General features: G+C 60.1%; 47 protein-coding genes and 1 rRNA gene (1 of these 48 running past the window's edge). 21 read left to right on the top strand and 27 right to left on the bottom strand.

Features of this window, described 5'->3' with window-relative positions; genetic code table 11:
• Window positions 1-753 carry the final stretch of a methyl-accepting chemotaxis protein gene (locus ACQ4W4_RS26180; protein WP_436544441.1) on the top strand. The gene continues 978 nt to the left of window position 1, outside the view, so only the last 753 of its 1,731 coding nucleotides appear in the window; its start codon lies off the left edge, out of view; its stop codon occupies window positions 751-753.
• A gap of 10 nt (window positions 754-763) precedes the next feature.
• Here ACQ4W4_RS26180 and ACQ4W4_RS26175 read toward each other — a convergent pair whose 3' ends face one another.
• On the bottom strand, window positions 764-1,906 hold the full coding sequence (locus ACQ4W4_RS26175; protein WP_436544440.1) for an AI-2E family transporter: 1,143 nt from the start codon (window positions 1,904-1,906) through the stop codon (window positions 764-766).
• A 161-nt stretch (window positions 1,907-2,067) separates the two neighbouring features.
• Window positions 2,068-3,078: a hypothetical protein gene (locus tag ACQ4W4_RS26170; protein ID WP_436544439.1), complete on the bottom strand. Its 1,011-nt coding sequence runs from the start codon at window positions 3,076-3,078 to the stop codon at window positions 2,068-2,070.
• Between the two features lie 125 nt (window positions 3,079-3,203).
• Here ACQ4W4_RS26170 and ACQ4W4_RS26165 point away from each other — a divergent pair, with 125 nt between their 5' ends.
• Entirely contained in the window at window positions 3,204-3,572 is a 369-nt protein-coding gene (locus ACQ4W4_RS26165) for a hypothetical protein (protein ID WP_436544438.1), read from the top strand.
• Here ACQ4W4_RS26165 and ACQ4W4_RS26160 read toward each other — a convergent pair.
• Window positions 3,551-4,612 carry a GGDEF domain-containing protein gene (locus ACQ4W4_RS26160; RefSeq protein ID WP_436544437.1) on the bottom strand — a complete coding sequence of 354 codons (1,062 nt, stop codon included), beginning with the start codon at window positions 4,610-4,612 and terminating at the stop codon, window positions 3,551-3,553. The genes ACQ4W4_RS26165 and ACQ4W4_RS26160 overlap by 22 nt on opposite strands.
• Before the next feature lie 551 nt (window positions 4,613-5,163).
• On the opposite strand from ACQ4W4_RS26160, the gene ACQ4W4_RS26155 reads away from it, so the two are divergent.
• The gene (locus ACQ4W4_RS26155; protein WP_436544436.1) at window positions 5,164-5,499 is read left to right on the top strand and encodes a Fic/DOC family N-terminal domain-containing protein; all 336 of its coding nucleotides are present in this window, start codon (window positions 5,164-5,166) and stop codon (window positions 5,497-5,499) included.
• 47 nt (window positions 5,500-5,546) lie between these two features.
• Here ACQ4W4_RS26155 and ACQ4W4_RS26150 read toward each other — a convergent pair whose 3' ends face one another.
• Window positions 5,547-7,166, bottom strand: a complete 1,620-nt coding sequence (locus ACQ4W4_RS26150; RefSeq protein WP_436544435.1) for a DNA cytosine methyltransferase — start codon at window positions 7,164-7,166, stop codon at window positions 5,547-5,549.
• Window positions 7,167-7,214: 48 nt separating this feature from the next.
• Here ACQ4W4_RS26150 and ACQ4W4_RS26145 point away from each other — a divergent pair, with 48 nt between their 5' ends.
• Window positions 7,215-7,676, top strand: a complete 462-nt coding sequence (locus ACQ4W4_RS26145) for a very short patch repair endonuclease (protein ID WP_436544434.1) — start codon at window positions 7,215-7,217, stop codon at window positions 7,674-7,676.
• Here ACQ4W4_RS26145 and ACQ4W4_RS26140 read toward each other — a convergent pair.
• From ACQ4W4_RS26140 to dnaA, 9 genes are all read right to left on the bottom strand, one after another.
• The gene (locus tag ACQ4W4_RS26140) at window positions 7,659-7,763 is read right to left on the bottom strand and encodes a PDDEXK family nuclease (protein WP_282409601.1); all 105 of its coding nucleotides are present in this window, start codon (window positions 7,761-7,763) and stop codon (window positions 7,659-7,661) included. The genes ACQ4W4_RS26145 and ACQ4W4_RS26140 overlap by 18 nt on opposite strands.
• 183 nt (window positions 7,764-7,946) lie before the next feature.
• Entirely contained in the window at window positions 7,947-9,722 is a 1,776-nt protein-coding gene (locus ACQ4W4_RS26135) for an AIPR family protein (protein ID WP_436544433.1), read from the bottom strand.
• On the bottom strand, window positions 9,719-10,735 hold the full coding sequence (locus ACQ4W4_RS26130; protein ID WP_436544432.1) for a PD-(D/E)XK motif protein: 1,017 nt from the start codon (window positions 10,733-10,735) through the stop codon (window positions 9,719-9,721). Before ACQ4W4_RS26130 ends, ACQ4W4_RS26135 begins: the two co-directional genes overlap by 4 nt.
• Window positions 10,719-13,610 (bottom strand): Z1 domain-containing protein, encoded by a 2,892-nt coding sequence (locus ACQ4W4_RS26125; protein WP_436544431.1) that lies wholly within the window; start codon window positions 13,608-13,610, stop codon window positions 10,719-10,721. The genes ACQ4W4_RS26130 and ACQ4W4_RS26125 overlap by 17 nt, the downstream gene beginning before the upstream one ends.
• A gap of 3 nt (window positions 13,611-13,613) precedes the next feature.
• On the bottom strand, window positions 13,614-15,101 hold the full coding sequence (locus ACQ4W4_RS26120) for an ATP-binding protein (RefSeq protein WP_436544430.1): 1,488 nt from the start codon (window positions 15,099-15,101) through the stop codon (window positions 13,614-13,616).
• Window positions 15,098-17,713 carry a sigma-70 family RNA polymerase sigma factor gene (locus tag ACQ4W4_RS26115; RefSeq protein WP_436544429.1) on the bottom strand — a complete coding sequence of 872 codons (2,616 nt, stop codon included), beginning with the start codon at window positions 17,711-17,713 and terminating at the stop codon, window positions 15,098-15,100. The genes ACQ4W4_RS26120 and ACQ4W4_RS26115 overlap by 4 nt, the downstream gene beginning before the upstream one ends.
• Window positions 17,714-18,036: 323 nt before the next feature.
• A complete protein-coding gene (gene gyrB / locus ACQ4W4_RS26110; protein ID WP_436544428.1) occupies window positions 18,037-20,535 on the bottom strand; it encodes a DNA topoisomerase (ATP-hydrolyzing) subunit B in 2,499 nt (832 codons plus the stop codon).
• Between the two features lie 153 nt (window positions 20,536-20,688).
• A complete protein-coding gene (gene dnaN / locus ACQ4W4_RS26105; protein WP_086147318.1) occupies window positions 20,689-21,795 on the bottom strand; it encodes a DNA polymerase III subunit beta in 1,107 nt (368 codons plus the stop codon).
• A gap of 142 nt (window positions 21,796-21,937) precedes the next feature.
• Window positions 21,938-23,332, bottom strand: coding sequence for a chromosomal replication initiator protein DnaA (dnaA, locus tag ACQ4W4_RS26100; RefSeq protein ID WP_034754339.1), 1,395 nt, complete (start codon window positions 23,330-23,332; stop codon window positions 21,938-21,940).
• A gap of 624 nt (window positions 23,333-23,956) precedes the next feature.
• Between dnaA and rpmH the strand changes: the two genes are divergently transcribed.
• The 6 genes from rpmH to ACQ4W4_RS26070 all read left to right on the top strand — a co-directional run bounded on the left by rpmH (window position 23,957) and on the right by ACQ4W4_RS26070 (window position 28,424).
• Window positions 23,957-24,091, top strand: coding sequence for a 50S ribosomal protein L34 (gene rpmH, locus ACQ4W4_RS26095; protein WP_010401996.1), 135 nt, complete (start codon window positions 23,957-23,959; stop codon window positions 24,089-24,091).
• Between the two features lie 8 nt (window positions 24,092-24,099).
• Window positions 24,100-24,552, top strand: a complete 453-nt coding sequence (gene rnpA / locus ACQ4W4_RS26090) for a ribonuclease P protein component (RefSeq protein ID WP_217916800.1) — start codon at window positions 24,100-24,102, stop codon at window positions 24,550-24,552.
• Window positions 24,549-24,809 carry a membrane protein insertion efficiency factor YidD gene (gene yidD / locus ACQ4W4_RS26085; protein WP_034754335.1) on the top strand — a complete coding sequence of 87 codons (261 nt, stop codon included), beginning with the start codon at window positions 24,549-24,551 and terminating at the stop codon, window positions 24,807-24,809. The genes rnpA and yidD overlap by 4 nt, the downstream gene beginning before the upstream one ends.
• 11 nt (window positions 24,810-24,820) lie before the next feature.
• Window positions 24,821-26,548, top strand: coding sequence for a membrane protein insertase YidC (yidC, locus tag ACQ4W4_RS26080; protein ID WP_326456747.1), 1,728 nt, complete (start codon window positions 24,821-24,823; stop codon window positions 26,546-26,548).
• Window positions 26,549-26,735: 187 nt separating this feature from the next.
• A complete protein-coding gene (gene mnmE, locus ACQ4W4_RS26075) occupies window positions 26,736-28,115 on the top strand; it encodes a tRNA uridine-5-carboxymethylaminomethyl(34) synthesis GTPase MnmE (RefSeq protein WP_436544427.1) in 1,380 nt (459 codons plus the stop codon).
• A 9-nt stretch (window positions 28,116-28,124) separates the two neighbouring features.
• Complete coding sequence (locus tag ACQ4W4_RS26070) at window positions 28,125-28,424, top strand: hypothetical protein (protein ID WP_436544426.1); 300 nt, start codon at window positions 28,125-28,127, stop codon at window positions 28,422-28,424.
• Window positions 28,425-28,441: 17 nt separating this feature from the next.
• On the opposite strand, the gene ACQ4W4_RS26065 is transcribed toward ACQ4W4_RS26070, so the two are convergent.
• The gene (locus ACQ4W4_RS26065; RefSeq protein WP_436544425.1) at window positions 28,442-30,139 is read right to left on the bottom strand and encodes a M1 family metallopeptidase; all 1,698 of its coding nucleotides are present in this window, start codon (window positions 30,137-30,139) and stop codon (window positions 28,442-28,444) included.
• Between the two features lie 179 nt (window positions 30,140-30,318).
• On the opposite strand from ACQ4W4_RS26065, the gene ACQ4W4_RS26060 reads away from it, so the two are divergent.
• Window positions 30,319-30,516, top strand: a complete 198-nt coding sequence (locus tag ACQ4W4_RS26060; RefSeq protein WP_070224761.1) for a hypothetical protein — start codon at window positions 30,319-30,321, stop codon at window positions 30,514-30,516.
• Window positions 30,517-30,534: 18 nt separating this feature from the next.
• Here ACQ4W4_RS26060 and ACQ4W4_RS26055 read toward each other — a convergent pair whose 3' ends face one another.
• Together ACQ4W4_RS26055 and ACQ4W4_RS26050 are read right to left on the bottom strand one after the other, a co-directional pair.
• On the bottom strand, window positions 30,535-31,116 hold the full coding sequence (locus ACQ4W4_RS26055; protein ID WP_436544424.1) for an Hpt domain-containing protein: 582 nt from the start codon (window positions 31,114-31,116) through the stop codon (window positions 30,535-30,537).
• A 158-nt stretch (window positions 31,117-31,274) separates the two neighbouring features.
• Window positions 31,275-32,225, bottom strand: a complete 951-nt coding sequence (locus ACQ4W4_RS26050; protein WP_436544423.1) for a CAP domain-containing protein — start codon at window positions 32,223-32,225, stop codon at window positions 31,275-31,277.
• Window positions 32,226-32,492: 267 nt separating this feature from the next.
• Here ACQ4W4_RS26050 and pssA point away from each other — a divergent pair, with 267 nt between their 5' ends.
• The gene (pssA, locus tag ACQ4W4_RS26045; protein ID WP_436544452.1) at window positions 32,493-33,233 is read left to right on the top strand and encodes a CDP-diacylglycerol--serine O-phosphatidyltransferase; all 741 of its coding nucleotides are present in this window, start codon (window positions 32,493-32,495) and stop codon (window positions 33,231-33,233) included.
• Here the strand turns inward: pssA and ACQ4W4_RS26040 are convergent.
• The gene (locus ACQ4W4_RS26040) at window positions 33,230-34,156 is read right to left on the bottom strand and encodes an aldo/keto reductase (RefSeq protein ID WP_436544422.1); all 927 of its coding nucleotides are present in this window, start codon (window positions 34,154-34,156) and stop codon (window positions 33,230-33,232) included. The genes pssA and ACQ4W4_RS26040 overlap by 4 nt on opposite strands.
• Window positions 34,157-34,209: 53 nt before the next feature.
• Window positions 34,210-34,773, bottom strand: coding sequence for a TetR/AcrR family transcriptional regulator (locus ACQ4W4_RS26035; protein ID WP_436544421.1), 564 nt, complete (start codon window positions 34,771-34,773; stop codon window positions 34,210-34,212).
• Window positions 34,774-35,003: 230 nt separating this feature from the next.
• Between ACQ4W4_RS26035 and ACQ4W4_RS26030 the strand changes: the two genes are divergently transcribed.
• From ACQ4W4_RS26030 to ACQ4W4_RS26020, 3 genes are all read left to right on the top strand, one after another.
• Window positions 35,004-35,696 (top strand): gluconate 2-dehydrogenase subunit 3 family protein, encoded by a 693-nt coding sequence (locus tag ACQ4W4_RS26030; RefSeq protein WP_436544420.1) that lies wholly within the window; start codon window positions 35,004-35,006, stop codon window positions 35,694-35,696.
• Window positions 35,697-35,813: 117 nt separating this feature from the next.
• Entirely contained in the window at window positions 35,814-37,601 is a 1,788-nt protein-coding gene (locus ACQ4W4_RS26025; RefSeq protein WP_436544419.1) for a GMC family oxidoreductase, read from the top strand.
• Window positions 37,602-37,615: 14 nt separating this feature from the next.
• Window positions 37,616-39,022, top strand: coding sequence for a cytochrome c (locus ACQ4W4_RS26020; RefSeq protein WP_436544418.1), 1,407 nt, complete (start codon window positions 37,616-37,618; stop codon window positions 39,020-39,022).
• A 64-nt stretch (window positions 39,023-39,086) separates the two neighbouring features.
• On the opposite strand, the gene ACQ4W4_RS26015 is transcribed toward ACQ4W4_RS26020, so the two are convergent.
• From ACQ4W4_RS26015 to ACQ4W4_RS25975, 9 genes are all read right to left on the bottom strand, one after another.
• Window positions 39,087-40,232 (bottom strand): D-alanyl-D-alanine carboxypeptidase family protein, encoded by a 1,146-nt coding sequence (locus ACQ4W4_RS26015; RefSeq protein WP_436544417.1) that lies wholly within the window; start codon window positions 40,230-40,232, stop codon window positions 39,087-39,089.
• A gap of 112 nt (window positions 40,233-40,344) precedes the next feature.
• Window positions 40,345-40,998, bottom strand: coding sequence for an alpha/beta hydrolase (locus ACQ4W4_RS26010; RefSeq protein WP_436544416.1), 654 nt, complete (start codon window positions 40,996-40,998; stop codon window positions 40,345-40,347).
• A 35-nt stretch (window positions 40,999-41,033) separates the two neighbouring features.
• On the bottom strand, window positions 41,034-41,351 hold the full coding sequence (locus ACQ4W4_RS26005; protein ID WP_034781335.1) for a (2Fe-2S) ferredoxin domain-containing protein: 318 nt from the start codon (window positions 41,349-41,351) through the stop codon (window positions 41,034-41,036).
• A gap of 40 nt (window positions 41,352-41,391) precedes the next feature.
• The gene (locus ACQ4W4_RS26000) at window positions 41,392-42,579 is read right to left on the bottom strand and encodes a VanZ family protein (RefSeq protein ID WP_436544415.1); all 1,188 of its coding nucleotides are present in this window, start codon (window positions 42,577-42,579) and stop codon (window positions 41,392-41,394) included.
• The gene (locus tag ACQ4W4_RS25995; protein WP_436544414.1) at window positions 42,576-43,193 is read right to left on the bottom strand and encodes an ABC-type transport auxiliary lipoprotein family protein; all 618 of its coding nucleotides are present in this window, start codon (window positions 43,191-43,193) and stop codon (window positions 42,576-42,578) included. The genes ACQ4W4_RS26000 and ACQ4W4_RS25995 overlap by 4 nt, the downstream gene beginning before the upstream one ends.
• A gap of 12 nt (window positions 43,194-43,205) precedes the next feature.
• Complete coding sequence (locus ACQ4W4_RS25990) at window positions 43,206-44,165, bottom strand: MlaD family protein (RefSeq protein WP_152285077.1); 960 nt, start codon at window positions 44,163-44,165, stop codon at window positions 43,206-43,208.
• Window positions 44,165-45,064, bottom strand: a complete 900-nt coding sequence (locus ACQ4W4_RS25985) for an ABC transporter ATP-binding protein (protein ID WP_436544413.1) — start codon at window positions 45,062-45,064, stop codon at window positions 44,165-44,167. The genes ACQ4W4_RS25990 and ACQ4W4_RS25985 overlap by 1 nt, the downstream gene beginning before the upstream one ends.
• Window positions 45,064-46,197, bottom strand: a complete 1,134-nt coding sequence (locus tag ACQ4W4_RS25980; protein ID WP_436544412.1) for an MlaE family ABC transporter permease — start codon at window positions 46,195-46,197, stop codon at window positions 45,064-45,066. The genes ACQ4W4_RS25985 and ACQ4W4_RS25980 overlap by 1 nt, the downstream gene beginning before the upstream one ends.
• A 57-nt stretch (window positions 46,198-46,254) precedes the next feature.
• Window positions 46,255-47,775, bottom strand: a complete 1,521-nt coding sequence (locus ACQ4W4_RS25975) for a B12-binding domain-containing radical SAM protein (RefSeq protein WP_436544411.1) — start codon at window positions 47,773-47,775, stop codon at window positions 46,255-46,257.
• A gap of 135 nt (window positions 47,776-47,910) precedes the next feature.
• Here ACQ4W4_RS25975 and ACQ4W4_RS25970 point away from each other — a divergent pair, with 135 nt between their 5' ends.
• The 6 genes from ACQ4W4_RS25970 to ACQ4W4_RS25945 form a co-directional block, all read left to right on the top strand.
• The gene (locus ACQ4W4_RS25970) at window positions 47,911-49,527 is read left to right on the top strand and encodes a DUF2138 family protein (RefSeq protein WP_436544410.1); all 1,617 of its coding nucleotides are present in this window, start codon (window positions 47,911-47,913) and stop codon (window positions 49,525-49,527) included.
• Window positions 49,524-50,198 carry a DUF1175 family protein gene (locus ACQ4W4_RS25965; RefSeq protein WP_436544409.1) on the top strand — a complete coding sequence of 225 codons (675 nt, stop codon included), beginning with the start codon at window positions 49,524-49,526 and terminating at the stop codon, window positions 50,196-50,198. The genes ACQ4W4_RS25970 and ACQ4W4_RS25965 overlap by 4 nt, the downstream gene beginning before the upstream one ends.
• Complete coding sequence (locus tag ACQ4W4_RS25960; protein ID WP_436544408.1) at window positions 50,195-54,727, top strand: alpha-2-macroglobulin family protein; 4,533 nt, start codon at window positions 50,195-50,197, stop codon at window positions 54,725-54,727. The genes ACQ4W4_RS25965 and ACQ4W4_RS25960 overlap by 4 nt, the downstream gene beginning before the upstream one ends.
• Window positions 54,727-56,409, top strand: a complete 1,683-nt coding sequence (locus tag ACQ4W4_RS25955) for a DUF2300 domain-containing protein (RefSeq protein ID WP_436544407.1) — start codon at window positions 54,727-54,729, stop codon at window positions 56,407-56,409. The genes ACQ4W4_RS25960 and ACQ4W4_RS25955 overlap by 1 nt, the downstream gene beginning before the upstream one ends.
• A gap of 29 nt (window positions 56,410-56,438) precedes the next feature.
• Window positions 56,439-57,167 carry a YfaP family protein gene (locus ACQ4W4_RS25950; protein ID WP_436544406.1) on the top strand — a complete coding sequence of 243 codons (729 nt, stop codon included), beginning with the start codon at window positions 56,439-56,441 and terminating at the stop codon, window positions 57,165-57,167.
• 405 nt (window positions 57,168-57,572) lie between these two features.
• A 16S ribosomal RNA gene (locus ACQ4W4_RS25945) occupies window positions 57,573-57,671 on the top strand; the annotation flags it as partial.

Genomic DNA, 57,671 nt, shown 5'->3' with positions numbered 1-57,671 from the left:
GTCTCCGCATCGGACGTGGCGGTGAAAGGTGGCGCACTGGTGGCGCAAGTGGTCGATACCATGGGCACCATCAGCGAATCGTCGAAAAAGATCGCCGACATCATCGGCGTGATCGACGGCATCGCCTTCCAGACCAACATCCTGGCCCTGAACGCGGCCGTGGAAGCGGCCCGCGCCGGCGAGCAAGGCCGTGGCTTTGCCGTCGTCGCCACGGAAGTGCGCAACCTGGCGCACCGCTCGGCTTCCGCCGCCAAGGACATCAAGATGCTGATCGAAGCGTCGGTGCAGAACGTGGGCGCCGGCAGCGCGCTGGTCAGCCAGACGGGCACGACGATGGACGAGATCGTGTCCAGCATCCGCCGCGTGACGGACATCATGGGCGAAATCAGCGCCGCTGGCCGCGAACAGGAACTGGGCATCGGCCAGATCAATCAAGCCGTGGCGGAAATGGATACCGTGACGCAACAGAATGCGGCGCTGGTGGAAGAAGCGGCGGCCGCTTCGGAATCGATGCAGGAGCAGGCGGCGGCGCTGGCCGAGATGGTCAGCATTTTTAAACTTGACGCCAACCACAGCGGCCCGGCAGCGGCCAAGCCCGCCTTGCGCAAGCCTGTGGTGGCCGCCGCCAGCACGGCCTTGAAGCGCCCGGCGTTGCGCCTGACGCCAAGCCGCACTGCCTCGGCAGCCGCTCCGGCGCAGCCACGTGCTGCCAAGCCCGCTGCAGACAGCAGCGGCGAATGGGAAGAGTTCTAATCTGGCGAGCTTACAGGGCTACCTTGCTGCCCTGTTCCTGCAATAGCGCCGCCTCGGCCAGGGCCTGGGCGCGCGCTTCCTCTGCCGCCTGTTCGGCTTTCTCCAGTGCATCGTGGCGTGCCTGCAAGGCCGCTCGCGCACGCACGAAGACGATCTTGATGGCCGCCATCACGGGCACGGACAGGAAGATGCCGACCACGCCACCCAATTGGTCTCCGGCCAGCAAGCCGACGATCACCATCAGCGGGCTCACTTCCACGCCTTCGCTCATCAGATACGGGTTGACCACGTAATCCTGGAACAAACGGTAGGCGGCGATAAAGCCGATCAGCCAGAACACGTGCTCGAAGCCGCTGAAACCGGCCACGACCACGGCGATGACGGCCGCCGCCAGCGGACCGGCAAACGGGATGAATTCCAGCAAGGCGGCCGCGCCGGCCAGCAGCAGGCTGTACGGGACGCCCATCAGGGAAAAGGCGATGCTGTAGGACACAAACGTGGCGATCGACAACAGCAGCAGGGCGCGCACATAGCGCGACAGCAGGATGTCGAGGTCATCGATGATGGCGCCCCAGAGTTTCTTGTTGGGCCGGTTCAGCAGGGACAGCAAGCCGTCGCGCATGTCCGGGCCTTCCTTGATCAGCAAAAAGCTCAGCACGGGCACCAGCACCAGATAGATCAGGTTGCTGGCCGCATGCATGACGGTCAAGCCCAGTTCCTTCGCCAGCGGCATGGCCTGTCCCGAACCGCTGCTCAGCTGCATCTGCATGAAGGACAGCAGGCGCGCGCGCAACGGCTCCATGAATTCCGGCAACGGGATGCGTTCGGCAAAATTATTCCCCTTGAGTAGCGTCGGCAATTGATCGCTGAGCTTGATCGCCTCTTCCTCGATGCGCGCCCCGAAGATGGACCCCAGCACCGCCACCAGCAAGATCACCACGAGGAAGACGATGCCGATGGCGGCCGTGCGCGGCAGGCGTTTCGGGCCATGGCGTTCCAGCAGTCCGATCAGCGGATACACGAGGTAGCTGAAGAAAATGGCAAAGACCACCACGATCAGGGTCGACGAGACCTTGTAAGTGAGAAAGAGCAGGAAGGCGATGAGGAACGCCGTCCACACCATCTTGGCAACACGCAAGTTAAAACCGAACATATGAATTCCTTAGGGCAGGATGCGACGCAAGCGTGGCTGGCTTGAAGGCAGGGTGGGCGAGGCAGGGATGAGGCCGCGCCGCACGGCCGGAAATCATACCGCAAAATGCCAAAATGCCATGCTCTTGTGCGTAATGGCAATGCTTTCCCTGTTCGCCTTCCTTATTTTGTCCGCCAGGCGGCCACGGTGATGAACACGCTGTCTTTCTTGCCCGGTTCGCGCAAGGTCACCGTGTAGCGGCCGCTCGTATCGCTGCCTGTGAACACGACCTTGTCGTCATGCCCCTGTACTTGCGCGCCCTTGGCCAGCTTGGCGTAGGTGTTGAGCACCCAGTGGAAATCGGCATAGCTGCGCAGGGTGATGCTGGCATCGGGCATGGGCTCGTCGCCGGCCTCGGCCGCTTCCGTGGGCGTGTGCATGGGCAATCCGGCCAGGCCCGCCGGTGCGATGAGCTTGCCGCCGCTGGAACTGCCGGTCAATTCCGCGTTCGGCAGCAACAGGTGCCGCAAGCTGGGGGGAAAGCCGGGCGGCGCGTCGCGCGGCTCCCAGCCGGGCAAGCCGGGACGCGTGGTGATGTATTCCACCGCAGCAATGCTTTGCCGCCGCTCCGGCGCAGCCTGTGCCAGCATGGGCGGCAGCTGCCGCGCCCACACGAGCAGCGGTGCAGCCATCTCGTCCTCCGCGTCCGGCGGTACAAACACCGTCAGCACGGCGTGCGTGGACGGCAGGCAGGCGGGCACGGCGTCGCCGATGGCGGCCTGGCAATGACCGCTGACGAGTCCCAGGGCCAACAGCTTGCGTTGCGGGTCGAACAGCATGGCGGCGCGCTGCGCACCGTACGTGTCAGGGTTGATGGAGGCCAGCACGGAACGCCCGTCGGGCAGCATGGTGCGCTGGATGTCTGGCAGCGAACGCATGCTGTCGAGTACCTGCAGCGCGATCAAGGTATCGCCCTGCGTATAGTCGCCCCGCGCATAACCGAGCAGCCGGAAGACGTCGGCGCGGATTTGCGGATGCTCGTTCAGGCTGAGCGGCGGCGACGGCACGGAGACGGGCACGGTGGCAGCCACGAAGGCGGCGTCCTCGGCTGCTTGTGTTTGCGCCAGCGCAAGCGGTGACGTGCCCAGGGCCGCGCACAGCGACAGCAGGGGCAGGATGAGGCGTATTGTCAATGGTAATCCTTGTCGAGACGCCAGGCCGGTCCGGTTGCCGGCATGCGCGCGCCGCGATCTTAGCATTTCAGGAATGAAACTCTTTCTGCTAAGCTTGGCTATTGAATCACTGTCCCCCCGTTGTCATGGCCCAAATCACCATTTCCTGCAGTATTCCCGTCGACGATGAAGTAGTGACCGAGTTCTTGCACCAGTACCTGGGCCGCTCGCGCCTCGGCACGGCCAGGATGTTGCGCATGGGGGAGAAGGGCTGCTTCTATACCTGTTCTTTATACCAGGAAGACCATGCCAGGGTCAGCCAGCTGCTTCGCCGCATGCTGGCCTTCTTTGAGAGCAAGAACCTTCCCTTGACCATCCTCAAGATCGGCGCGCAGGACAGCTGGTACGAGGTGGATCCCGAGCAGCGCGATCCGTGGAAGATTACGCCGCAAGCCTTGCTGGCGCTGCTCGACGCGACGCCGGACGCCGGTATTCAGGCGGCGTTGAACACATAGCGGTTCTTGCCGTTTTTCTTGGCCTGGTACAAGGATTCATCGGCGCGCCGGTAGCTGTGCGACAAGTCCGCTTCCTTGATCAGTTCCGCCATGCCGATGCTGACGGACACCTTGCGTTCCGGCACGAAAGCCGCCTCGACCGCATCGACCAGCTGCGCGGCAAAGGCGCAGGCCGCGTTCTTTTCGCCCACGTAGATGATGGCAAATTCCTCGCCGCCCAGGCGGCCGCACAGATGCTCGCCCGACAGGTGGGAAATCACGTCGGCAATCTTTTTCAGCACGTCATCGCCCACGTCATGGCCATGCACGTCGTTGATCTGCTTGAAGTCGTCGATGTCGATCATCAGGAAATACGCGGGCGTGCGCGCCGTGCGCTGCAGGACGCGGGCGCTTTGCGTGAACATGCGCCGGTTATTGAGTCCGGTCAAACCATCCTTGTAGGCCATGGTCGCCAGCTCGCGCTGGGCGCGGTAGTTATGGATGCGCAAGACGAGAAAATAGATGTTCAGCGCCAGGCCGATGATCACGCTGATGGTGACGGCCAGCACGGGCCAATGCTGGTCGGCCTGACCCGCATGCACGGGAAACTGCCCCAGCCCCAGGATGGCCCACACGCACAGCGATACGCCCAGGTAATACGCGATACCGCTGAAGATGGGCGCCGTCGTCAGGGTGATCATCACGCCCAGCGGCAATACCCAGAAAGCGGGGTCTTCCGTGCCCAGCATCAGCACGCGAAAGCCGAAAGCGATGAACAGCACGCTGATGGTGCCGCTGGTGATGATGGCCTGCAAGGACTTCGCATACACGGTCAGCAGCAGCCCGGCCAGCATGCCCGTCACGCCCAGTGCCGCCTGCGCATGATCGAGCGAGGCGCGCGACAAGGTCAGGCTGAACGTGACCAGCCAGCAAGCCAGGCCAAACGTCAGGATGGCTATCGAAATGAAATGCAGTTCCTTGAAAAAGCGCTGCTGCTGCTCCCGTTCTCCTGAAAAGAACAGGTAATAGAAGGCAGGCGACAGGCTGCGCGAAGTGAACATTGCATTTGTCCAGAGACAACACGCCTTGCGGCAGGGGCGCCTCCCGGCAACGGCAGGCGGCATGACGCGCGTACAAAATTAGTTGCGCTCAGGAACTAGTGTACTGGTTTCTGGGGAGCAGTGGGGAGATGGGCCAGGAAATCGGCGGCCAGTGTTCTGCCGCCGCCACAGTATGAAGGAAGGGCGCTTGTTGCTCGATTAACATAGCTATACCGAGGCCGTGCCGCAAACCGCCTGCCGCAGCAAGACCAATCAGGATATCGCCGCCAGCATCGTCGGCGTCTTGGCGCGATGTTGGATGGCAAGTTGGAGCCAGTGTTGCAAACCTTTGGCGAAGTGTTGTGGCCGAAGGCGGCTTGACAGCACCAACATAAAATAAGGATTTCATTATTTCATTTTTCTCCGAAAGTTAAAATAACGCCTCCATTCATGTTAACTTCAGCGAACCTATGTAACGTGGACTCAAGGGGACTTACACATCGACCATTGCCGGCGGTGTGGCGTGCCAGGCCTTTGTACCCTTGCCAGTGCCACCCGTGCCGGCACTGGACTTGAACGGCAAGCTGCAACGCCGCCTGGACGAAGCCTTGATGGCGCTGGGACGACTCGATGCCATCAGCACGCTCTTGCCCGACGCACGGCTGTTTCTGTACAGCTACGTGCGCAAGGAAGCCGTCATATCTTCGCAAATTGAAGGCACGCAATCATCGCTCAGCGACCTGATGCTGTATGAGATAGAAGGGCAGCCTGGCGTGCCCCTCGATGACGTGCAAGAGGTTTCCTGCTACGTCAAGGCAATGTCGCTGGGCGTGGAACGGATACGGCAAGGGAAATCATGCCATCAGATGCTTTCCCAATTCTTGAACCTGCCACAATCAGCTGGATAACTCATCAAGTTCACGGGTGATCAAACGTCGGCTTCCTGCCGAGTAACCTATTCCCATATATCCTGTTGCATAGGGGGAGAGACGCCGGCATCGGCGCCTCTCAACAGAGCATAAACGATATCTCCAATTTTTTTCGCGAGAAGGGGAGGAACAGCATTTCCCACCTGATGGAACTGTTCGGTCCTGTTCCCCTGAAAAAAATAGTTGTCCGGGAAGGTTTGCAGTCTTGCTGCTTCCCGCACCGTCAGACTGCGGCACTGCGTTGGATCGTAATGGATGAAATAGTGACCATCCTTGGAAATGTGACTGGTAACCGTCGTGGCTGGCCGCCCGCGCAACTGGACACGGAAGCGATCAGAAAACTTGCCCGTTTCCCAGTTATCATGATTAGGTCTCAATCCCTGCAGTGAGAATTCGCCATGTCCTTTCGGCGACCAGCCAAATGCGTCGGCAAACGCCGCCGCGTACGCATAGCGCCGCAGATCCGTGCGCATATGTCCCCGGGCGTCATGATTCAACCAGACCGAAAGCATCGGATCGTAATACCAGCCATCAAGCAATTCCGGGCTCTCTACATCCTGCGTCAGGATGCCAAGCTGCTTGTTACCTGTGCCGAGTCCTCGTTTGATCGAAACAGATGCTTCCCTGAGAACCTCCTGCAATCCAGCATCGCCATGGGCGTCTCTCACCTCACGTGCCATCTCGCAGAAATGGTTCGCCACCACGTCGCCCCAGCCTTCATCCGAGTCGGGCTCTTTGCTCAGCCGGCTGCGTAGCTTGGGAAGAGAACCAATGACTTGCTCGACTGTAACCTCATCTGCTTTCTCGATCTGCGCGGGAATACCCAAGCCGATGCCTTCGCGCACACCGATAAGAATCACGCGGTGCCGTGCCTGTGGTATTCCATGCTGTTCTGCCTTGATGACGAAATCGTGTACATCGATATTGCGTGGAGAGTCTTTGGCGGAATATTTGGTTGCACACGTAAGGGAATGGATGCGGTACCCACTTCCGGAGGCCGGCATTTCCATTGCTTTGTCGGGATCCGAAAGATCTTCAAGGATCGTCTCGAAAATCTTTTTCCCACCAACAGTTGCTGTGAGAATGCCTTTTACGTTCTCCATCACGAACACTGCGGGACGGTATTTCTGAATAATTCGCAGGTATTGCTTGTAGAGGAAATGACGATGATCTTCTTCAGGACGGTATTCGACGTTGCTTCGGTTACGAGCCCGCCCCACGATCGAGTACGCCTGACATGGAGGGCCGCCGATCAGCACCCATGGCGTGTCCGGACCAAGCTCGTGGGCGGAAATTCTTCGATCAAGCTCATCGTTATCATGAGGCTTCCCCAGCTCCAGTTGTAGCGCTTCTTCCCCAGCCTCCACCCATGCATCATGGTTGGTTTCGTCGTACGGATATTCCGATTCGCCGTTGCAAAAACGATAATAAGAGTCGATGGAATTCCCACCTTGACGTTTGAGTAGGCGATAAAAAGCCCTCAGACGAAGTGTACTGTGCGCAGAGGAACTCATTTCAGCCGATACAATTATTCTGAAAGGGTCACTTTCTACTGAAGAAAATCCTTCACCAAGACCTCCAGGCCCAGCAAAGAGGTCAACGATAGGAATATTTCCCGTAAAACTGGATTTCTGTTTGATGAGCAACTTTGCCTTAAATAAAAACTCGTGTGGGCACGTAGGATACCAGGAAAAATGGACATAGTCGATTCAGCTACCCGGTCGAGAATGATGTCAGGGATTCAGTCTAAAAATACAAAACCCGAAATGCTCGTACGCCAATACCTTCATGCGCAGGGCTTCCGTTATCGGTTGCACACGCGTGAACTACCTGGGTCGCCCGATCTCGTACTGCCAAAATACCATGTAGTGATTTTCGTACACGGGTGTTTCTGGCATCGACACGCGGGCTGTCGTTTTGCGACCCAGCCTGCATCCAATATCGAGCGATGGAAAACAAAGTTCCAGAGCAACTTGGAACGGGATGCCAAGAATGTGGCTGCGTTGCAGGCAACGGGATGGCGCGTTTTAATGGTTTGGGAGTGCGAACTTAAGCGCGAACCCTTGGACAGACTTCAGCGGCTCGCTAGCGAGATCACGCAACAAACCATCGATCAGCTTGAATTCATCAAATTGCATTCAGACTGGTCTGGTTGATGGGACCTTGAAGTAACGGTATCCGATGTGAGCGTGCAAGAAACAGTCATGGACAAAAATGGTGATCTTCCTGCCAAATAGAACAATGTCGGGAGTGCCAGGTAAATCACGGCCGTAAAGTCGGAAAACCTAAGCCCGCCGTAAAGAGTAAGCGTCTTGCCGAAAACTTCGGTTTGGAGTTTTCTCCCTTAATGTCAGACATCATCCGGCTTCGAACATGTGGTTTAACGATGTCTGCCACTAAGCTCCCCATCCCCGCCGAATTGATTTCTACACCGCCTTGAGTTCGGGTATGTCAGTAGATGGCGCCGAATAACTGGCACTCATGACCTCGTCCTTGCACTCAGGCTTCTTGGCCCATTCCGATACCATACGCCCACCGGCAGAATTATGTAGCACTTCATTGACCTCCTTGGCCCATACAGCCAGTTGAGCGAGAAACTCAGGCGATACGGCTTGCTTGGTCCAGATACGTTCTAAGTCGATGCGGCTTCCAAGTTTCTCTGATATGAGCGCTACGGTGTAAGCCGTGACGTTGGCTTGAAACGCCGGGAACATAGGCCTTAGGTGTTTTTGAGCATCGCGGTAGATCTTCGCCTTGGCGATCATCGCTTTGAAGTCCTGAACATTTGGCAGTGGAATTTCTTGGCCTTCAGCAGGCGTAAGACTTGCCATAAAGCGATCGAAATTCTTTTGTGATCCAAGGCTTACGATATCTGGCTTACGGTCCCACGCGGTCAAATACTTCGCCAAATCGGTTTTTGTAATACGACGAGTAGTAGGGATTGCATCTTTAAGTGCTTTGAGTTTTGCTGGAGTGGAGCCCTCGCGGGTGAGCAGGGTGTTATAGCTACCCGACGCTCGCTCATAGAACCACTGGCCGACGCCATCTGGGCAATAGATTGAGCGAGACAGTTTTTCAATCTCAACATGGAACGGCTTGTTCGCGGACAAGTCCGATTGTCTTACCGCATTCTGGCTGTTCGCAAATCGAGAGATGTCCGAGACGAGAGCCTCTTCCTTCGAGGCATCTGTCGTCTTCATGACAATAATCTTGGCTGGAACCCGCACATGGCTCAAGTCCGTTGAAGGATATTTCTTTTTAGTGAAGTAGAGGGACGCTGTGGTCTGGCCGCCGTTGACGATTTGCAGGCCTTTGAGCCATGCAATGCCAGAGGCTCCGTCGTTCGTTTTGCCAAGAATCATCTCGTCTGCCACAACGACGATACCGTTGTTATAGGCCATAAATCGCTCAGGTGCAGATCGCAGCGTGCTTTGTATCCCAGCGTTCACCCCTTTACCTTTGACGCTCAGGAAGGAACGCACATTCGCTTCGAGTAGCCGTGCACCGAACCGTTCATAGAGAAGACGCAAGGCTTCACCGGGCACGGCAGTCAGTGCATAGTCGTAGTCATCATTCTCACCAGGCACAAACACGCAGGGTAGAGGTGCACCCGATACCTCGTTAAAATCCACGACCAGTTCATCCCGTGGCTTCCCTTCGGACCAGTGGCGATGCAGCCTTTCGATGTCCATGACTTCGAGGCGAACGGCCTTGCCACCGACTTCGCGAGTCTTGAAGCTCTTGGATTTCGCTACCTTGTCTGTGATCACATAGACTCGGATCTGTTCCAAGTCGTTATAGATCGCTTGTAGCGTTTCTGCGAGAGAACGAACATTGGTGGATGGGTCCAGCTTGGGCGCCATTTTCCCTTCGGCACAAAGCGTCAGAAAGCGAAGGCATTGTTCAACAGCGGTTTTGGTTTCGGAGTCTGGGATCGGAGTGGCATCGTCAACGGCGGCATAGAGGCTGACGAACAAATCCAATTGATCCAAGTCTTCCGAAATAGCATAGCCACTAAGACGCAAATTTGCTGCGCCGAACTTCCCTTCAAAGTGACATTCAACCGGCTCGAATGTCATGCCGATTTCCGACATGTGATCCATCACAATGCCCGAAAAAACTAGCTCCTCATACAGTGCACCTTCTCGCATTTGCGAGCGAACACTTGCCTGCGTTTCACGCAGAAAATCAGTCAAATTCATATCTTCATTGCCCCTAATTTTTTCAATGCTTCATCGATCTCGACCGCTGTGCCTGTGGCCTTATCCAGATCGATCTCGTAGCTCGCTTTCGTAATGCCTAAAGGGATGTTTCCGAGAGTCAGTCGTGGAAAATCCTCGTCTACCTCGATAATGCGAGTGCCAGCTTGTGTGAATCGACGGGCATAGCGGTCAGCATGTTGCTCGATATACCCTGCTGCCAGTAGTCGTTCCGCAAGGAGGCGTTCAGCTTCGGCATCTCCTTTGACGATGCACTGCATCTCATCGACTATCTCTGGCAAGGTCTTGCCGATGTTGGTTTGTTTAAGACGAACACTAACCACAAACAACGGTTGTCGAACGGAGTCTTCAAGCTGTTCCAAAGAGCCTATCTTTGCCGAGAACCCAATGGCCGACAGTGTAGACTTTACTTCCAATGCGCCGGTGCCCAATTCGAAATCCTGGAGCGCATCCAGTGGGCCAAGCCATGATTCAACAGCGAGCGATGCCGGCACGCCTGCGTCAATAATTAAGCGAAGCACAGAAAGTTCACCCACCAACCCAATTTCTGCTTCGGGACTAAGGGCCTGAAAACCCTTCCTCATAAACTCTTGCCAAGCTCCGACGCGGCCCAGAAACACCCGCAGTAGTTTTTGCTCATTCGCTCCAGCAACCACAGCATCATCGAGTGCTCCAACCACATCAGACGCCATACTGGCAAAGAGATCTTCACTACCTGTGGACTTCCTGGTCAACGCAAGCCATAGCTTACTATCGCCTTGTGGATTCACACGCTCAACCGCGAAGCCTTGGCCTTCCGGCAGCTTGTCGGATGTGGATAGGTGTATAGACGGGAACCCGACCAATACAGCTTCCGCGTTATCTGGCGACCGACGACCTGCCTGTAACTCGAGCGGCAGTGCCGGAGCGATAGGAATAGCTTGCCAGCCGGCCTCTTCACCGAGGCCAGACAGTGATGACCACGCCATCAAAAACTCATCACTCTGCCGGGCCATATTCCTGCATCCAATATAAAAGATTGACTTCGTAAGACACGGTAATTGTGTTGTCACTCGATGGGAATGCAATGGAAAATGCCATGATGGGCTTTTCCCAATCCTGAATGACAAGACTTTTATCTTTGTTCTCGTCAATGAGATAAGGTGCCAATGGATATAACAAGAGCAGACCTCTATCAGCGTCTCCACCGATTAGTTTGCGTGCTTCCCGAATGCCTTTTCCGCTTGGCTCAGTTGGGGGATCAATCCGTGGCGGAGAACGTGCTGGATCTGGCTTCCAGGCCGCCAAGGTCAGATCCAATGCTCTACGCCACTGGTTGTCTTCAAGGTCCATCCCTTCGTCCTTCGGGTCAGTCAGAACTTTGATGGAAAACTTGTTGTCAGACGCATCGAATTTACGCATCGGGAAGGTTTTAACTTCAATCTCCCCAAATTTATGAGGAGTTCCCTCAATGCTGCCGCTCCCAATCAGGCCAACGCTCCATTTTTTTAACTGACCGATATCTAGCATCTTGCTAATGAAGTCAGCAAGCACACTAGCCTTGGCACTCGTCGCATTTGGATGGGTCGTGTAATCTTCAAGAAACTTAAGGATCTTGCTCGCATCGACATCTTTCCACAGGCCGCCGTTCGACCAACTATGTGCCACTCCATTACGTTCGTATGTAAAGTTGTGATTAGCGTAGGCGCCCAAGCTACTGATAAGTGATTCGGCGGCCGATAGATTCGCTTCGTGGATCTTTTTGTCTCGATGAAAAAGAATGGTCTGAGGCCGCGTGCCACTGTAGCTCAGAGAAAGCGTTTGAGAGTTCCGCATCTTCATCGGAGATGTCACTGTCAAGACTTCATGCGACTTGACCCTCAGACCATACTGTTCCGGCGTTAGCCCGGTCTGTGCCATGAAATCAAATTCTTCACGTAACTCTTCGGAAGCATCAGCGATGTGTTCAAACCAGTTAATGAGATCCGGCGATGTGTAGAGGCGACACAAGTCCAGATAGCCAGGACGGTACCCAAACCAGCGGCCCATCTGCATGAGCGTGTCATACATTTTTGTGGTTCGCACAAAGTAACTACCGCATAAACCTTCTAGGGTCAGTCCCCGTGCAAGCTTGTCACCGCCCACAGCGATGACTTTCAACGCTGCTCCTGGGGTAGCATAGTCAAGGGCGTCTTTGGCTGTGCCGTTGATGGAACGAACCTGAATATCGGCCAAAACGTTGGGGAGTGCTGCTACCACTTCATCCCACAGTGGCAAGACAGGCGGCTGCTCCTCTTTGGTCGATAGAGCTGCAACTTCATCGCGGGTCGGAATGAAGTCGTTTTCCCAAAGATCATGCAATTGAACTAGAAGGGCATCACTGTCCGTGCCTCTAACGATCCGCTGTCTCATGCGACGAACAACTTCTTCAACCTGAACTTTCACATGGTTCTGCACATCTACATATCGAGTGACGTGAACCAGCATGGAGCTGTGTTGTTTTCCCTGCCCGCGAAGTTCACGCACAGCACAGGCCAGAACAAACGCTTGGATCGCTTCATGTAATGATGGCGGGACCGTCTCCTGTCCTTCGTAAAGCGGCTCATGAGTCTTCTTATGCTTAGGCGGCATCCATCCTGACCTCGTCTCCTCGTCGTAGGTATCCTCGATATCTCGCGACAGCGGCAGCACGTCTTGACGCCCATCTTTGGTGACTTTCCCAAACATGCGAGCGGGACCAACATAGTTTGAAGGGGCCGACAGGTTGATGATGAATGCCTTCGGGAAAAGGTCCGGTCCCTCTTTAGTGGTCGCACCTTTCTGATGGATAAAAATGTTGGCGAACGGCGTAGCGGTGTAGCCCACGTAGGCTTTGCGAGTGAACGCGTGTAACACCTGACGAATGAGGCTGTTGATTGCTTTCGGACGATGCTCTTCATCAGGCTCGTCGTTCTCGTCGAATGCCTGTTCTCCGGTATCCACGGATGCGTTGTCAGCTTCGTCATCGATAACTAGCAGTGGAAGCTTGGTCACAAGCTTTCGACCATCCTCCGAGTCGGTAGCATCCGCGACACGAGTTTGAATCCAATTAAGCAGTGCTGTCAGCACCGTCTTCTGTTTTTTGACCACAAACAGCCAGGGACGCTCTTCTGGAGATATGCCGTGGAAGTGTTTGGCAATTGCTTTGCTAAAGTCACCGTTATCCGCACGTGTAGTTGCTGAATTTGTTTTCAGGTCCTCACCAAATTCAGCAACGCCAATGGGCAATCCCGGATCTCTGTCCAAGGTGGTCTCGTACCCTAAGAAGCTTTCTTCAAGCCGCACTTGGGTTTGTGAGCGAAGATTGTTGTGTAGCCCTGCAAGCACAATGATAATTTTGTAGCCTGCATCAGCGGCCTTGCAGATCAAACCGGAGTAGTTACTGGTTTTACCAGACTGAACATGCCCAACAACCAAGCCACGACGGTCCCATGGATCAGTCCTTTGCGGATCTTCAAGCAATTCAAGAATGCTGTCTGTGGCTTCGTCCAGCCCGTCCACAACGGTGTCGGACAATTTTGATTCCTGAAAGTCGCGATAACGACGCCAGTATTGCCAGTCCTTCTTGCGTGCAGCGTTCAACCAATCTTTGTGGTTGGTAATGTCCTTCATGGTGGTGGACTTACCCATCCAATGACTGAAACGCTGGATCAGAGTCGAGATGATTTCCTGCTGGTCAATGACAATTGGCTCATCGTCTGTGAACATGTCCACGGCCTTCTGCACTTTGGCCGCAATGTATACCGGTGTGATTTTTGATTTATCTTTCTCGGCCCGAATCAGTCGCTGTGCAGTAGCGATGACGTTTTCGATTAACTCGTTCTGTGCTGCGATCTCTTCAGCTACAATCATGTTTTAGCTCCCAAGTTTTGCGACAAGTGTTGGATATTTTTGGAATGGCTCAGTGCGTAGCATGGTCTTGCGTGCCTCCTCCACACTGAGACCTTTGCGTTCAATGAGATCATCAAAAAGAACAGTCGCGACTTCGATAATGGCTGCGTTCGGTTCGCCATCGAAGTTTGTCCGAGGAGTCTCTTTATTTTCTGCGGTATCCAGCCAGATACGTTGCACCGGCACGGTTTCTTCGATGACCCGCAGCATTGACTGAATGAGTGGTTGACGCTCCCCTGCACTCGCCAAAACCGCTGCAATGGAAGGGTGATTTTCATCGATGCGATAGCGAATTCCGGCTTTGAGACGCTCCACACGCCAAGCCTGTTCAATAGGGACGTTGCCCTGCGCCGGAGCGGGCGTGCCTCGATATGCAAATACCCGCCGTGCTCGTTCCCGAGTGTTTTCGGCGAGCGACATCAACCAGGGACGCAGTGATACGGGAGGGCGTGCAGTGGATTTTCGAACGTCAATTTTCCAATCGGCGTCTGCCGTATTGGGGATGTCGAGGCGAATTCTGGCAAGGCGATGTGCTTCCTCTCGGTTCCATGCACGAGCATTGCCCAGTCCTAGCCATCCACCCGCAACAAGAAGACGTTCATTTCGATACACATAAAAGCCTTGCTGTGCCGTCCAGCCTGCAGGGCCTGCATTCTCCTCAAATTCGGCAGCCGTTAGTTTGTCGCGGTGCGGTAACACGTGGCATTGAACTGCGACATTCCCGTAGCTGGTCGAGTGATTCGTGACCGGCGAGGTCCAAGGCTTCGCAGAATGCCCTGACATAAATGGGTCCCAAGGGGCGACAGCTCTGCTGTTAAGAAGGAGTTTGAGCTTTGCACGAGGACCTTGAAGCAGACGATGAAAGATCATGGCCAAATGCGATTCAACGGTATCGATCAGGTCATTAAAGTTATCCGCTGTATAGCCATCCGTAACAATTCGATCCATCAGCTCCCATAGCACCAGCGTTCCAGATTTCGCACCGGTGAGTGCGTTGAGATAGACACCAGAACCAGAGGCCGGACCTTCAAATAAAAGCCATCCACCCTCCGGGTTTGCCGCCAACTCGTCCAAGTCCCAACGCAAGCAGCTTTCGGTTTCGTTTTTTACGGTCTTTACCGTTAGGCGGCGGCATTGCGAAAACGACGCTGTTTTTAACCCCATCCCAAAGCGGCCAAGATCATGCGAAGCACGAACATCAAGTGGGTTCTTATCACCCAGTCGCATAGCACTTTCCAGCTCGGCATCGGTCATGCCTCGGCCGTTATCCAAAATGGAAATGCGACTAGCAGTGCCATCCCAAATGAAATCGACTCGGACTTCCTTTGCTCCGGCCGAGATGCTGTTGTCGATGATGTCAGCCAGTGCCGCAGACGTTGAATAGCCTAAACCTCGGAGAGCCTCAAGCATCGCCATTGCGTGAGGTGGTGCACTACGTGTTATCAGACTCATTTCCAGTAGCCTTTTCCTGGCGAAAATTCAAAACCGACGGCCAACAGCTGGCGAACCAGCTTGCGATACTGTCCACCGCTGGTGTCCGCCACGTTTACCCAAATTTTTCCTGATGTCCCTTGGCGATCATCTAACACACGAACACCTGCATCCTCCATTTGGGACAACAGCCGACTTAAGGACTTTGATGTCACCGGCAATTGGATAAATGCACTAGATTCATGAGCTTCATTAGTTGAAGGCGTTTCCACATAAGTGATTGGATCTTCATTGATCTCGCTGGAAAGATATATCCCAGACGTTTGGTCGATGTCCGCAATGATCTCCTCCACGATGCCACCATCTGACTCATCAGCTTTATTTGCTGACACTTCGATACTTGGCGGTTTTCTGCCTCTCACGGGCAGACTTCCAGAGAACGCGAGTAACAGCCGATCTGAATGAACAGGGTTGCGTAGTTTTTGAAGAGATTTGGTTTCGATCTGACGGATGCGTTCCCTTGTAACACCGTAAGCCACGCCAACCTCTTCAAGAGTGAACGAGTTATTCACTCCGATACCAAAGCGGAGGCGAGTTACCTTTTCTTCCTTCCGTTTGAGCGTCGAAATTACAGAGTCCGCTGTCTGGCGGAACTGCGATTCTGCACAAGACTCGAATGGGTCTGGCCACACAAGGTTGTCATAAGCACTGGCATCGATCAGCTCGTCATCAAATTTATCATCAATGGGTATAGGCTCTTGCGGAATCCGCTCAAGCGTTCCAAGAACCCGTAGGCTGACGCCTAAACGCTCTGCAATTTCTTCTGGCTCAGGCAGGCGTCTAGCTTCCAATTCAAAGGCTCGCGTTTCTTTTGCGAGTCTTTGAAGCTTATCGTGAACATGAACAGGAATTCGTATTGTCCGGACAGTATCTGCAACGGCACGGCTGACTTGCTGTCGTATCCACCAAGTTGCATAAGTCGAGAACTTGTAACCCCTTCGCCAATCAAAACGTTCGACCGCTTTCATCAGGCCAATATTTGCTTCTTGTGTCAAGTCGTCAAGAGGCTCGCCACTATACAAATATTTTTTGGCGATATAGAACGCCAGTTTCAAGTTGGCGGCAGCCATCTGCTCACGAGCTTGCTGGTAGCCTGTCATTGCGGCTACAAATGCGTTAGCCGATTCATGCGCGTCGGTAGCTCCCACCTTAACTAGTTCGAACAAAAGTGACGTATTAAGTCTCAGCGAATCAAGGTGTTCTCTAATTTCATCAGTGCTGCAAGTCGACACTGGATTTGTCACCGATTCGCCTAAGCGAAACAGGGCATCGAAGAAAAGACTGGTTGCGTTGTCGGAGGTAGCAACAGACTCTTCGGCTTCCTCATCGATTTCATCACTACTGTTCTCCGCTGCGGCAACAATGACAGGTTCGTCGTCTGTATCGTCTAATTCAGGTTGTGCCTCAAGCGGCCCCATCGACATAGAGAACAGGGTTCGCTTCTTGGACTGAACCAAGTGACCGGCAGCCAATACCTGCTCGATCCCATAGGGCCAGAGAGCCAAGGCATCCAAGGCTCGCTCATGTTGTTGTTCCATTCGCTGAGCAAGTGCAACCTCTTCGTCGCCAGAGATCAACTTGATCTTTTGGAAGTTCTTGAGATAAATACGTAAGGGTTCGGTTCGCCGGGATGCAGCACTGTCGATAAAGTGCATGGCGTTGTCGATGCATTCTTCTTCATCCTCACTCTCCTGAGGCGAGACGAAAATAGTGAAATCTTCGTCTGGTGCTGCATACTCAAATCGCTCATCGACCTCGGCCCCCAAATCGTTCACGACCAAGGTCAGCAAGGCTTCAAATTCTGGGTTGGCACTGCCGTCCGCATTCATCGATAAGGATTCGATTTCCATGCTCGGCACGCTGCCTTCCCGATACGCTCTCAAAAGTAGTAGTCGTAGGTTTTCCCTGGCTTCAACGTCGTCTTTGCGTATGAACGGAACGGATTGGTCAGGCAGAAATGCATCGACATCATCCCAGTCCGCCGACGAGTCGATCGGTTCGTGTGCTGAGATGGCGGCTTGAGCTGCACTGGCTTCGGCCAGTAATACTAGGTCCAGCTCAGGCGGAAGAAGCTGTTCTTCGGGCTCCCAGTCGAACAGGGAAAATCCTTCCTCGTCATTTTCTAAAATGAGGTGAGGCATGGGTGTGGCAATGGTCGTTTGCAGGTTTTCTTCGGCAGAGGCTACATCAAAAGCTGGCTTCGCGATGCTTGCATTGTCAGTGAGGAGAACGGGGGCGTCATCTATCGCCGGTGCCTGTGCTGGTTCAGGTATCGTGAGGGGCTCAGGGGCCAGAGTGGTGGGCTCGAGCACCTCGGCTGCTTGTTGAGCACCCGCCGCAATCGCGATCGCATGAGCGGTTCGACCTGCCGGGTCAAGCAACGCACTGTCAGCTCCGGCGTTCAGCAATAATCGGCATATGGCAGCTTTATTCTTGGCTGCCGACAGCATGAGCAAAGTTACCCCGTTCGAGTCGCGGGCATTGATATCATCGCCGCGATCAATATGGAGCTGGACTGCACTTTCCACGCCAGCCATAACGGCCATTTTAAAAAATTGATTGAGAGGAGGCATGCTATCTGCGCCCATATTGTGGTGAGCGTGACTTGCCAGCGTTCTGATTCCCTGCATTCATGTAGGCTACAACGTATTATAAATAACAATCATATTTTTTCAATTCTACAGTAATTGCTTTCAGTGAACATAAAATAATGCAGAGTGATGATTTAATCTTGACCATGTCTAACGAATATTTGGCCAAGCTCAGAAATTATTTGAGAGTTTATCTCGAAATTTTTGGGTTTGGATACAAAAACGGCGGCCATTTTGCGTGGCCGCCGATATTTTAAATAATGAGATTTATTTCATGTACTTAGGAATCCTAAACTACAACATGCTTAAACGTCGATATTGCCCGCGCGCAACGCATTGTTTTCAATAAACGCCCTGCGCGGTTCCACGTCGTCGCCCATCAGGGTCGTGAAGATTTGATCCGCCGCAATCGCGTCTTCGATCTGTACTTTCAACAGGCGGCGCACGGTCGGGTCCATCGTCGTTTCCCACAGCTGATCCGGGTTCATTTCGCCCAGACCTTTGTAGCGCTGTTTCGAGACCGTGCGTTCGGCTTCGTCGCGCAGCCATTGCATGGCCTGGTGGAAGTCGACCACGGCGATTTCCTTCATGCGCTCGCCTTCGCCGCGGCGGACAAACGCGCCTTCGCCGATCAGGCCTTCGAAGGTGGCGGCGCCGCTGCTCAGAACGGCGTAGTCCGGGCCTTGCACGAAGTCGGCGTCGATGGCGCTGACTTTGATGTTGCCGTGGTGCATGCGCTCGATGCGCAGCATGTGTTTTTCCGACAAGTCGTCGGAACGCACATGCACTTTCACGGCGCTGTCGTTGATGGCCGTCTGCAGGGCCAGGGCGGAAGCTTCCGCCAGGTCCAGGGTCGACAGGTCCAGCTGCACGCCCGTCATGATGGCCGTCAGGGCGGCGCGGTCGATGACGCGCGTCAGACGGGTCATGATGGTGTTCGACAGGTTGAACTTGCGCACCAGTTCCGTCAGGGTCTCGCCGGAAATGCCTTCCGCGCCTGTGCGCGGCACCAGCACGGCCGTGTTCAGCGCCACGGTCATCATGTAGCTCGCTTCTTCGGCGTCATCTTTCAGATAGCGCTCGTCGCGGCCCGCTTTCACCTTGTACAGCGGCGGTTGCGCGATGTAGATGTGGCCGCGCTCGACCAGTTGCGGCATCTGACGGTAGAACAGGGTCAGCAGCAAGGTGCGGATGTGGGCGCCGTCGACGTCCGCATCGGTCATGATGATGATGCGGTGGTAGCGCAGTTTCTCGACGTTGAATTCGTCCGGTCCGATCGAGGTGCCGAGGGTGGCGATCAGGGTGGTGATCTGCTCCGACGACAGCATTTTTTCGAAACGGGCTTTTTCCACGTTCAGCACTTTACCGCGCAGCGGCAGGATCGCCTGGAACTTGCGGTCGCGCCCTTGTTTTGCCGAGCCGCCTGCCGAGTCACCCTCGACGATGTACAGTTCGCACAGGGCGGGGTCTTTTTCCTGGCAGTCGGCCAGCTTGGCCGACAGGCCCAGGCCGTCCATGATGCCTTTGCGGCGCGTCAGGTCGCGGGCCTTGCGGGCCGCTTCGCGGGCGCGCGCCGCTTCGACGATCTTGCCGCAAATGATTTTGGCGTCGTTCGGTTTTTCTTGCAGGTAATCGGCCAGGGTCTTGGCGACGATCTCTTCGACCGGGCCGCGCACTTCGCTCGATACCAGCTTGTCTTTCGTCTGCGACGAGAATTTCGGCTCCGGCACTTTCACCGACAAGACGCAGGTCAGGCCTTCGCGCATGTCGTCGCCGCTGATTTCCACTTTCGCCTTCTTGGCGAACTCGTGTTCATCGATGTATTTGTTGATCACGCGCGTCATGGCCGCGCGCAGGCCCGTCAGGTGGGTGCCGCCGTCGCGTTGCGGGATGTTATTCGTGAAGCACAGCACCTGTTCATTGTAGGCATCGTTCCACTGCATCGACACGTCGACCGAGATGTTCGTGTTCTGGTCCGACAGGCGCTCGCCCGTAGCCTGGAAAATGGTCGGGTGCAAGACCGATTTGGCCTTGTTGATGTATTCGACGAAGCCGCGCGTGCCGCCTTCGAAGGCGAAGATTTCTTCCTTGCCCGTGCGCTGGTCGGACAACTTGATGTTGACGCCATTGTTCAGGAAGGACAGTTCGCGGATGCGCTTGGCCAGGATTTCGTAGTGGAATTCCACGTGCGTGAAAATCTCTTCGTCGGCCCAGAAATGCACGTCGGTGCCGCGCTTGTCAGTGTCGCCGATGACCTTGATCGGCGAGGTGGCGATGTCGCCGACCATGACGATCTGGCGGTCTTGCGGCACGCCGCGCACGAATTCCATGTAATGGACCTTGCCGTCGCGGCGGATGGTCAGTTTCAGCAGTTTCGACAGGCCATTCACGCAGGACACGCCCACGCCGTGCAAACCGCCCGAGACTTTATACGAGTTCTGATCGAACTTGCCGCCCGCGTGCAGTTCGGTCATGACGATTTCCGCCGCCGAACGCTTCGGATCGTGCTTGTCGTCCATTTTCAGGCCGGTCGGCACGCCGCGGCCATTGTCGGTGATCGAGATCGAATTGTCGCTGTGGATGGTGACGTGGATTTCCGTGCAGTGGCCGGCCAGCGATTCATCGATGGAGTTGTCCAGCACTTCGAATACCAGATGGTGCAAGCCGGTGCCGTCCGAGGTGTCGCCAATGTACATGCCCGGGCGTTTGCGTACGGCTTCCAGGCCTTCCAGGATCTGGATGGAGGAGGCGCCGTATTCTTCCGTTTTGGCCTGGATCGGGGTGTCTTGTGGATTCTCGGACATGGACTGCTTTCTCAAATAACGATTGCTGATTGATTCGGGGCTGCTGGCTGATGACCGTAGGTCGGGTTAGCCGGAACGGCGTAACCCGACAGACGGCGATTCAGCATGTCGGATTACGCTGCGCTAATCCGACCTACGTCATTGCTGTGGTCTTTAGATGCGCATCGGCATGACGACATACTTGAAGTCGGCATTGTCCGGGATGGAGATCAGGGCGGACGAGTTCGAATCGCCCAGCGCGATGTTGACGTATTCGCATTTCAGGTTGTTCAGCACGTCCAGCAGATACGTCACGTTGAAGCCGATGTCGACGGAGTCGCCGCCGTAGTCGATTTCCAGCTCTTCAACGGCTTCTTCCTGGTCCGCATTGGTCGAACTGATCTTCATGCTGCCCGGGGTGATGATGCAGCGCACGCCCTTGAACTTGTCGCTGGTCATGATGGCGGCACGTTGCAGCGAGCGCAGCAGTTCATCGCGGCCGATGGTGAAGTCGTTCTTGTAGCCTTTTGGAATCACGCGCGTGTAGTCGGGGAACTTGCCTTCCACCAGCTTCGAGATCAGCTCGATGTCGGCAAAGGTCAGTTTCACCTGGTTGGCGGCGATGTCCAGCTGCACCGGCTCATCGTTCTCTTCCAGCAGGCGCTGCAGTTCGATGATGGTCTTGCGCGGAATAATCACTTCCTGGCGCGCGAACGTCTGCTCGGTGGCGACCTGGCAAAACGCCAGACGGTGGCCGTCGGTGGCCACGGCGATGACATGATTGCCATCCAGAACCAGCAGCAAGCCGTTCAGGTAGTAGCGGATGTCTTGCTGCGCCATCGAGAAATGCACCATGTTGAACAGGTGCTTCAAGGTTTTTTGCGGCAGGGTGACGGACGCGTTGTAGCTTTCCGCCTGTTGCACGGTTGGAAACTCTTCCGCCGCCAGCGTTTGCAGGGCGAAGCGCGACTTGCCCGTTTGCACGGTCAGGCGCTTGTTCAGCAGGGTCATCGTGACGTCGCCCGATTCGGGCAGGGCGCGCAAAATGTCCAGCAGCTTGCGCGCGGCCACGGTGGTGCCGGTGACGTCCGCGCCGGAACCGATTTCCGCGTGCGTGGTGATCTGCACTTCGGTGTCGGTCGACAGGAAGGAGACATTTTCACCGTCTTTGCGGATGAGGATATTGGCCAGAATCGGCATAGTGTGCCGACGCTCGACAATACCGCTCACGATCTGCAGTGGCCGGAGAAGGGTATCTCGGGTGGTTTTGACCAATTGCATATTTATCCTCAATGTATAGGTATGAAGTTTAACGTAGTAATTTAACAATCATTGCAAGGGGAGCCCCGGCAGACCGGCTGCGGCGCTCTCCCAGATAATAAGGGTAAAGCACGTTTTGAGCCAGCCTTGCCAGCAGGCGTGCTTAGCCCTTCAAGGTTTGCTCCAGTACATGCAATTCATGGTTGCATTCCGGATTCTTGGTGCGGTCCAGCGCGATCTTGCGCACGGCATGCAGCACCGTGGTGTGGTCGCGGCCGCCGAACAGCTCGCCGATCTCTGGCAGGCTCTTCTGTGTCAATTCCTTGGCCAGGTACATGGCGATCTGGCGCGGCCGGGCGATATTCGCGGGGCGGCGCTTCGAATACATGTCGGCCACCTTGATATTGAAGAAGTCGGCCACCGTTTTCTGGATGTTTTCCACGGAAATCTGGCGATTCTGCACCGACAGCAAGTCCTTCAGGGCTTCCTTGACGATATCGATGGTGATGTCTTTGCCATGGAAACGCGAGTACGCGAGAATCTTGCGCAGCGCGCCTTCGAGCTCGCGCACGTTCGAGCGCAAGTGCTTGGCGACAAAGAAGGCCACGTCGTCGGAGAAGGTCACGCCTTCCTGCTTGGCCTTTTTCAACAGAATCGCGACGCGCATTTCCAGTTCCGGCGGTTCGATCGCCACCGTCAGGCCCGAGTCGAAGCGCGAAATCAGGCGGTCGTCCATGCCCGTGATTTCTTTCGGATACGTATCCGAAGTGATGATGATCTGTTTCTTTGCGGCAATCAATGCCTCGAACGCATAGAAGAACTCTTCCTGCGTGCGGCTCTTGCCGCCAAAGAACTGGATATCATCGATCAGCAGCATGTCGAGCGAGTGATAGTAGTGCTTGAAGTCGTCGAAACCCTTGCGCTGGTAAGCGGTCACTACGTCGCGAACGTACTGTTCCGCGTGGATGTAGCGGATTTTCGCGCCCGGATTGTCGGCCATCACCTGGTTGCCGATGGCGTGGATCAAGTGGGTTTTACCGAGGCCGACGCCGCCGTAGAAGAACAGCGGGTTGTACGACACGCCCGGATTGTTCGCCACCTGGATGGCGGCGGCGCGCGCCAGCTGGTTGGCCTTGCCGGTCACGAAACTGTCGAAGGTCAGGTCGGTGTTGATGCGGCTCTGTTCGCGGCGCGGCGCGGCGCCGATGCTCAGTTCCGGCACGCTGGGCTGCGGCTCCGCGGCGCGCGCGCTGGGCGCGCCGCCATTCGGATCGCTGGCCGGGGTGCTGGCGGCAACGGGCTTCTTCGGCAGGGCCAGGCGCGGGTCGAGCACGAACTGCACTTCCGTCGGCGCTTCGAAGTACTGAATGGCCAGGGCGGTGATGCGGCTGGCGAACTGGGTCTTGACCCAATCGAGCTTGAAGCGATTGGGCGCAGCAATGCGCAGCTTGCCCTCTTCGTAATCGAGAGGGATAAGCGGTTTGATCCACGCACTGAATTGTTGCGGTGTCAGCTCCAGTTCCAACTGCGCGGAACAGGCCTGCCAGAAATTATCCATGTATGTCTATGTGAAAAGGTGTGGGAGGGCGTATCGATTCTGCCCTGCGGTCACCGTGTTGCAAGGCCGGCGTCGCGCGAGGGCTCGCCACACGTAACGCGCTATTCTACTCCCGACTGCCAAAGTTATCCACAGGCACGACGCTTATTTTTGTGTGGCGGGGTGGGGCGCCATGTGTATAAGAAGCGACTTATCCCCCGGTTATCCCGCCACAGGCAGTGCTGGCGCGGCCTGCGGCGCAGGTGGGGAGGCGCGCGGAAATTTCCAGGCGATCACGGCAATCCTTGACAAGAGGGGGGCATATGCTGAATAATTCAGGGTTCCCCGCCCGTATTCCGTGTTTATTCATTTGGAACGACAATATGGACTAAGCGTGGATTAACGACGCAGTACCAAATCGTAGCGAGCGGTGATGAGTTGTGGCTGAGGCGCGCAACTGTGCGAAGGCACAGTGAGCACCGGAGGCCGCAAATCGCTCCGCGTAGTCGATCTGGTGCGCGTTCAAGCGGGCGATGAGATTGGCCAGCTTGTGCCTTGGCATAAGTGCGCGATTGTCATTGGCACCAAAAACTGACGGGACGTCAGACCCGATTTTGCATTTTTTTTGTTTTTAGCGAGACCAACATGAAACGTACTTACCAACCTTCCGTCGTTCGCCGCAAGCGTACGCACGGCTTCCGCGCTCGTATGGCTACCCGTGGTGGCCGTGATGTGCTCAACGCACGTCGCGCAAAGGGCCGCAAACGTCTGGCCGTCTAGGCTTGTCGTTGACAGCTGATCGCGTGGCTAGCTGTACTCCAGTCGGCAATCAACGCGAAGGTTCACACGACTTCGCGCGCTTTCGGCGTATCGTTAAAACGGATGAATTTTCATCCGTTTTTCGTTTGCGCCCTTCGCAAAAAACAGCGCATTTTGTGCTGTACACCCGACACAATCAATTGCCGCATGCGCGGCTGGGCGTCGTTGTGGCCAAGCGTTTCGCGCCGCGCGCGGCGACCCGCAACACGATCAAGCGCGTCACGCGCGAGCTGTTTCGCAACAGCGCGATGCCGCCGGTCGACTGCGTGGTGCGTTTGTCGCGCGCCGTCAACAGCAAGGATGGCCCGGCCACCACGACCAAGCTCAAAGCCGAGCTGCGTGAGGAATTGAGCCGCCTGTTCGCGGCGCAAATCGCCGCCCAGGCCCGTTCTGTTGCTGCGCCACCACCATCCGCGCCATGAAAACCTTGCTGCTGTTCCTGCTGCGTGCTTATCAGTTGCTGATCAGCCCCATGCTGGGACAGAATTGCCGTTTCTATCCGAGCTGTTCGCATTACGCGATGGAAGCGCTGCGCGTGCACGGTACGGCCAAGGGCAGCCTGCTGGCTGCCAAGCGCCTGTGCCGTTGCCACCCCTGGAATGAAGGGGGCGTCGACCCGGTGCCGCCGGCCGATGGCAAACAATCTTCAACGACCGCTTGCGGTTGCAACCACTCCTGACAAATACCCTAATGGATATCAATAAACGTACCATCCTGTGGATCGTGTTTTCCGTCTCGCTGGTAATTCTCTGGAACGAATGGATGATCTCGAACGGCAAGCCGTCGATGTTCTCCGCGAACACGGAACAAACCGCCAAGGCGCCTGTCACCCCGGCCAAGACGGCCGCCCTGGCTCCTGCCGGCGCGACCGCCGTGCCTGGCGAAGCGACCGATCCCGCCGCGTTCAAGCGCGAAGTGATTACCATCACCACCGACGTCATCAAGGTCGATATCGACACCCTGGGCGGCCAGGTCAAGCGTCTGGAATTGCTGAAGTTCAAGGGCGCGGGCAATCCGGGCTGGTTCGGCGGCTGTTTCGGCCTGTTCAAATGGTGCCAGCCTGATGAAGGCAAGCAAAACGAAGTGCTGTTCGACGAAGGCGCGAACCATACCTACCTGGCGCAATCGGGCCTGGTCGGCGGTCCTTTCCCTACCCACGCGAGCGGTTTCACCGTGCAGCCTGGCGTGCGCACCCTCGGTGACGGCAAGCAAGTGCAACTGGTGATGGAAGCGGTCGAAGGCGGCGTCAAGCTGACCAAGACGTTTACCTTCAAGCGCGGCGACTACGTCATCGACGTGCGCCACGACGTGGCCAACGTGGGCGCGGCCCCTGTCACGCCGCAGCTGTACCTGCAACTGACGCATGACGGCAACAAACCGGTCGGCGACTCGTTCTTCAACAGCAGCTTCACGGGTCCGACCCTGTACACGCCGCAAGACAAGTACCAGAAGTTGACGTTCGAGAAAATCGAAAAAGCGGCCGTGGAAGACGAGAAGAAGGGCAACGACAACGCCATGAAAGGCCTGCATCCGGCCACGGCGAATGGCGGCTGGTTTGCGATTTCGCAACATTTTTTCGTGTCGGCTTTCGTGCCGCCTGAAAACGCCAAGCGCGACATCTTCACGAAAAAGCTCGGCACCAACCTGTACGCCATCGGCAACGTGCTGCCACTGCCTACCCTGGCGCCAGGCGCCACGGCCAGCATGGACAGCAAGCTGTACTCGGGTCCGCAAATCGCGCACCTGCTGGAAAATGTTTCGCCTGGCCTGGAACTGGTCAAGGATTACGGCTGGCTGACCATCATCGCCAAGCCGATCTTCTGGGTCATGGAACACATCCACAGCGTGCTGGGCAACTGGGGCTGGACCATCATCGCCTTCACGATCCTGATCAAGCTGGCCTTCTTCCCGCTGTCGGCCGCCGGCTACCGCAGCATGGCCAAGATGAAACTGGTCACGCCGAAGATGCAGGCGATCCGCGAGCGCTATAAAGGCGACCCGCAAAAGATGAACCAGGCCACGATGGAGCTGTACAAGACGGAAAAGATCAATCCGCTGGGCGGCTGCCTGCCGATCCTGATCCAGATGCCCGTCTTTATCGCCCTGTACTGGGTGCTCAACGCGTCCGTGGAAATCCGCGGCGCGCCATGGATCGGCTGGATCACCGACCTGGCCCAGCATGACCCATGGTGCATCCTGCCCGTGCTGTACGCGATCTCGATGTACATCACGACCAAGCTGAACCCGGCCCCGGCCGATCCGATGCAAGCGAAGATGATGCTGTTCATGCCACTGGCATTCTCGGTGATGTTCTTCTTCTTCCCGTCGGGCCTGGTACTCTACTGGGTCGTCAACAACGTCCTGTCGATCGGCCAGCAATGGGTGATCACCAAGAAATACGCGCCAGCCGCCAAGTAAGTCCGGCCAGCGACCAGAAAGCCCGCCTCGCGCGGGCTTTTTTTTGACATCGTACCCAGTGGGTGCGATGTCAAAAAAAAGTGGGTTTTGCCGGCTTTCCACGGACCTCCCCCTTCATGTGCACCCGCTTTGTCGCTGAAAATAGCGCGGCACCCGCAGCCTTTCCCGAATAATCTACAATATCCCCATGAAACTCGACTCTTCCCCTATCGCCGCCATCGCCACCGCCCCCGGGCGCGGCGGCATCGGCGTGGTACGCGCCTCCGGCAAAAATCTCGCCCCGCTGATGACGGCCCTGTTCGGCGCGCAGCAACTCAAACCGCGCCACGCCACCTATCTGCCGTTCACGGAAAGCGATGGCAGCATCATCGACCAGGGCATCGCCATCCATTTCAAGGGCCCGCATTCGTACACGGGCGAAGACGTGCTGGAATTGCAGGGTCACGGCGGCCCCATCGTGCTGCAGCTGCTGCTGGCGCGCGTGCTGGAAGCGGGCAAGGATAGCGGCCTGCGCCTGGCCGAACCGGGCGAATTCACGCGCCGCGCCTTTTTGAATGACAAGCTGGACCTGGCGCAAGCCGAAGCCGTGGCCGACCTGATCGACGCCTCGACGGAAGCGGCGGCCAAGTCCGCCTCGCAATCGCTGTCGGGCGCGTTCTCGAACACCATCCACGCGCTGGTGGAACAGGTGACGGGCTTGCGCATGCTGGTCGAGGCAACCCTGGATTTCCCCGAAGAAGAAATCGACTTCCTGGAAAAATCGAATGCGCGCGGCCAGTTGAAAGCCGTCATCGAAGCGTTGAACAAAGTGTTTGCGCAGGCGGCGCAGGGCGCGCTGCTGCGCGAAGGCTTGAATGTCGTGCTGGCCGGCCAGCCGAACGTGGGCAAGTCGTCGTTGCTGAACGCGCTGGCGGGTGCCGACGTGGCGATTGTGACGCCGATCGCCGGCACCACGCGCGACAAGGTCAGTGAAACCATCCAGATCGAAGGCATTCCGCTCAACATCATCGATACGGCCGGCATCCGCAGCGCGGGCGACACCGTCGACGCCGTCGAGCGCATCGGCATCGAGCGCACCTGGGGCGAGATCGGCAAGGCCGACGTGATTCTGCACCTGCTCGACGCCGACCATGGCCCCACGCTGGCCGACGAAACCATCGTCGCCGCCTTCCCCGAAGGCGTGCCGGTGGTGCGCGTGTGGAACAAGATTGACCTGTCGGGCCACAAGCCCGGCGTCGACAACATGCCGGACGCCACCCACGTGTATCTGTCGGCGCACGAGCACATCGGTATTGATTTGCTGCGCGCCGAGCTCTTGCGCATCGCCGGCTGGCAGCAGACGGGCGAATCGCTGTATCTGGCGCGCGAACGCCATCTGATCGCCTTGAAATCGGCCGGCAAGCATCTGGATATCGCCGCCGCGCACGCGGCGCAGGACGACCAGTCGCTGGACCTGTTTGCCGAAGAGCTGCGCCTGGCGCAGGTGCAGCTGTCGAGCATCACGGGCGAGTTTTCGCCTGACGATCTGCTGGGCGTGATCTTCAGCCGTTTCTGCATCGGCAAGTAAGGGAAAACGATGAACATATTGATCGCTGCCGCACTGTGCTGTTTGCCCTTGCTGGCTCAGGCAGAGGAAAAGCTGCCGCGCGACGTGGTGCAGTTCATTGATCATGCGCAAATGTGCGAACACTTTGCCGGCGAATGGGATGATAACGACAAGGCGCGCCAGCGCGAGATCACGCAAGCGATCGAACAGTCGTGCGGCCAGGCGCAACGGCAGTGGAAGCGCTTGCGCGTGAAATACGCGAAGCAGGCCGCGATTGAAAAAGTCATCGACGACAATGCCAATGACGCGGTGCGCAGTTTCCGGAAATAGCGTCCCGTTGCTGCAGCTCAGCTCTTCTTGCGCTCGGCCTGCTCTTCCCTGAACTTCTGGAAGGCCTCGATATGCTCGGCGCGGCGCAGCACGCGTGAGTGCGGGTCGAGCGTGTGCGTGGCGCCAGCCGGCAGGGGCAGTTCGCCAAAGCCCAGCGCCATGGAAACGGTATGGATTTCCTTGCCGATACGCACTTCCACCGGCATCGGGAAGGCGAGGTCGGCAGGCGTCTTCCATAGCAGGCGCAAGGTGTCGCCGTCGCGCACGGCGGACAGCTCCGGCAATGCCGCCTGGTACAGATACACCTGGAAGAACCAGTCGTAATTGCTGCCCGTAACTTTGTTGACGATGGCCATGAATTCCGTCGTGCTGCCATAGCGCGGCTGGAACTGGCCCGGCTGCGGCTGCTCCGTGCCGTAGACGAGCAGGCGCACGGCGCGGAAGAAGGCGTCGTCGCCGATCAGGCCGCGCAAGGTGTGCAACACCAGCGCCCCTTTCACATAAATGTCGCCGCCCGGTCCGCCCTTTTTCAGGTCGTAGACTTCTTCCTCGCTTCTCGGCTTGCCCGAAACCATGGGCGCCTTGTTGACGATGCCGGCGCGCATTTGCTGCAACGAAGCAAAATACTCTTGCTCGCCGCGCAGGTATTGCATGTACAGCGGCTGCATATACGTGCCGAAGCCTTCGTGCAGCCACATGTCGTCCCAGTTGCTGTTGGTCAGCTGGTTGCCGAACCATTCATGGGCGAATTCATGCTGCAACAGCTCGTCGTAGCCATAGCTGGTCTTGGCGAACTTGTTGCCATAGGCATTGATGGTCTGGTGCTCCATGCCCTTGTGCGGCGTTTCGGCGATGCCGACTTTTTCATCGCCAAACGGGTAGGGGCCGATGATGCTTTCAAAAAAATTGAGCATGGGCGGCAATTCCGCGAACAGGGCGCCTGCCTTGGCCTCGCTTTCCGGCAGATACCAGAATTGCAGGGGGATGCGGTTGCCGTAGCGGCTCGCATACTCGCCCTGCAGGCTGCGGTAGGGCGCCACGTTCAGGGCGATGCCATAGGTGCTCGGGTGTTTGGCGCGCCAGTGCCAGGTGCGCCAGCCGTCGGCCTCATCCATGCCGAGCGCGATGCCATTGCCGGCCGCCACCAGCGGCGCCGGTACCTGGATGTGCTGGTCGATCAGCTGGGCCTTACCCATCGGGTGGTCGATGCACGGCCAGAACAGGTCGCAGCCTTCGCCTTGCACGGCGCTGGCGATCCACGGCGCGCCATCGGCGGTGCTCGACCACACCATGCCGCCATCCCACGGCGCTTTCACGGCGACGTGCGGCACGCCGTGGTAGACGATGCGGATGGTGGTGCGCGCGCCTGCCGCGAGGGTGGCCGGCAAGGTCATGCTCAGGCGGCCGTCCGGGTTGGCATAGTCTTGCGGCCGCAGCGCCTTGCCGTCGATTTCGATGGCATCGACGGGCAGGTTGCGGTCCAGGTCCAGGGCGAAACGCGAGATCGGCTGCGTGGCCAGGAAGGTCAGGCGCGCATCGCCGGCAATACTGCGGCGGGCCGGATCGATGCGCAAGGTCAGGTCGGCGTGTTCGAACACCACCGCCAATTGTTCCGGCGTGCGTTCGGCGCCCGAATTGAGGGTGTAGGCGGTAGGCGCGCGCGTGGCGCAGGCGCTGAGCAGCAAGCAGGAGAGCAGCAGGGGGATGTGTTTCATGGCGTGCGCGCAAGTGAACGGAGCACTGATTGTAGTGCGAAGCGACAACGTTGTCGTTTGGAAATTTCAAGGTGCCGATGGGGCAAGCGTGGCCGCCGTTGAGAAATGTCATGGGCTTCAAACTGTGCTGACGTAATCTTGCTGAGCGGCCTTGAAGTGCCGCTAGGAAAGGAAGCGCCATGGACAGCGAACAGCCGGAAGTCGTGGAAAGCAGGGGCATGGCGGCGCCGCCATTGCCTTCCCTGCCGCAATTGATCGCAGCGCTGCCGCCGAAAGGTGCATGCTGGTACTGCGACAAGCCGCTCGATGCCGTGCGCCGCTTCTGTTGCAAGAGTTGTTGCGTGGCGTATGCGGAAGAGGCGCAGTTCAACAGCTGAGCAGCAGCTCGCTGTGCGCTAGCGGCGCCGCAGCAGCGCCGCCAGGGCACCTTCGAAATCGAACTCGTGCGCGGCGGCGGCCACTTCCTGGTACACGTTCACGCCCAGGCTGGCCGCGAGCAGGCTGGCCGAGTTTTCCAGGATGTCGATGGCGGCGCCGTCGCCTTCGCGCAGATGGCTGGCCAGGCGCGCCAGCAGCAGCTGGATGGCGGGCGCGGCCGGGTCGGGCGCCACATCCTGCGCCGCCGTGTGGTTTGCCTCCGGCGTGCCCAGCATGCTGCTGACCGCGCCGAGCAATTGATCCTGCGCCAGTTCCAGCTGGAGCATCTGCTGGGCCAGGTCGGGCGCCTGCGCACGCAGTGCCGATTCCAGGGTTTCCGACAGGCTGTGCACATGGCGCGCCCCGATCATGCCGGCAGCGCCTTTCAGGGTATGCGCCTTCAGGCGCGCGGAAACGTAGTTGCCCGCGTCGAATTCGGCGCGGATCTGGCATGGCGTGGTGCCGTGGTCGTGCAGGAAGCGGCGCAGGATTTTCAGGTACAGGATGCGGTCGCCCATGATGCGGCCCAGTCCGTTCTCGACGTCGAGAATACGGACCATGTCGGATGCCGCAACGGCGGCATCATCATCGCAAGTGGCGTGTGGTTTCAGCATGCTGTGCAGAGCGCCCCAAAACTTGTCAATTGCCGTAAAGCAGGAACAGCTATTCTACATCCAGTCATCCTCGACGCTGCGCCCGCTTGGCAAGGCTAGTTGCCCTAGCGCGTCGTGAATGACCAGCTGTGCGTGACATCCGCGCCATTGACTTTGCCGATGAAACTCACGTCATAGCTGGTGTTCGCGTTCAAGGCCGCCAGCGGGATGATGGACGCGGCCGAGACCGGCGTATGCACATCGTTGCCGCTGGTGAGCAGGCGCACGGCCAGGTCCGTGGCGGCGCCGCGCTGGCGCACGCTGAACGCCGTCACGCTGACGGGCGTGCCGTAATTGGCATGCACGCTGATCGGGTAGCCGACCACATCCTGGTTCGGCACGGGATCGGGCGATTCGCTATCGCTGGAAAAACTGACGGCCACCTTTTGCTGCCCGCTGAACGGATAGGTGACGATCTGTCCCGCCGCAAGCCCGGGGCCATAGCTGCGGTTGCCGGCCAGGTCGGTGGTGAAATACGCATAGCCGGCGCCGCTGACGGCCGCGCCCGCGCCGCCTTCCTTGAACAGCGGCTCGAAAATGACGAAGCGGTGATAGATGGCCGTGACGAGTTCTTCGGCCAGGTAAAAGCCGGACGTGTTGCTTGCGCCGGCGATCACTTCGCCCTGCAGCGAGGTGACGACGTAGCCGGCCTTGGCCAGGCGGTCGCCCAGTGTGGCGCCTGTAAAGCCGGGCTTGCCCTGTACCTGCTCGTGCGCCACCGTATTGTTGAGATTGAGATAGCTGGAATGGCCGAGGGCCGCGCTGTCGATCAGGCTATTGCGCACCAGTGGCGACAGGCCGGTCTGGCTGCGCCGGTAGTTGAACCAGTTGAAACCATCGGTGGCAATATTGTTGCTGAGGACGGGAGCGCCCGGCTCCTGCGTCAGTTGCCCGGCCGGGGTCGAGGTGTTCAGCGACGTATTGCCGCTATCGCTGCCGCCGCCGCAGGCGCTCAGCAGTGCTGCGCTCAGCAGGGCGGGTATCCAGTATTTCCAACGCATTGACGAGGCAATCAAGTCGACTCCTGTATAGGTAGGCGGGCAGCGGTGGGGTCAGCGTGCTGTCCTGTAAAACGATTCTAAGGTATTTTGATCGCTCGTAGAGCATCCGTGAAAAGATATGTCGCGCTCGTGCGGGAACGGTGCCGCCGCTGCGCAGGGTAGAATGGGCGCAGCGCAGCGTTTGCCGCTGCATTGCCTCACTTCCGATTTTTTTGATTGCCCATACATTTGAACACATTGCCCAAGTCGCGCCTGCAGCGCGCCAAATACGCCTTGCCCAGCATGGTGACTTTGCTGTCGATAGCCTGCGGTTTTGCCAGCATCGTCATTTCCGTCGACAACGCCGCCGTGGGCGACGCGGATGCCTACCGCCTGGCGGCGGCGCTGCTGGTGCTCGCCGGCGTGTTCGACGCGCTCGACGGCTACGTGGCCCGGCTGACGGGAACCAGTTCGCAGTTCGGCGTGCAGCTCGATTCCATAGCCGACGTGATGAATTTCGGCTGTGCCCCGGCCGTGTTGTTGTATTGCTATGGCTTCGTGCAGATGGGAGTGCACGATCCGCTGCTGCTGCGCTTTGGCGGCATGGCCAGCTTCTTCTTTGTGGCGTGCGGCGCCATGCGCCTGGCGCGCTTCAATGTGAACGTGGGGCGTACCGACCCCCTGTATTTCGTCGGCATGCCGATCACGGCCGGGGCCGCTTGCGTGGCGGCCGTGGTGGTAGCCTGGCCGGCGCCCATCGATTCCACGCTGCACAGCTATCTGCTGATGCTGCTGCTCGTCGGCGTGGGCAGCCTGATGGTGTCGACCTTGCGTTTCCCCAGTTCCAAGCAAAAGAAAAGCCTGGCCGCGCTGCTGGTGCTCGTCGTCGCCATCGCCCTGCTGGTGTGGCTGAAGACGAGTTTCTTTGCCCTGTTCTTCGCCGTGTATATCGGCGCCACCTTGGCGTTGAACCTGGCGTGGCATCTGGGCTGGCGCGGCATTGCGCTACCTCAAGTATTCAACGACCCGGACGAGATCGACTAAGCCACCTCGTGCCCGCGCGCGGCGCGCAGGATGGCGAACCAGTCGCTGCGGCTGAGCGAAAATTGCGTGCCTTCCACGGCCACGCCCACAGCCTCGATGCGGCCCGTGCCCGTCAGCGGCAGGGGCCGGCAAGGCAGTTGCATGATCCAGGCAAACACCACGCTGGCAAACGGGCGCTGCAGCTGGTCCGCGATCTGCTTGATGACGTTGCGCAAGTTCTCCACATTCGCGTCGCCGCTCTGGAACAGCCGGCCGCCGGCCAGCGGAGACCAGATCATCGGCGCCACCCCCACGTCCTGCAAACCGTCGAAGGTTTCGTCGAACAGGGGCGCCACGTGCAGCGGCGAGCATTCCACCTGGTTCGTCACCAGCGGGAAGCGCCGGTGCAGGCACTCGAACTGGTGGCGGCTGAAATTCGACACGCCAAAGTGCAGCACCTTGCCCGCCTGCTGCAACTGGGTGAAGGCGCCGGCGATCTCGTCGAAATCCATCAGCGGATCGGGACGGTGGATCAGCAGCAAGTCCAGGCGGTCCGTCTGTAACTGGCGCAAGCTGTGTTCCACGGAACTGGTGATGTGCGCCGCGCTCGTGTCGTAATGCTGGATGGCGTGGCCGGGGCGGTGCGGCGAGAGCAGCTTGATGCCGCACTTGCTGACCAGTTCCATCCGGTCGCGCAAGCCCGGCTGCAGGGCCAGCGCTTCGCCGAACAGGCCTTCGGCGCTGTAATCGCCATAGATATCGGCATGGTCGAAACTCGACACGCCCAGCGCCAGGCATTGCTCGATGAAGGCGAGGCGCTGCTGCGCCGACATATTCCACTCGCCGATGCGCCACATGCCGGCGACGATGCGCGACAATTCGGGACCGTTGCCGCTCAAGCGGCTGCGCGGCGCTTGCAGGCTGGCGGGAAATACATGGCTCATGGGCTGGCTTTCTGGTGGTGGCGAAGAAGCGTACGCCACGATTATATCCAGTGCTAGAGCATGCTGCGGATAAAGCGGCAGCAACGCTCCTGCAGGGCATCGTCGAGCTGGCCGTCCAGTTGCATCTGGTACACCAGCGCCGACTGCAGCATGAAGGCGAACAGGCGCAAATCGAGGTCGGCACGCACGCCGATGTCGACGAGGCGCTGCACCACCAGAGTGATCCACGGCGCGACGATCTGCTCGCGAAAGCGCAGCTGCGCCGCCGCATCGTTGTGGATCAGCACCAATAAATCGCAGGTGAAGCGGCCATCGGCGTTCAGGTTGTCGAAGATGCGCGCGCAGATCGCCTCGATCTCCTGGCCGTCCGGCATGTCGAGCGCGCGCTGCAGCTTTTCCGCCGTGCGCTTGACGAGCGCGTCGAGCAGCATGTCTTCGCGCCGCGGCCAGCGCCGGTAGATCGTCTGGCGCCCCACGCCGGCAGCGTCGGCCACCATCTGTATCGTCACCGCTTCGAGCCCATGCTGGCGCACCAGCATGACGATCGCTTCCAGTACCGCATCTTCCACGCCCGCCTTGCGCGGGCGGCCACGCACCGGTGCCTCTTTTTTGATCACGTCTCACCCGTCTCTGAATGTTTCTTTTAATTATGGTACGATGCGCACCGTAAATGCAAAGCAACTGCTTGTCAATCATCTTGGTCAATTAACCGACAGGCGGATGCGCCGCGCCGCAATACTTCAGCCATCTTTACGTGAAATCTGCCATCTCAGCGGCGCATGCCCGCATTTTCTTTCTGACTTCCACATCCATCATTGTGGCGGCTCGTGCCGCCTGAGGAAAACCTATGAAAATCATCGGGATTTCGCCCCATCGGCGTAATTTCTTGCGCAAGGCCGTCGGCGCCGCGCCTGCCGTGGCCTTGCTGGCCGGCGCCGGCGGCGGCCTGGCCATGGCCGTCTCCAAGGACCAGCCTGCCTACAAACCACGCTTCTTCGACGCTACCGAATGGGCCACCCTGACGGCGCTGGTCGACCGCCTGATCCCCGCCGACGGCGAAGGGCCGGGCGCGCTGGAAGCGGGCGCGCATGAATTCATCGATGCGCAGATGAACACGCCGTACGCGTATGGCGCGCTGTGGTACATGCAGGGGCCGTTCGTGCCGTCGATCGAACAGTTCGGCTACCAGTTCCACATGGCGCCGCGCGAGCTGTACAAGAGCGCGCTGGCCGGCGTCAACGCAGCCGTCAATAAACAGTCAGGCAAGCCTTTCGTCCAGCTGAATGCGGCCGAGCGCGACGCCGTCATCACGCAATTGCAAAAAGGCACCCTGGACATCGGCGAAGTGCCGCCCAAAGTCTTCTTTAATCAATTGCTGCAAAACACGCGCGAAGGTTACTTTTGCGACCCCGTGCACGGCGGTAACAAGGACATGCTGGCCTGGAAGATGGTGGGATTCCCTGGCGCGCGCGCCGACTACATGGATTGGGTCGAGCAGTATGGGAAGAAATACCCGCTACCCCCTGTTTCTATCGCCTGAAAAAGTCCATGGCGGCGTTGCACTGCCTGGTCGTACTAGCGTACTGCCTGCGGCAATGCGCCTTGCCCTGAACCTTTTCAGTTATCAGTAGCAGATCAAAGAAAAAGAAAAACCATCATGAGTGATATCAAACCCGATGTAAAAATGAAGCCTGTCGATGCCGTGATTGTCGGCTTCGGCTGGACCGGCGCCATCATGGCCAAGGAATTGACGGAAGCGGGCCTGAACGTGGTCGCGCTGGAACGCGGCGAGTACCGCGACACTTATCCCGACGGCGCCTATCCGAAGACCCTCGACGAGCTGACCTACATCCAGCGCAGCAAGCTGTTCCAGGACATGTCGAAGAGCACGTTCACCTTCCGCCACAGCATCACGGGCGTGGCCGTGCCGTATCGCCAGATCGGCGCCTTCAAGCCCGGCACGGGCGTGGGTGGCGCAGGCTTGCACTGGTCGGGCATGCATTGGCGCGTCCTGCCGGAAGAGCTGCAAATCCGCAGCCACTACGAACGCCGTTACGGCAAGAAATTCATCCCCGAAGGCATGACGATCCAGGACTTTGGCGTGACCTACGCCGAGCTGGAGCCGCACTTCGATTTCGTGGAAAAAGTCTTCGGCACCTCGGGCCAGGCGTACAAGGTCAACGGCATCGTCGTCGGCGACGGCAATGTGTTCGAGGGCGACCGCTCCGACAATTACGCGCTGGCGCCGCAAAAAGTACCGTACACGGCCGAGCTGTTCCGCCGTGCGGCCAAGGCCGTCGGTTACCACCCCTTCGTCAACGCCTCGTCGAACGCATCCGGCCCGTACACGAACCCGTACGGCTGCCAGATGGGGCCGTGCAACTTCTGCGGTTTCTGCTCCGGCTATGCCTGCTACAACTATTCCAAGGCTTCGCCCAACGTCAACATCATGCCGGCCCTGCGCATGGTGGCCAACTTCGAATTGCGCGCCAACTGCAACGTCGTGCGCATCAACCTCGACGGCAGCAAGAAACGCGCGACGGGCGTGACCTACATCAATGCGGATGGCAAGGCCGTCGAGCAGCCGGCCGACCTGGTCATCGCGAGCGCGTTTGCCTACAACAACGCGCATCTGTTCCTGCTATCGGGCATCGGCAAGCCGTACGACCCCGTCAGCAATGAAGGCGTGGTGGGGCGCAACATCGCCTACCAGATGATGTCCACCATCCAGACCTTCTTCAAGGAAGACACGAACACGAATCCGTTCATCGGCGCCGGCGGCACGGGCGTCGCGCTCGATGACTGGAATGGCGACAACTTCGACCATGGCCCGCTGGGCTTTGTCGGCGGCTCGCCCGCCTGGTGCAACCCGGCCGGCTCGAAGCCAATCTCCGGCATCGCCACGCCGGACGGCACGCCCGCCTGGGGCTCGGCCTGGAAGAAGGCCGTCAAGAAGAGCTATTTGAACACGGTGTCGTTCGACTGCCACGGCGCCAACATGACGTACCGCGACTGCTATGTCGACCTCGACCCGACCTACACGGACAAGTATGGCCAGCAATTGCTGCGCTTTACCTTCGACTGGAAGGAGAACGACATCAAGATGAGCCGTTTCGTCACCGACAAGATGATGAAGGTGGCCGAGGCCATGAATCCGGAAGCGATCAAGGTGTCCGTCAAGAGCGTGGGCGACCACCTGGACTTGCGCAATTACCAGACCACGCACTGGGCGGGCGGCACGGCCATGGGCGCGGACCGCAAGACCAGCGTCGTCAACCGCTACCTGCAGAGCTGGGACGTGCACAACGTGTTTGCCGTCGGTTCCAGCGTGTTCCCGGTCGGCATCGGCTACAACCCGACGGGCCTCGCTTGCGCGCTGACCTACTGGTCGGCCAAGGCCATCCGCGAGCAATACCTGAAAGATCCACGTCCCCTGGTCGCCTGATAAAGAACAAGAAGATGAACAAACCATTCACCACCACCGTGGGCGCGCTGCTGCTGGCGCTCGCCGCCAGTACCCCCTGCACCGCCTGGTCCGCCAGCGCGGCCAGCACCACCGTCCCGAACGCCCAGCTGATACGCCAGGGCGAATACCTGGCCCGTGCGGGCGACTGCATCGCCTGCCATACGGCCGGCACGAAAGGCCAGCCGTTCGCGGGCGGCCTGGGCATGGAAACACCAATCGGCAAGGTGTATTCCACCAACATTACGCCCGATAAAAAGGCCGGCATCGGCGACTGGAGCTTTGCCGATTTCGACAAGCTGATGCGCACTGGCGTGACCAAGCACGGCTACACCGTGTATCCGGCCATGCCGTATCCCTCGTACTCGCGCCTGAGCGAGGCGGACATGCAGGCGCTGTACGCCTACTTCATGCACGGCGTGAAGGCGGACCCGACGCCGAACAAGGCGGCCGATATTCCATGGCCGCTGTCGATGCGTTTCCCTTTGACCATCTGGCGCTGGGCCTTCGCCCCCACGCCGCAGCCGTATAAAACGCCGGCGACGGGCGACGCGCAATTGCTGCGCGGCGCCTACCTGGTGCAGGGCCTGGGCCACTGCGGCGCCTGCCACACGGCGCGCGGCGTGGGCATGCAGGAAAAATCGCTGACGGATGAGGGCAACACCACCTTCCTGGCGGGAGGTGGCGTGATCGACGGCTGGTCCGTGCCTTCGCTGCGCAATGAACACGGCGGCGGCCTGGCGCGCTGGAGCGCGGCGCAGATCGCCGAATTCCTCAAAACGGGCCGCAACAGCCATACGGCCTCGTTCGGCGCCATGAACGACGTGGTGGCCCATTCCATGCAGCACATGACGGATGGCGACCTGGCGGCGATGGCGAAATATTTGAAATCCCTGCCGCCATCGAACCCGGCCACGCCCACCTTCGTGGCGGACGATAAGCTGGGCAAGCAATTGTTCAGCGGCATCGTCAACTCGAAAGGCGCGCAGCTGTACCTGGACCGTTGCGCCGGTTGCCACCGCTCCGACGGCAAGGGCTACGACAAGGCTTTCCCTGCGCTGGCCGGCAATGCCGTGCTGCAGACGAACGATCCCACCTCTGCCATCAACATCGTGCTGTCGGGCGGCGCCGTGCCGGCCACGCGCACGGCGCCATCGGCGCTGACGATGGCGCCGTATGCCGACATCTTCAACGATGAGCAGACGGCGCAGGTAGTGACGTTCATCCAGACCAGCTGGGGCAACCGCGGCACGCCGGTGACGGCGGCGCAGGTGGCCAAGGTGCGCAAGCTGTCCGTGCCGGTGGCGCCATCGCAGACGGAAGCGACGTTTGCCGCAGGCCGCCACGGCACCTTTCCGCCTGTGGCGCGCAAGCCGCATCTGAAGGATGTGCCGGCGAAGTAAAGTCTACGGACGAAAAAAATGCCCGCAGCATCTGCGGGCATTTTTTATGGGGAACGCTAACTGCTTATTTCAACCACAGGCGCATCGAATCCCAGGCGCGGCCGAAGATCGTTGCCTGGTTGATGGTTTCCAGGGCCACGACCGGCAGTTCCAGCAATACCTTGTCGTCGACCATCATTTTCAGCTTGCCGACAGGGGCGTTTTCAGCCAGTGGCGCGACCAGCGGGTCCTTGCGTTCCAGCACCGGTTTCATCTTGGCAGCCATGCCTTTTGGTACGGTGACGAGCACATCGCGGGCGAAACCGATTTTCACGGTGCCTTTCGAGCCCTTCCACACTTCCGGCGTGGCCACGGCCTGGCCTTTCGAGTACAGCTTGACCGTATCGAAGTTCTGGAAGCCCCAGTTCAGCAGCTTCTGGCTTTCCTGCGTGCGGGCCTGGTCGGACGTGGTGCCCAGCACCACGGAGATCAGGCGGCGCTCGCCCGTGCCGCCTGGACGGCGGGCCGAGGCGATCATGCAATAGCCGGCCGCTTCCGTGTGGCCCGTTTTCATGCCGTCGACGGTCGGGTCCAGCCACAGCAGGCGGTTGCGGTTAGGCTGGGTGATCTTGTTGTACGTAAAACTTTTGATGGAATCGATTTTGTAGAATTCCGGATAGTCGGCGATCACGCGCTTGGCCAGCACGGACAAGTCTTGCGCCGTGGAATAGTTATCCGGGCTAGGCAAGCCATGCGGATTGGCAAAACGCGTGTTTTTCAGACCCATGCGCTGGGCTTCGCGGTTCATCAGCACGACGAACGTGCCTTCATCGCCGGCGACGGCTTCGGCCAGCGCCACGGCGGCGTCGTTACCCGATTGAATCATCAGGCCATGCAGCAAGTCGTCGATCGACACGGGCGTGGCCGGGTCGATGAACATCTTCGAGCTGCTCGAATCGACTTTCCATGCGCGCACGGAGACGTTCACTTTCTGGTCCAGCGCCAGTTTCTTTTCGCGGATGGCGGCAAACGTCAGGTAGGCCGTCATGATCTTGGTCAGCGAGGCCGGCTCGATGCGCGCGTCCGGATCTTGCGAGGCAATGATCTGGCCACTGGTGGCGTCAAGCAGCAGCCAGGACTTGGCGGCGATGGTCGGGGCTGGAACGGTTTGCGCGTAGGCGGCGGAAAAGAAAAATACACTGGAGGCCAGTGCCGCTAAAAGTTTTTTCATGGGGCTGGTCTGCGAAAAAGATGAAGGCTGAGGGCCACGCAGTTGCTGCGTACGTGGCCGCGTGGAAAAAACGGATCAATTATAGCCGTGGAGGCGCTAGTAAGCCCACACTTCAATGATCATCTGCTGCAATTGCGGGTTTGTCACCATGCCACAGCGCAATCACGAGGTTCTTGATGTGGTTGAGCTTGCGGTGGAAAAAGTGGTCGGCGCCGGGGATCACGATCACGGGAATGTCTTGTGGACGGGCCCAGTCGAAGACGGCGGACAGGGGGATCGTGTCGTCCAGTTCGCCGTGGATCAAGATGGTGTCGGCGGGAATATCGGCCATGGCCCACTTGCCGGCCGCGCTGCCGATCAGCGCCAGTCGCTCGACGGGCGTGCCGGCGGCGGCCAGGCGCTCCTGCAGTTTCGATTGCACGAAGGTGCCGAACGAGAAGCCGGACAGGGCCACGGGCAAGCCAGGGTACAGGCCGATCATGTGTTCATACAGCAATTGCATGTCGTCCGTCTCGCCCACGCCATGGTCGTGTACGCCTTCGGAAGCGCCGACGCCGCGGAAGTTGATGCGCGCCACCACGTAACCGAGGGCGACAAACGCGCGCGCCAGGGTTTGCGTGACCTTGTTATCCATCGTGCCGCCGTACAGCGGGTGCGGATGGGCAACGAGGGCGATGCCGCGTGGGGTGTCTGCCGGGAAATCGAGCAAGCCTTCCATGCTGCCTGCATGGCCGGCGAGGGTAAATTTTTCCGAGTTTCTGTTCATGATGCTCATACTGGTGGCATTCTCTTAAATTGGCATTAAATCTTGAGGCGTTCGACAATCTTGCCGCCCACCAGGTGCGTATCGATGATTTCATCGATATCGCTGGTGTCGACATAGGTGTACCAGGTCGCTTCCGGGTAGATCACCAGCAGCGGGCCTTCCTCGCAGCGGTCCATGCAGCCGGCCTGGTTGATGCGGATCTTGCCCGCGCCATTCATGTCGAGCTCCTTGATGCGGCGCTTGCAATGCTTTTGCGCCGCTTCCGCGCCATGGTCGCCGCAACTGTTGCGGCCATCTTCACGTTTGTTCATGCAGAAAAAAACGTGGCGTTCAAAATACGGTGCGTCGCTCATACTATGCTCCTGCTGAATCATCAATGCGCCATGATAACGCTTATGGGTGGTCTTCGCGACGCTGGCGCTGCACATCGTCCTGCCGGTTCAGGCGGTGCGAGGGCAGGCACAGGAACCACAGGGCCATGAACGGCCACAGCAAGGCCAAAAATTGCGCCGCGCCATTGAAGTTGAGGAACTTGCCTTGCACCCAGCCTTGCAAGGTTGACATGAAATAGGGATTGATCGGCGTCGTATTCACCATCACCAGGCTCAGCAGCAAGGTGGCGGCCGCGATGCGGCGCTGCGCCACGTGCGGCGCGAAGGCCAGGCCACCGAGCATGATCAGGCCGATCAAAAAGCCGCCCTGGGCGCCCGGCGTGATCCAGACGAAGGCGTTCTCCGGCGAAAACAGCAGGGCGCTGGCCATCGAGCGCACGGTCAGGGCGGCGGCGATCAGGGTCAGCATCAAAATGGTGCGCGGCGCGGCGCGGCGCAGCAGGCATAGCAAGGTGAGCACGGCGCCCGTCATGCCGCAGGCCGTGATGATAGTTTCTGAAAGCCAATATTGCTCAACCGTTAAGACCACGTCGGGACGCAGATACGTGGCCAGGTCGATGTCGACGCCCGCCAGCTGCGACAGCCAGTCCGACAGGATAGGCAGCAGCTGGCCCAGGCCGAACAGATAGCCTTGCGGATAAATCTGCGCCAGCGGCCACAGGGCCACCAGCACCAGGCCCTGGCTGGCGTGCTGGGCAAACCAGCGCTGGCGCAAGCGGTACAAATGGCTATGGTCGAGCAGCTTGCGCGCCGTCAAGGCACCGATGAGGGAACCGATGCAGCAGCCGGCCGCATTCGTATAAAAGTCGAGATTCGACGATACGCGGCTGGGCAGATAGGTCTGCACGGCTTCCATGCTGCCGGAAATCAACATGCCGCACAGGCTGGCGATCACGACGGCAAAGAAGCCCGTGATCCTGGGAAACAGCGAATACACGATCAAGGCGCCCAGCGGGATGTAGCCGACGATATTCACGCCGACATCGAAGCCCGTCCAGTAACGGGGCATGCGCGTGTTTTCCAGGAAGGTCAGCGGCGACAGGCCATTGCTGTGCCAGCCCGTGAACGGAAACCAGCTCGCGTAGACGATCAGGAAGACGTAGGCGAGCAGCGTCGCGCGCGAGACGGGCGAGGAACGGACGGGCGGCAGCGGCGCCGCCGGGCTGGCGGAAGGTGCGGGGTCGGTCATTCTTTCGGGATATTCAGCGTGCCCAGCCAGATGAGCAGGTCGGCGGCGATGGCGTCCGATGCCGCCGCCAGCGCCTGCGCGCCGCCCTGCGCATCGGCGCTGCCGGCCGGACCGCTGCGGCTGAAGGTTTTCTGGTCGATCAGGCGGTGGCCGCGGAACAACGAGGCGCGCAGCGACACATGGCCGCTGCTTTGCGTCTGCGTGTCAAACGCTTGCGAAAAATCATCGACGTCGATGCGCAGCAGCGGGATGCCGGCGGCCGCGTCCGTGGTCGACAGCACTTTCACGCCGCTTTGCGCCACGCGCGTTTTCAGGCGCTGGCTTAGTAGCTGCAGCGGCGGCGTGTTCCAGCGGTTGTAGGCGTACGGCCGCGATTGCTGCGCATCGGCATACAGCAAGCGGTAATACATGCGCTGGCTGTCCAGCCACGAAGGGCCGTTGGCGTCGGCGATCACCAGCACGGGCACGGCTGGCGCGACCGATTGCGTTGCCGCCGCCTGCGGCGCGGCCGGGCCGAAATCATAGAACGTGGGGACGGGGCCGCGGCTGGCGCAACCGCCCAGCAGGAAAGCGCCGGCCAGGATGAGTGCGCCGAGATTGCGTGGGATAGGCATGCTGTGTTCTCCTTATTTGCCCGGTGCCGAAAAACCGGGCTCGCCCGGGCCGGGCGGGATGTCTGGGGCGCCGAACAAGATGCTCTGCGGCTGTTCATTAAGCGTGCTCATGGTGGTTTTCAGGGCGCGCATCGAAGAGCGCGCCTCGCCGCTCAGCTCGATTACCTGCGGCAAGACTTCCAAGGACACGCCATTGGCCACCGTTTCCACCGAATTGCCGACCCGGTCGACCGTGCCATTGACCTTCTCGAGCACGCCGCCGGGCGCCTGGATGTCGTTACCGAGCTTTTTCCACGTGGCCGTCAGGTCCGACACGTTCTTGCTGGCCGTGCTGACGGCCGTCAAGGTTTGCCGCGTCTGTTCCGTCAGTTGCGGCAATTGCGTCAGGGTCGGTTCCAGCTGCTGCGGGATGGCGCCAAAGGCCTTGGCCGCCTTGCCCACTTCATTGAAGGCGCCCAGCATGGCCGCCTGGTTGTCGGGGCTGAGCAAATTATTCACCTTGTTGGTGATCTGCTCGGCCTGGTCGAGGATGCGCTTGCCGCGCTTTTCCAGCTGGTCCAGCAAGCCCGCGCGCAGGGGAATCAGCGACGGCTTGTCCTTGCTGGTGCCCAGCAGCTTGGAACCCACGTGCTCATCGTCGAGCTGGATGTAGGCGATGCCCGTCACGCCCTGGTAGCCGAGCGTGGCAAAGGTGGTATTCGTGACGGGGGTGTCGGGCGCCACGCTGATGTGCACGAGGATTTGCCCCGCCTTTTGCGTGTCGAAATCGATGGCGTCGACCTTGCCCACTTCCAGGCCACGGTAGCGCACGGTCGCTTGCGGATTGAGGCCCGGCACGGACAGGGTGGTGGCGAGCAGGTACGGGACCCGTTCCACGCGGTCGCGGTTGAACCAGACGCCGAATAGAATGGCGGCCACCAGCAGTGTCAGTGTAAAAAATCCCGTCATCAGGGCATGTGATCTGTTTTCCATTACTTCTCCGCTTTCTTGTCTGTGCCGGCGTCGTCGCCTGGCTGCGCCGCATTGCTTGCCGCCGCCTGTTTTTCATCGAGGACGGCCAGCGCGCGCTTGCCGCGGTCGCCGAGGAAAAATTGCTTGATGAACGGATGGTCCACTTCGATTACCTCGCGCGTGGGGCCGATGGCGATCACGTGTTTTTCCGCCAGCACGGCGATGCGCGTGGACAGGGCGAACAAAGTGTCGAGGTCATGCGTGACCATCACCACCGTCAAGCCCAGCTCGCGGTGCAGCGACTGGATCAAAGAGACAAAACTTTCCGACAAGTCCGGATCCAGGCCCGCCGTCGGTTCGTCGAGGAACAGCAGTTTCGGCTCCAGCGCCAGGGCGCGCGCCAGGGCCACGCGCTTGATCATGCCGCCAGACAAGTCCGACGGCATTTTCAGCGCATGTTCCGGGCCCAGTCCCACCATGTTCATCTTTAATAATACCGCGTCGTGCACCAGCGCTTCGGGCAGCACGCGCAATTCGCGCATCGGTTGGGCCACGTTGTCGAACACGGTCAGCGCCGAATACAGAGCGCCTTGCTGGAATAGCATGCCCCAGTGGTTGCGCAACTGCTGGAGCTGGTCGGAACTTGCCTTGTTGATATCTTCGCCGAAGACCTTGACGCAGCCGCGCGCCGGATGTTCGAGGCCCAGCATCTGGCGCAGCAGCACCGTCTTGCCCGTGCCGGAGCCGCCCACGATGGAGAGGATTTCGCCCCGCTCGATTTCCAGGTTCAAGTCCTGGTGCACGACGGTGCGGCCGAACTTGGTCCACAGATTGGTGATTTCCACCACGGGCGCGTCGCCATGCAGGTTGAACTGGCCTTCCTTGCCGCTGCCGCAAGCGATATTGGTGTCGTCCGCCATCAGTAGCCCACTCCATTGAAGACGATGGCGAACACGGCGTCGGCCAGGATGACCACGGTGATGGCCGTGACGACGGCGGTGGTGGTGCCGCGCCCTAGGCTTTCCGTGTTGGCCTTGATGCGCAGGCCGAAGTGGCACGACACAAGCGCGATCAGCATGCCGAAAATCACGCCCTTGCCCAGGCCGATCATGTAGTTGGCCAGCGGTACGGCATCGGGCAGCTTCTGGATGAAGTAGCGCGCAGACAAGTTCAGTTCCACCTTGGCCGCCACCATGCCGCCGATCAGCGCGGCCGTATCCGTCCAGATGACGAGCAGGGGCATGGAAATGGCCAGGGCCAGCACTTTCGGCATGATCAGGCGGAAACCGTGCGAAATGCCCATCACCAGCATGGCGTCGAGCTCTTCCGTGACGCGCATGACGCCCAGCTGGGCCGTGATGGACGAGCCGGAGCGGCCGGCCACGAGTATGGCGGCCAATAAGGGCCCCAGTTCGCGGATGACGCTCATGCCCAGCAGGTTGACCAGGTAGATGTCGCCGCCAAAGGCGCGCAGTTGCTGCGCGGACAGGTAGGACAGCACGACGCCGATCAGAAAGCCGACCAGGGCCGTGATGCCCAGCGCCTGGAAGCCCGCATGGAAGATATTGGCGGAAATTTCACGCCACGGCCCGCGCATGGGATGGCGCGCGAAGCGGCCGATATCCTGCGTCACCTGGCCGACAAGGGCAATAAAGCCCTTCAAATGTTCGAAAAACAGCAGGATGGCCATGCCCAGCTTCATCACGGGCGTGAGGCGGTTGGCGCGCGAGGGCGGCGTTGTCAGCGGCCCCGTTTCTTCGATGCGCCGGAAAAACTCTTCCTGCGATGGCGCCAGGGTCAGTTGCGCGGGGCGCTGCTTGCCCCAGGCATTCCAGAACAGCTGGGCGCCGATATGGTCCATGCTGTCGATGGCCGACAGGTCCCACTGCGCCTTGGCGTCGCCCTGCAGGGGCTGGAGCTGGGCCTCGATGGCCTTGATGGCATTGTCATGCGCCAGCGCGTGCACCTGCCAGGTGCCGCTGGCAGTGACAAGGGCTCCCTGTTGGGAGCTGGTCTGGGAGAGGGTCAGTTTCGGCGATTGTACAGTCGGCATCGCACCAGTTTAAGGGAGAATGGCGCAGACCGCCACCGCTGTTCAATCGCCGGCCCCTCAGGACGCCAGGTGGCGCGCCTGCCGCTGCGGCAGGGCGACGTCCGGGCGCACCTTGGCGCTGCTAGTACTCACTTCGCTGGTCTTGGCGTGCGCGCCCGCCTGCGCGCCGCCCGCATAGTCGCTGGCCACGAGGGCGTTGGCCTCGACAGCGCTCATGCCGCGCGTCTGCAGCCATTGCGCCACCAGCTTGGCCAGGCGCTCCATGGCGATGCGGTGGGTGGCGTCCGTGTGGGCATACAGCCAGTTTGAAAAATCCATGAAGTTTTCAAACGGCGCGTCACCGAGCATCCATTGCACCGTATTGGCGAAGCGGCCCGAGTTGGCCACCAGATCCCAGTAGCGGGCAAAGCGCACGAGGCGCTGCATGCTCATGAAATCGAGCTGCTTGTTGGCCAGGATGGTGTAGGGCGGGTGCGGGTCGAACACCATGCCATAGTTTTCCGTGTGGCGGATGATGGGCGTGCCGCGCAGCCGCTTCAATATGCCGAACTGGATTTCATGCGGTTTCAAGGCCACCAGCTTGTTGAAGCCGGCCGCGAAGCTCGCTTCATCCTCGCCCGGCAGGCCGGCGATCAAGTCCACATGCAAGTGGGCGTTCGATTCCTCGCACAGCCAGCGGATGTTGTCGGCCGCCTTTTGATTGTCCTGCTTGCGGCTGACCAGCGATTGCACGTCCGGATTGAAACTCTGGATGCCGATCTCGAACTGCAGCGCGCCGGGCGGGAACTTGCTGATGCCCTCTTTCAAGGCATCGGGCAAGTGGTCGGGCACCAGCTCGAAGTGGGCGTAGATGGGGTCGTCCGGATTCGCCTCGATCTTGTCCAGGAAGAACTGCATGATTTTCAAACTGGTCTTGATGTTCAGGTTGAAGGTGCGGTCGACGAACTTGAACAGGCGCGCGCCGCGCGCATGCAGGGATTCCATCTCGGCCAGGAAGTTCTCCAGCGCGAAGGGCCAGGCCGTCTTGTCCAGCGCCGACAGGCAGAATTCGCACTTGAACGGGCAGCCGCGCGACGCTTCCACGTAAATCGTGCGGTGGCGGATATCGTCGTCCGTATACAAGGAGTAGGGCAGCTGCAGTTCGGCCAGCGGCGCCTGCACGCCCGCGTGGATCTTCATCAGCGGCTTCGGGCCATGGAGGATCTCGCCGCACAGCTTGGGGAAGGTGACGTCGCCCCAGCCCGTGATCAGGTAATCGGCCAGCCTGACGATCTCTTGCTCTCCCGCCTCATGCGACACTTCCGGCCCGCCCAGCACGATGATGACCTCGGGCGCCACGCGCTTGAGCATGGCCACCAGTTTCGTCGTTTCCTCGACGTTCCAGATGTAGACGCCAAAACCGATGATGCGCGGCTTGTTCTGCAGGATGCGCTCGACCAGTTCCGTCGTCTTGGTGCCGATGACGAATTCCTGCAGCCGCGTCTGCGCCTGCAGCGGCCCCATATTGGCCAGCAGATAGCGCAATCCCAGCGAGGCGTGGGTGTAGCGGGCGTTCAGGGTGGAGAGCAGGATGGTCATGGGAGGCGATGGAAACGGCGAATCCGCTATTTTACGCTGTCGCGTCAGCTGTGCGCTGCGGCTGCCAATGCCATGTTACCATTTGTCAACAATTACTAACTTGTCAATGCTGCGGCAGGCTAAAAGGGATACAAGGTGCTGGCGAAAAAAGTACTTACGAAAAAAGTCCTGGTCGGGGCGCTGGCCGGCGTGGCGCTGGTGGCCGCCGCGCTGGTCGGCTACCGGGTCTTCGGCTGGGGCGCGATGGGGCCGGTCAACGGCCTGAAGCTCGATTTGTCGCGGCCCGACGCGCTGGTGCGGACGAAAAGCCTGTCGGCCTTGCCGCGCGACCTGCTGACGGTGCCGCTGGCGCGCGACGTGCTGCGCGAGGATTTCCTGTTCTATTACGAGCAGAGCGAAGACCGGCTGGGGCTCAAGGGCAGCCTGCGCCGCATCGCCTATGAGCATGAATTGGGCTGGGGCGACCAGCTGCTGCGCATGGTGCTGGACCAGCCGGCGGAAGTGGCCCTGTGGCGCGACGCCGACGGCTCGCTCAAGCATTTCGCCATCGCCGTCTCGCGCAGTCAGCTGACGCGCCTGCTCGAAGAAGCGGGCAAGATCGCCTTGAAGGATACGCAAATGCGCGTGGCGGGCAGCTTGCGCGTCGATGGCGGCCAGGTGCCCGTGTATGCGCTGAACTATGCCTACCAGCGCACCTTGCTGTTTGCCGCGCACGGCCAGCGCCTGGTGATCCTGTCCCATCCCGGCATGCTGTATGGCGGCGCCGACGGCAAGAAGGGCGATGGCACGGCCGAGAAAACCGTGGCCAGCCTGCTGGCGCCGGAAGCGGCCAGACAGAACGTCTTTCATGCGCAATTCCATCTCGACGGCGCCGCACCCGAGGGCCACAGCATCGCCGTCAAGGCCGACTTCCTGTCGTTCGGCTATCAGCCCTTCTTTGGCGCGCTCGAAGCGCTGCGCTTCGATTTTCAACAGGGCGCCTGGCAATCGAAGGTGCTGCTCAATGCCGATAAACTGAAAAACGGTGCTTATGACAGCAGCGCCCTGTGGCCGCAGCTGCCGCATAGTCCCAGCGCCTGTTTCAGCGTGCCGGTGGACTGGACCGCGCTGCAGCCCGTGCTCAAGCGCCTGGGCAGCAAGACTTCCGAGCCGGTGGCGCCGCTGGCCGGGCACTTGCAAGGCCCCGCCGCCGCCTGCTGGTACGGGACGTCGCGCCTGCATACGCCGGTGTTCGTGGCCACGCGCAGTGCGCAAGCCGGTGATGACGCTGTCTATGGCAGCCTGTTCGCGGCGGCCATCGGCGGCAATGACCCCGTGCGCAAGACTACCGGCAAGGATGCTAAAGGTGAGTTCGTACGCTGGGAGCGCAGCGTCGCCACGGCCCTCGGTCAGTCCACGCCGGCGCTGGCCGTGGCCGGCAATACGGTTGTCTTCTCGGCCGACGGCAAGCTGGTGGACCAGGTGCTGGCCGTGCGCCGCAAGCAGGCGCCTGCCGCCAGCGACCTGCTGCCCGATGGCGCGCACACGATCGGCCTGATCGCGCCGGCCTCGCTGGCCCGGCTGATCCAGCTGGAAGCCTTCGATACCCTGCCGGCGAATAACGAACCGGTACTGCGCGCAGCCGCCAACGAACACCTGGTGCCGCGCCTGAACGCCTTGAAAAAATATCCGCCGCTGCGCATGGTGCTCAAGCGGCAGCCAGCCAGCGGCACGTCGTGGGAAACGCTGGAATGGCAGGAGATTGCACGATGACGGTGCGGCATGCGCGTCGTGCCGCCTTGCGCTGGCTGGCAGGCGGTACTGCCGCTGTTGTCTTTCCCCATGCCTGGGCCCTGCGCGCGGCCGCCGAACCGCAAGTGCGGCTGTCGCAGGCCCAGAGCCGCGCCTTCCAGGCCTGGATGCTGCGCATCGTCAACGCGCAGATCGAACGGGGGCCGTCGCCGCGCTGGATGCACCGCGATTGCGCCGGCCTGGTGCGCTTTGCCGTCAATGAGGCGCTCACCGTGCATGACGCGAAGTGGCTGCATGCGAACGGCATCGCCAGCGACCGGCGCCTGCCGCCCGAACTGGAATTGAGCGCGGCCCAGGCGGCCCTGCGCAACCGCTGGGTGCAGACGGATGGCAAGGTCGGCCACTTCGTCACGGCGCTGGCGCTGGTGCAGCACAACAGCCGTTTCATCGCCCGCGAAATCAGCCAGGCGCTGCCCGGCGACCTGCTGTTTTTCGACCAGGGCGACGAACAGCACCTGATGGTCTGGATGGGCGCGCGCATCGCCTACCACACCGGCACCGTCACCCCCGACGACAATGGTCTGCGGACCGTCGATATCAAAGAACTTACGAGCTGGAAGGACACGCGGTGGCAACCTGTGGTCAACAATCCGAATTTCGCCGGTGTGTTCCGGCTGGCGTTTATATCATGAGGCTATTCTTTGCCAGCCTGCTGGCGTTGGCCCTCATTGGCGGCGCCTCCGCGCAGCAGCGCGAACCGAGCAACTACAGCACCTTCAAGGGCGAGCCCTTCTTCCTGCTGTCGGACGCCAGCTACGGCAGTCTTGATGAAGCGCGCGTGCGCCTGGAAGTGCCGGGGCGCGACATGGGACGCATGAACCTGGAGGCATATTCGGGCGCCGACATCGTCGTCTACCGCGTGCCCGAAGCGATGGAATTCCTGAAAAAACAGCGCAATCTGCACCGTATCCAGGTCGAGGGAAATTACCAGGGCGAGGGCCTGGCCAATACCTTGAGCTTTCTGTGGGATAGCTGGTGGAAGCAGTCGCGCCTGGCCTGGCGCAAGCTGTTTTCCGGCGAGGCGCGCCGCGCGGTCACGAAGGAGCAGCCGCAACTGGCGACGAATGACGCCATCCGCAAGCCGACAGTGTTCGCCAACCATCCGCAATACAAGCCGATCAAGGGCATGGAGCTGGTCGACAGCTTCCGCTATCCGATCTGGCAAGCCAAGGCCATCGCGCCGCCGAAAGGCGTCAAGCTCGATGGGTCGAGCAGCGACTTCATCGTCGCCGGTGCGGGCAACGTGATGATCCCGCTGGGCAAGCGCAAGCCGGGCCTGTACCTGGTCGAGGCGATCATCGGCGAGCACCGCGCCACCACTCTGGTGTTCGTGTCGGACACGGTGGCCGTCACCAAGGTCTCGTCCGGCCAGATGCTGGTGTGGACGGCGCGACGCGACAACAGCGCCGCCGTGGCCGGTGCCAGCGTGGCGTGGACCGACGGCACGGGCGTGCTGCAGTCGGCCACCACCGGTGCCGACGGCGTCGCGTCGCTCGAGCGCGGCAGCCCCGAACATACGTATGTGCTGGGCCAGGACCGCGCCGGCGGCGTGTTCGTGTCCGAGAATTTTTACTATGACAGCGAAATCTACAACACCAAGATTTATGCCGTGACCGACCGGCCCCTGTACCGGCCCGGCGACGAGGTCAACGTCAAATTTGTGGGCCGCGAATTCACCTCCGCACGCGCCTCGCAGGCGGCGGCCAGTGCACCGATCAGCCTGACTGTGCTCAATCCGAACGGCACGCCGCTGCTGACGCAGACGCTGCAGCTGTCCGGCGACACGGGCGCCGACACGCGCTTCCGCCTGCCCACGGAAGCCACCGCCGGCGGCTATGAACTGCGTTTCAATTACAAGGACGGCGCGTACGGCGCGGCCTTCCGCGTGGCCGAATACGTCAAGCCGCACTTTGAAATCAATGTCCAGCCCTCGAAACCGGAATTCAAGACGGGCGAGGCGGTCAAGGGCAGCATCGCGCTGCGCTACCCCGATGGCAAGCCGGTGAAAAACGCGAAGATGAGCTTGTCCTTGCGCGGCCAGCAAAACACCATGGTCGAGGGGGAGCTGCGCTACAGCGGCCTGTTCCCCGTGGCCTTGAAGACCGAGGAAGTGACGAGCGACGGCAGCGGCAATGTGGACTTCACCTTGCCGCCTGCCGCCGACCCGTCGCGCTACATCCTGACCGTGCTGGCGACCGATGGCGCAGCCTACCGCGTCAAGGCGACGCGCGAGCTGATGATAGAACGCTCGAGCAGCAGCTACCAGCTGAAGGCCACGCGCCAGTTTTCCGATCCCGGTCAGGCCGTGCATTTCGACTTGCTGGCCGATGGCCAGGGCGCGGCCAAGCCCGTGCGCTGGGAGATGGTGCAGCTGGAAAAACAGCGCAAGACCGAGGGCGCCTTCGATCCGGCTGCCAAGGGCTGGGACGTGACATTCCCGGCATCGGGTTCGTATCAGCTGGCGCTGCGCGACGAGCGCGGCAACCTGCTGGCCGCCGCCAGCCACTGGGTCGCCGGCGATGGCGTGCAGACGACGCCGGGCAGCATCGAGATCGTGCTCGATCGCGCCCGCTATCGTCCGGGCGACACCGCCGAAGCCTTGATTACTTTTTCCGACAAGGTCGACCAGGCGTTGTTGACGCTCGAGCGCGATAAGGTCGAACACCATGGCTTGATGGCCGGCGCCGCGGATTGGTACCAGGCGAAGCGCGTGGCGCCACGCCAGTGGAGAGTGCGCATTCCCGTCAAAGAGGAACATGGCCCGAACATGACGTTCTCGGTGGCGTACACGCGCAACGGCGACTTCGTCTTCGAAAACGCCGGCCTGCAAGTGATCGAGCCGCGCATCGCGCTGCAGTTCAAGAGCGACAAGGAGGTCTACCAGCCCGGCGAGAAGGTGACCCTGGACGTCAAGGCCACCCTCGATGGCAAGCCCCTGAGCACCATGGTGGCGCTGGGCGTGGTCGATGAAATGATCTATGTGCTGCAGCCGGAAATCGCGCCCGAGATCGGCGACTTCTTCTACCACCCACGCCGTAACAACGTGCGCACCACGGCCAGCCTGTCCTTCATCAGCTACGACATGGCGCAGGGCCGCACCGCCGGCGCGCCCGCGCGCCACAACTACAACGAGCGCGGCGTCAAGGTGCTCGAACGTCCGCGCCGCGACAATATCGATACGGCGTACTGGGCGCCGTCGCTGAAGACCGATGCGAATGGCAATGCGCGCGTGAGCTTCACCATGCCCGACGCGCTGACCCGCTGGAGGATCACGGGCCGCGCGATGGATGAACAGGGGCGCGTGGGCCAGCGCACCGGCTATCTGCGTTCCGATAAAAACTTCTATGCCAAGTGGACGGCGCCGGACTGGATGCGCGCCGGCGACGCGCCGCGTGCCTCGGTGGCCGTGTTCAACCAGACGGGCAAGGAGCAGGCGCTCGACGTCGTGCTCTCCGGCGGAGCGCAGCCGAAGACGGAAAAATTGTCCGCCAAACCGGGCGTGAACTATGTCGAATTCCCGCTCGCTGCCGGGGCCGGGCCTCTGCACCTGGAAGTAAAACAGAATGGCAAGCTGGTCGACGCGTTAGAGGCGGCCATGCACACCTTGCCCGCCGCCTGGAGCAGCCCGCGTTCGCTGGTGCTGCCGCTCGATGGCGCCACCGGTGATATTCCGCTCAAGCTGCCGGCGGATGCGCGCAATCTCCGCGTCTCGTTCGCTCAAGGAGCAGCCAGCCACTTCGCGCGCATTGCCGACGATCTGATCGACTATCCGTATGGCTGCGTGGAGCAGACTGCCAGCCGCTTGATTCCGCTGGCGCTGGCCAAGCAAAGCCTGGGGCCGGACGCCGGCGCGGCGGGCGAACGTTTGCAAGCGCTGCTGACGGCGCAGCGTCTGCGCCTGGTGTCCATGGCCGGTCCGAACGCCGTCTTCGGCTGGTGGGGCAACGCCACGGCCGGCAATGCCCTGATGACGGCCTACGCCTATTACGCGGACTGGTACGCGGCGCGCGCGCTGCACATCGAATTGCCGCCCGAGCACTGGAACAAGCTGCTGGCCGTCTACAGCGAACATGGCTTGAAGGAAGCGATGGGTGACCGTGCGCTGGTGCTGTGGATGGCGCGCGAGATGGGCTTGCCCACGCAGACGCTGGCGGCGGGCCTGGTGGACGACAGCGCCATCGCCGTCCTGGGCGGCAAGCCGCGCCAGGCGGGCGACAGCGGCAGCCTGCTGCTGGGCGGGGCATCTGACCGCGAAGCGCAGGCGATGAGCCTTGGCCTGGTGGCGCTGGTCGCCAGCCAGAATGGCATCGCCTTGCCGCATGGGCTGCAGCTGCAGGTGGCCAGCGCCTGGCAAGTTTTGCGCGAATCCAAAGCGCCCGTGGCGCAAGCCTTGCTGATGCTGGCTGGCGAAGTGCCGCCATCGCAGGCCGACGCGGTGCTGGGCAGTGTGCGTGCCGAGATGCCGACCCTGGACCGCGCGATGACGTTGATGTGGGTGCAAAAGAAGCTGGGCGGCGCATCGTTCGGCAAGGGGCCGGCCGTCGCGCTGGACGGCGCCTGGCAAAAACGCGACAGCAGCAGCGGCCAGCCGCTGTGGCGCTGGCTTGACGCCAAGGGCGTGCCTGACAAACTGCGTCTCGCTGCACCGGCGCCGGCCGGCACGGTGGCCGTGGTGCAGTACGACAGCCATGCTGCCGAGGCGCAAACCTTGCCGGTCACCGTGGAACGGCGCATCCTGCGCATGAAGGCGGGCAAGGGCGGCTACACGACGGAGCTGGTCAAGCCGGGCGAGGCATTCAGCACGGACGCGCTGTACCTCGATGAAATCACCTTGAAAGCGGCACCGGGCGCGAAGCACCGCTTTGGCTTGCTGGAAGTGGCGCTGCCGCCGGGCGCCATGGTTGAATCGACGACCTGGGGCATGGTCATGGCAGGTGACAAGCCGGCCGCGCTGGAACGCGCGCGTCACACGGAGCGCCGCGACGGTTATGCCGTGCCGATCGAGCCTTTGGCCGGCGACGTGACGGTGCGCCATTTGCTGCGCTTCGCGCAAAAGGGTAGTTATGTGCTGCCGCCGGCGCGCTTTTATCGCATGTACCAGCCGGAGCAGAAAGCCTTCGAGGGCGGCGGCAAGAGCACGCGCGCGTTGAAGGTCGAGTGATGCGCCTGGCACGTCCTGCACTGATGGTGGCTTTGCTGCTGGCCGCGCCTGTTTTTGCGGCCTCGTTGGACGTGGCCTGGTGGCGCGACGGCAAGATGGAGGTGCGCCAGCTGCGCCAGGGCGGCACGGCGCCGCTGCCGTTTGACGGCACGCGGCAAGTGCCGCTGGCCAGCCTGTGGAAGCTGTTCGTATATGTGTACGCGAGCGATAACAAGGTGGCGATGCCCGACTACCGCTGCGGCGGCCGCGATCCGGAAGAAGTGTATTGCTGCGATGCGGGCCAGAGCATCGGCCACGATGCGGCACTGGCGCAGTCCTGCGGCCCCTTCTTCTCGCCCCAGCGCCTGATGATCGCGGCCGCGCCGTGGCGCCGGTACTGGACCGCCCGTTTAGGTCGCGCGCCGGCAGGGGACTTTGCCTGGCTGGCCGATCCCGCGCAGCTGGCGCCGGGGCGGCTGGTACGGTTGGACAGCCTGCTGCGCGCGCTCGACAGCATCCCGGCCGCCAGCCGCGTGGACGCCGAAGCGGCGCTGTTGCGCGTGGTGCTCGATGGACGCGGTGCCGGTACGGCGCGCTGGTTCGGCAGCGAGCTGCGCGTCAAGACGTATTCCTGGCACGAGCAGCGCCGTACGGACGAACGGATTGGCGGCGCGGCGGGCTGGCTGGCCGACGGTACCCCCATCTGGTTTGGCGGCGCGGGCGGCAGCAGCAATGTCTTCGAACAGTGGGCGCCCAGGCTGGCCGCCAGCTTGCCGAAAGTGGGCGCGGCCGATGATGGCGGCTGCGTGGTGGTCGATTACTTCAAGCGCTATCCGATCCGCGCCGTGCGCGGTGAGCGGGGCGTGGCGGCGCCCGGCCCGCTCAATGGCCGCTACCATGTGCAGTTCGAAAATGGCCAGAACCTGGCCTTGCGCAGCACGGGCGAGCTGATGCTGCTGCAAGAGAAGGGCAGCCGTCCGCAATTGCGTGGCCGCTTCGGCGTCAATGAATATGTGGCGCGGGTACTCGATCGCGAAGCGAGTGCGAATGAACCGGAAGCGGCCAAGGCGCTGGCGATTGCCGCGCGCACGTATCTGCAGCAGAACGCGGTGACGGTGGCGGGCTGCCAGCAGATCGCCGACAGCAGCGCGACCCAGCGCGTCAGCCCCAGCCCCGCCACGCCGGCGGCGCTGGCGATTGCGCTCTGGACCGACCAGCTGATCGTCGACGGCGTCACTGTGCGCTATCACAGCGACCAGCCGTCCGAGGGCACGATGGCGTGGAGCGAGGCGGTGCGCCAGGCCAGACAGGGCAAGCACTATGATGAATTGCTGGCGGCGGCCTATCCCGGCGGCGCGCTGAGCACCTTTGGCAATACCGGCGCGCGTTGCCGTCGCCTGGCGCAAAACGAGGATTGGCTGGCGCGTTCCGTGCCGCGCTGGCAGCGCGTGCTGCTGCGCGAAGCCGGTTACGAAGCGCCGCCGCAAGCGCCGCTGATTTGCGCCCTGTCCGGCGGCGCGCCGTATTCGGAGCAGTCGCGCAACCGCATCTTCATGCGCCCGCTGGCCACGCGCGAAGACCGCATCACCCTGGCCCATGAATATTTGCACCTTGGCCTGCGCCGCCATCCGCGCGGCCAGGACGAAGAATATGTCGAGCGGCTGGCCCGCCGGCTCGTCGATCTTAATTTGGAGGCCCTGTGAGTTTTTATAGCCGTTGCTCGATTTTGCTGATGTTATTGCCACTCTGGGCGCAGGCCCAGGTCACCATCGATGCCCCGAAGGGCGGCTGGCGCAATTCGGCCGGTGCGCGCGAAGACTATACGCAAGCGGTCAATTACCCCGCCGCGTCGGTCAACCTGCAACCGGGCCAGGCCGAGACGGCGCAGATACGGGGACGCATCGCAGGCGCCGTCAAGGGCAAGCCCGCCACCCTGGTGGTCAATGGCGTGGCGATGCCGATGGAAGTGGGCGAGGATGGTAGCTACGGACGCCCGTATGGTTTTGGCAGCGGCTCGAACAGCGTGGAAGTGCGTTCGCCCGATGGCAGGAGTCGCGCGCGCACCCAGTTTGTCGACAGCTACCAGGGCAAGATGCAGGCGCGCCTGCGCATCGTGCTGTCGTGGGACAGCGCCGGCACCGACCTCGATCTGCACGTGGTCACGCCGGACGGCGGTCACGCCTGGTACGGCAACCGCGTCCTGAAAGATGGCGGCGCGCTGGATGTGGACGTGACGACCGGCTATGGCCCGGAAATCTTTTCCAGCGCGGCGCCCCTGAAGGGCAACTATCACGCCTATGTGAATTACTACGGCAGCGGCGAGAACACCGCCATGCTGACCGTCGCCCGCATCTCGATCATCACCAACGAAGGCACGCCGCGTGAAAAGCTGCAGAGCTTCCAGGTGCCGATGCGGGCCGCCGGCGAGCTGACCTTGGTGAAATCGTTCGTCTTGCCATAAATGGCTCTTGCGAACGCGCCGTTGCTTGGCTATAATTCGCCCCCTCGCTGAACGACGCATGCAAATGCTGAGTACGGTGAGAAAAAAGAAGGTTGACGGATTTAGCGAAACGCTTCATACTCTTCCTTCTTCGCAGCTGACAAACACAACGCTTTGTCGATAGCGCGAGAGCAGTAAATAAGCAGTACCGAATACAGTTCTTTAACAATTAACAGTCGATAAGTGTGGGCATTTGATGTCAGTGCAGCGTCAATCTTAGGATTGGCGTCTAACTTAAAATATCAAATGTTCACGAATAAATAAATGAAATAGGACGCTTCGCAAGAAGTGGCCTGTCAGTTGTTTTTGAAGTGAGCGACCCATCAGCAATGATGGTGCCTGTAAAAGGGCAAAGTAACAGAGATTAAACTGAAGAGTTTGATCCTGGCTCAGATTGAACGCTGGCGGCATGCCTTACACATGCAAGTCGAACGGCAGCACGGAGCTTGCTCTGGTGGCGAGTGG

Origin of the sequence: Janthinobacterium glycogeni, assembly GCF_051380725.1 — a bacterium.
Lineage (GTDB): Bacteria > Pseudomonadota > Gammaproteobacteria > Burkholderiales > Burkholderiaceae_D > Janthinobacterium.
This window is presented reverse-complemented; position numbering and strand designations above follow the sequence as displayed.

What these genes read in the sequence shown, in the direction of transcription:
- dnaN (WP_086147318.1), bottom strand. Translation starts at nt 21,795, where the DNA reads ATGCAATTGGTCAAAACCACCCGAGATACCCTTCTCCGGCCACTGCAG.
- ACQ4W4_RS25955 (WP_436544407.1), top strand. Translation starts at nt 54,727, where the DNA reads ATGCGCCTGGCACGTCCTGCACTGATGGTGGCTTTGCTGCTGGCCGCG.
- ACQ4W4_RS26040 (WP_436544422.1), bottom strand. Translation starts at nt 34,156, where the DNA reads ATGAGCCATGTATTTCCCGCCAGCCTGCAAGCGCCGCGCAGCCGCTTG.
- ACQ4W4_RS26145 (WP_436544434.1), top strand. Translation starts at nt 7,215, where the DNA reads ATGGACATAGTCGATTCAGCTACCCGGTCGAGAATGATGTCAGGGATT.
- ACQ4W4_RS25965 (WP_436544409.1), top strand. Translation starts at nt 49,524, where the DNA reads ATGACGGTGCGGCATGCGCGTCGTGCCGCCTTGCGCTGGCTGGCAGGC.
- ACQ4W4_RS25980 (WP_436544412.1), bottom strand. Translation starts at nt 46,197, where the DNA reads ATGCCGACTGTACAATCGCCGAAACTGACCCTCTCCCAGACCAGCTCC.
- ACQ4W4_RS25960 (WP_436544408.1), top strand. Translation starts at nt 50,195, where the DNA reads ATGAGGCTATTCTTTGCCAGCCTGCTGGCGTTGGCCCTCATTGGCGGC.
- ACQ4W4_RS26175 (WP_436544440.1), bottom strand. Translation starts at nt 1,906, where the DNA reads ATGTTCGGTTTTAACTTGCGTGTTGCCAAGATGGTGTGGACGGCGTTC.
- ACQ4W4_RS26025 (WP_436544419.1), top strand. Translation starts at nt 35,814, where the DNA reads ATGAGTGATATCAAACCCGATGTAAAAATGAAGCCTGTCGATGCCGTG.
- pssA (WP_436544452.1), top strand. Translation starts at nt 32,493, where the DNA reads ATGGTGACTTTGCTGTCGATAGCCTGCGGTTTTGCCAGCATCGTCATT.
- ACQ4W4_RS25995 (WP_436544414.1), bottom strand. Translation starts at nt 43,193, where the DNA reads ATGCCTATCCCACGCAATCTCGGCGCACTCATCCTGGCCGGCGCTTTC.
- ACQ4W4_RS26015 (WP_436544417.1), bottom strand. Translation starts at nt 40,232, where the DNA reads ATGAAAAAACTTTTAGCGGCACTGGCCTCCAGTGTATTTTTCTTTTCC.
- ACQ4W4_RS26165 (WP_436544438.1), top strand. Translation starts at nt 3,204, where the DNA reads ATGGCCCAAATCACCATTTCCTGCAGTATTCCCGTCGACGATGAAGTA.
- ACQ4W4_RS26005 (WP_034781335.1), bottom strand. Translation starts at nt 41,351, where the DNA reads ATGAGCGACGCACCGTATTTTGAACGCCACGTTTTTTTCTGCATGAAC.
- mnmE (WP_436544427.1), top strand. Translation starts at nt 26,736, where the DNA reads ATGAAACTCGACTCTTCCCCTATCGCCGCCATCGCCACCGCCCCCGGG.
- ACQ4W4_RS26020 (WP_436544418.1), top strand. Translation starts at nt 37,616, where the DNA reads ATGAACAAACCATTCACCACCACCGTGGGCGCGCTGCTGCTGGCGCTC.
- ACQ4W4_RS26010 (WP_436544416.1), bottom strand. Translation starts at nt 40,998, where the DNA reads ATGAACAGAAACTCGGAAAAATTTACCCTCGCCGGCCATGCAGGCAGC.
- yidC (WP_326456747.1), top strand. Translation starts at nt 24,821, where the DNA reads ATGGATATCAATAAACGTACCATCCTGTGGATCGTGTTTTCCGTCTCG.
- gyrB (WP_436544428.1), bottom strand. Translation starts at nt 20,535, where the DNA reads ATGTCCGAGAATCCACAAGACACCCCGATCCAGGCCAAAACGGAAGAA.
- ACQ4W4_RS26135 (WP_436544433.1), bottom strand. Translation starts at nt 9,722, where the DNA reads ATGAATTTGACTGATTTTCTGCGTGAAACGCAGGCAAGTGTTCGCTCG.
- ACQ4W4_RS25990 (WP_152285077.1), bottom strand. Translation starts at nt 44,165, where the DNA reads ATGGAAAACAGATCACATGCCCTGATGACGGGATTTTTTACACTGACA.
- dnaA (WP_034754339.1), bottom strand. Translation starts at nt 23,332, where the DNA reads ATGGATAATTTCTGGCAGGCCTGTTCCGCGCAGTTGGAACTGGAGCTG.
- rpmH (WP_010401996.1), top strand. Translation starts at nt 23,957, where the DNA reads ATGAAACGTACTTACCAACCTTCCGTCGTTCGCCGCAAGCGTACGCAC.
- ACQ4W4_RS26125 (WP_436544431.1), bottom strand. Translation starts at nt 13,610, where the DNA reads ATGATTGTAGCTGAAGAGATCGCAGCACAGAACGAGTTAATCGAAAAC.
- ACQ4W4_RS26060 (WP_070224761.1), top strand. Translation starts at nt 30,319, where the DNA reads ATGGACAGCGAACAGCCGGAAGTCGTGGAAAGCAGGGGCATGGCGGCG.
- ACQ4W4_RS26115 (WP_436544429.1), bottom strand. Translation starts at nt 17,713, where the DNA reads ATGCCTCCTCTCAATCAATTTTTTAAAATGGCCGTTATGGCTGGCGTG.
- ACQ4W4_RS25985 (WP_436544413.1), bottom strand. Translation starts at nt 45,064, where the DNA reads ATGGCGGACGACACCAATATCGCTTGCGGCAGCGGCAAGGAAGGCCAG.
- yidD (WP_034754335.1), top strand. Translation starts at nt 24,549, where the DNA reads ATGAAAACCTTGCTGCTGTTCCTGCTGCGTGCTTATCAGTTGCTGATC.
- ACQ4W4_RS26055 (WP_436544424.1), bottom strand. Translation starts at nt 31,116, where the DNA reads ATGGTCCGTATTCTCGACGTCGAGAACGGACTGGGCCGCATCATGGGC.
- ACQ4W4_RS26065 (WP_436544425.1), bottom strand. Translation starts at nt 30,139, where the DNA reads ATGAAACACATCCCCCTGCTGCTCTCCTGCTTGCTGCTCAGCGCCTGC.
- ACQ4W4_RS25975 (WP_436544411.1), bottom strand. Translation starts at nt 47,775, where the DNA reads ATGACCATCCTGCTCTCCACCCTGAACGCCCGCTACACCCACGCCTCG.
- ACQ4W4_RS26120 (WP_436544430.1), bottom strand. Translation starts at nt 15,101, where the DNA reads ATGAGTCTGATAACACGTAGTGCACCACCTCACGCAATGGCGATGCTT.
- ACQ4W4_RS26130 (WP_436544432.1), bottom strand. Translation starts at nt 10,735, where the DNA reads ATGGCCCGGCAGAGTGATGAGTTTTTGATGGCGTGGTCATCACTGTCT.
- ACQ4W4_RS26160 (WP_436544437.1), bottom strand. Translation starts at nt 4,612, where the DNA reads ATGTTCACTTCGCGCAGCCTGTCGCCTGCCTTCTATTACCTGTTCTTT.
- ACQ4W4_RS26070 (WP_436544426.1), top strand. Translation starts at nt 28,125, where the DNA reads ATGAACATATTGATCGCTGCCGCACTGTGCTGTTTGCCCTTGCTGGCT.
- ACQ4W4_RS26030 (WP_436544420.1), top strand. Translation starts at nt 35,004, where the DNA reads ATGAAAATCATCGGGATTTCGCCCCATCGGCGTAATTTCTTGCGCAAG.
- ACQ4W4_RS26000 (WP_436544415.1), bottom strand. Translation starts at nt 42,579, where the DNA reads ATGACCGACCCCGCACCTTCCGCCAGCCCGGCGGCGCCGCTGCCGCCC.
- ACQ4W4_RS25950 (WP_436544406.1), top strand. Translation starts at nt 56,439, where the DNA reads ATGTTATTGCCACTCTGGGCGCAGGCCCAGGTCACCATCGATGCCCCG.